The following is a 50,294-nucleotide window of genomic DNA, read 5'->3' as shown; positions in this document are numbered from 1 at the left end:
TAGTTATTTATTACGTAGTTATTTATTACGTAGTTATTTATTACGTATAAAAACATAAAAAACAATACTTTAATCTATTTGTGTTAGAATCTAATCTCAACTAACCTAAACAAATATGCATAAGAGGATGAGCTAAATGAGCGAAAAATCAAAAGATTGCGAAAAAGTGACGTGTAGTAACTGTGCTGACGCTAACGATCTCGAATTTGATTTTTCTATGGCTTTTCAACCGATTATAAACTGTAAAACTAATCTCATTTACGGCTATGAAGCGCTGGTTAGAGGTTTAAATGGCGAGTCTGCCTATTCAATTATTTCAAAAGTGAATGAAGACAACCGCTATGCATTTGATCAGCTTTGTCGTATTAAAGCCATTCAACTAGCTTCAAAGTTAGGCATAACATCAATGCTAAGTATTAATTTTTTACCTAATGCTATTTATAAACCAGAACGGTGTATACGCACCACACTAGAAGCTGCAAAAAAGTATAACTTTCCTATTCAAAATATTATGTTTGAATTTACTGAAGTAGAAAAAATAGAAGACACCGCACACATTAAACGCGTTGTTGATTACTACCAGTCTCTCGGATTTAAAACGGCTACCGATGACTTTGGTGCAGGTTATTCTGGTTTAAATCTACTGGCTGACTTTCAAACAGATATTATCAAGCTTGATATGGCGCTAATACGCGATATAAGCAACGATAAAAAACGCCAATTAATAGTAACTCATTGCTTAAATATGTTTCGCGACTTAAACATTACCGCACTGGCTGAAGGAATTGAAACAGTAGAAGAATATACGTGGCTAAAAAACGCAGGTGTTGAGCTTATGCAAGGGTATTTATTTGCCAAACCAAGCTTCGAAAACTTGCCTGAGGTAACCTACGTTTTTAATTAGGAAAACCTACAATATGCAAACACTTTATTACAATCATTTAATTGCCTTATAAAACTGCATTAATATAATACCCATTCTAGTAACAAGTTTACTCAATTATAAGAAGGGATACTTATGCGCTTTTTAATGCCACTCACTTTACTCACACTTAGCTGCACAGCGTCTGTAAACGCTGAGCAGTCAGAATCAAAACAATGGTTTAACTCTATAAACTACGCAAAAATTGATTCTGATTATTACAGCGATGATGTGTATGGGCTATCAACTCACTATTACTTTGAGAAGCAGCAAAACTCTGGTGTTTGGGATGATTATGGCTACTTGGATACAGATAGTAATATAGGCTTAAATTATTTTAATTCAGATGGTTACAGTGGAAAAGGTATTTTTGGAGAAGGTTTTTACGGCAATGCTTTTGCAACTTTTGAACTACCTAATATTGGTGATGCCGACAACTATTCACTAGGTTTAGGTTACTTATTTGCTGATTCACTAAAAGTATCTGTACGTATGTTAGATTATGAATATAGCGATACAGTTTATTTGTTTAAAGCTCAGTATAATCATGAAATTAACGACACCGACTACATTGGTTTTACTGTTGAAACAGATGATGAAACAGAGTCGTGGGACCTATCATCACGTTACTTTGCCCATCTTTATGATGACAGCTATTTTGCTGTAAATGTTGACTATCTAGATGTTGGCGACGACTCAGTTTTTAATGTACTCGCAAACTATTACTTCAATAAACATGTTGCAGTCGGTATTGGCTCAAACGATTCTGATTTAGTGATTGAAGGTAAGTACTTTATTAATGATAGCTACTACTTTACAGCTAATTACACTGATAATGATAACTACGATGTATACAACCTTAGCTTTGTAGCCCAATTTTAATAAGTACAAAAAAGCCGCCTTACTGGGGTCACTTCAGTCAAACAAGGCGGCTTTTACTAAACAACTATAACTACATATTACCAAGCTCTATCATCATTGCTGTGTACATACGTAAATTCAGTTCAAGTTGCTCAAGTGTCATAAATTCATGCTCTGAATGACCTGTGTAGCGCTTACCCGGCATTGAAGGGCCAAACGATACAGCATTATCAAACAGCTTTGCGTTAGTGCCACCACCTATTGATACAAAGTCAGCTTTTTCGTCGCCCGTAAAATGCTTGAAAATATCAAGCAGCTTTTGCGCATGTGGCGCGCCATCAAGTAGCATAGGTGTGCCAATAATTGTTTCTATGTTAGCAAGTGTTACATTGTTAGTAGCTTGCCAATTAGCGAGTGCATCATCAATTTGCTTTTGTAATACAGCTTCGTCTTTACCCATTGGGCGACGTGCATTTACAGCAAGTGTTAGCGCATTACCATCGCGCTCAATAACGGTTGGTGCCACTGTCATTGGGCCCATAAAGTCGTGCTTGTAAGCTATTTCGCCAAATTGTTTACCGTGAATGTCTAAACCAATTAACTGATTCACAAAGTCGATTAGCTCGCCGTCACTGTTATTTTCAAGCTTCACACCTTTAAATAACTCAGCTAAATAAGCAATAGCATTTATACCCGACTCCGGCTCAGATGAATGCGCCGACATACCTTTAACGCTTATTGCTAAACCATTACTTTTTTCACTAAAGTTAAATTCAACTTTATTTAATGTTTTAGCTTTTGCTTTTAATGTATTAATAAGTGCCGCGTCTGCATTGTGAAGCACTAAGCTGGCGTCTTCTGGAATTTGGCTTCTAAACGCACCGCCAGTTACATCCTTTACATATAAACCCGTTTGTGGTGATGTTGCATTAAAAGTAGGTGCAATTAAGCTCCAGCCTTTCTCGGCAACCACTACAGGGTATGATGCATCAATCGTTACTGCATATTTTGGTTGTTCATACGTTTTCATAAATTGAGTAAGCGGACCCCAATCAGACTCCTCAGCAAGGTAAATCATAAGCTCAATACGGTTATTAAGGGTTATGCCTTTATCTTTAATTGCTTTCATGGCGTAAAGCGCTGTTGCTATTGCACCTTTGTCGTCCTCAGTACCACGACCAACTAATTTACCCGGTTCAGATGTATCAATAATAAAAGGGCTTTGTTTCCATTTACTTGCATTAGCAGGTTGCACGTCGCCGTGGGTTACTACCGTTACTTTTTCGCTTTGCTCGCCCATACCAATTAATACGGTGTAGCCTAAATCTTGGTAGTCAAAACCAAGCTCTGCGGCTTTCATTTTTAAAAGTGCTTTAAAGCCAATAAAATCGGGATTTTGAGGAGTGCTAATGTCGCTTTTATTAACCGTCGGAAAAGCCACTAAGTTAGTTAGTGTGTGTATTTGAGCATTTTGGTAGGTATTTACTGCGTAATCGGCAACGCTATCAATATTTTTATTTAACTGCGCATGTGCGCCAAATGCAAATAAAGCAATACTGGCTAAAGCTAACTTTTTCAAAACAATTCCCATTTAATTAATAGCTAAGAGCGGTAATTATAACGCTATGAGTTACTTACTTATAGCTCTTTACGCCAAACGCGCAGATTACTTAAGGTAAATAACCTGAACTCTGGATAATAAATCTATCTCAAGCAGCTATTTCCAGCGCTAACTGCGTTGAACTTACTTGCAATAGGCCAGCTATTGACGCGTAAGTTCGCCTTGTTTTCACTGAAAATCTCTGGCTAGAGAAAATAAATTTAAATATCACTATAGTTCAATACGCTGGTAAACCTCTTACCCAGAGTTCATGTTAAATATTTATATAGCAGCTTTTATGAGGATGACTGTATAATGCGCGACTTAAAATTAAGAGAGTATTTAATTGTGAACCGTCGTAAAAAAATCGTCACTAAATTTCAAAAAAAAGATAAACGCACTAACGCTAAACTACACAAAAGCAACAAACCTGGTTATGTATCAAAAGCTGAGCGCGAAAAACTAGCTGAGCAAGAAAATAATGAGCCACAGGTAATCCAAGAGTAACTTTACGTTACCTGTTGCTTTGATAATTTAAAGTGGCAAAAGTACCGACCACTTACATAACCAACCACTGCCGTGGCAACTATAAGTTCAAACGTAGCTAAGTAATTAACTGTATCTACATATGGCATTGCGAGGTTTATACTTTGCATCCAGTCTTTCATTTTAAATAATGCAGTTGCCCCAATAACCATTGGAAATGTAAAAGCAGCGTAGCTCGGCGTAAAAGGTCTGCGTAATAACTTTATAAATAACACATAAACAATCAGTGTTTTTATTATCGCTAATATAAATAATGCCCCCACTATAACAAGTGACGGATTAGCTAAAACATGAAAATACCCCACTAATGTTAAACTGGCTGGTGCTGCTAAAATGGCAAGTGTTGGCTGCATTTCGTAGTCACTTTTTAAGGCTAATAAAAAACGATAAAACATAATTGGCAGCATTATGGCGTACGTTGATATACCAATAACTAACGCACTATAAGCTAACCACGCTAATGTCGGATTACCCAAAAAAGTAACATCTGCAATAATGATCCCCACTGGTGGCACAAACCAGCTAGGTGCCATATCTTCAAAATTAAACTTTTTTGCCCGCTGGTATAAAAAGCTCACCAAAAATGTGAGATGCAGCACAAAAGCTAAAACCCACATAATATCACCAGCTAATGGGTTAAATTGCCCAACTGAGTTTGAAATAACAAGATTAGCCATTGCAAATGTAGGGATCACACTTCCTGCAACTGGGTGTGCTAAATCGGCTTTTAATAAATGAGGGTGTAGTAAAAACTTAGCAGCCAAAAGTAAAACTAATACGCCAGCTAATACCGCTCCCAAAAATTGCCCTTGGGAGTTTAAATTAAAAACGTTTTCCCATGTCCATCCCATACTAGCAATACCCAAAGCTAAACCGGCCATAGCTGTTGGCGCACCCATCACTTTATTTTTAAATTGCTTAAACACTGTACTTCCTAATCATTGGGTGATGAACAAGTTACTGCTTTTTACTGCATTGCCTTAAAATAACGCTGTAAAATTAGTACAAGCGTGCTTAATAGAGCGCTTTTTGCGTACAAATATTTCATAAAAATAAGTTTACGGCTTACATATTAAAGCGTATGAAAAAAGCCATAACACAGTTATGGCTTTTACTTTATTTTAAAATTTAATTTAGTTAAAACGCGTAACTAATGCTTACATTAAATGAACGACCCTGCCCAGCAAGTTGTTCAAACCCGTTGCTGCTATCTTGTTTAAGTGCTGCAATACTTACGCCGCCTAGTGGGAGTTGGTAGTACTCATCAAACACGTTACTCACTTCTGCGCTTAGCGTTAATGAATCCCATGTGGCTTTAGAGCTTAAATTAACCAAGCTGTAGCTGTCTGTTTGGTTTTCAAAACGATTATTATCTACACGGCTTTTATTATCGACCCACTGCCAAGATAATGCGTTTTCAAACCGACCCATTTGCTGGCTAATACCTAGCTGGGTCTGCAGTGGTTTAATTTGATAAAGCGGCTGGTTAGTATCGTCGCGCTTGCCTCTCGTATTAGTAACATTAGCGTGTAACTGCCAGTTACCTAAATCCTTAGATTCATAAATGTTGGCTGTTAAATCTATTTTTGCACCATATAAAATGGCATCTACATTAGTAAACTGCAAAATATTACGCGCTGTGTTGTCCAAGTCATAACTATTGAAGCTTCTTACAATATCAGCATCAATATAATCATTCACATCTGTATACCAAACATTGGTGCTTAAACGCCAACGGTCATCTTTAGCCGATTTAATATAAGTAGCACTTAAAGTATGCGCTGTTTCAACGTCTAAATCAGGGTTACCAATATAGCCATTACCATCGCCATACCAGCCAATCATGGTGGTTGCCATATTACTTACGCCCCAGCTGTATCGCTCGTATAAATTAGGCGCGCGGTTTTTACGGGCAAGACCAAATTGCAGCTCATCATAATTTGTTATTTGGTAGTTAATTAAAAAGTTAGCATCAACTATAGTGTCGGTTTTATCTCTGTCGCCAGCATTAAAGTTCTGTGCAGCAATGCTATTATCTGTAGACGTATCGCTCATGGTCATACTTTCCATACCCCCCATGTCGCTCATATCGCCCATATCCATCATGCTCATACCGTCGTTGTAAGGCTGAACCTCACCTACTTGGGTATTAACACTTTCAATACGTACGCCTGCATTTAACCATAACTTGGTATTTATTTGGCTCTCAAATTCAGTAAATGCCGCTATGCGCTCTCGTTTACCGTTATTTATATTTACGTAATCGTCTGGTCCCATCATGGTTGAGCCTTCAATACTTGGCCACCAATCATCAATGCTGTAATTGTAATATTCTTGAGCGAGTAAAATACTGCTGTTTTTATTAAGCGCAATACGCCATTTAAGCTGCGTACTTATATCTTGTGCATCAGTTTTCATTGGCATCATGCCTGTTTTTTCTTCACTGAAAAAACCCATTTCGTGCTTTACGCTATGCCAGTTAACTTGCCCTTCAAGCTCGCTGTTTTCAAAGGAGCGTTTGTATTGAGCTATTGCACCGTAGCTGGTGTTATCGGTCATATCCATATACTGATTTGCAAATCCCTGATATGGGATTTTTTGATGCGTTAGCTTTATAACTAATTGCTGTTTATCATCGCGCATAGCTGCGGTTAAACTATGATTTTGTGCTCGATACAATGTATCTAATACTACATCGCCGTTACCGTCTTCATAACTATCTGCGTCACTAAACGAACCCTGATAATTAAGGCTAAGCGTGTCACTTGCTAAACGTGCACCAACGCCAAGTTTACGTCCGTTATCAACGCTACTGTACTTTGCTGACACATAACCTGAGTGCCAACCTAATTCATTGCTATCGCTATACTGTGGTGAAATAGAATTAACGCTTATTACGCCAGCAATATTATCGCCGCCCGCACTCACTGGCGACACGCCTGCAACCACATTATAAGACGTAATTTGATTAGCCGAGATATACGAAAGTGGCGGGTTCATATGATTAGCGCATGCAGCGGTTACATCTGCGCCATCAATTAACACTTTAACTCTGTCGCCCATTAAACCATTTAAAATAGGGAGGTTAGATACGCCGCCCGCAGCTGAAAAGTCGACACCTAAATCACTTAATAACGATTCTGACGAACCAAGTGCTAAGTGCTTATTTTGAGCATGTCCGTGTACTTCAATTACTTCTAAAGACGTATCGTCGGCAAATGCAAAAGTAGATAGCACACAGCTAATAAAAAGTGCGACAGGGGAAAGTAAGTAAGTTTTTTGAGTTTTGCTTTTATAAACCATTGTTAATTTATGCCACTGTAATAATTGGCGTAATTATAGTGTGAACTGCAAAAGCAAAAGCGCGACATATTGTCGCACTTTATCAATTTTGAATGTTGTTAGGCGTGTTTAATCTAAAAGGTCATATAATAAATTAAGTATTTAACTCAGCGACTGTTTGAGAAACAATATCAGCCCCTCGCTCAATCTCTTTAATAACCTCAGATACATTCGCAATAAGCTCTCGGCCTTGCTCTGAAGAGTCTGAAACCGACGTAATTTGCCTTGATATATCATTAGTGAGCTCTTGGTTATTTTTAACAACGGTCGCTATTTCATTAGTTGAACTACTCGTACTGGCTGCAAGTTGCCTTACTTCGTCAGCTACTACAGCAAAACCTCGACCGTATTCACCAGCACGTGCAGCTTCAATAGCAGCATTGAGTGCAAGTAAATTAGTTTGATCAGCAATGCTGCTGATTGTAGAAACAATGGAGCCTATTACAGCTGATTGTTCATTAAGATTTTTAATTAAATCAACTGACTTAAGAACTTGGCTTACAATGGCATCTGAGTTTGCAACAGAACTTTGTAGTATCTCAGAACCTTTTTTAGCGGTTTGCGCTGTAGCTACCGCCGATTCATACGCGATTGCAGCGGCTTCAGTCACTGCATTATTATTGTGTATACGATCAGTAATATTTGATGCAAACTTAATTATTTTAATTACATTACCTTTGCTATCTAATATTGGGTTATAAGTAGCTTCTAGCCAAATTTCTGAACCGTCGGCGGCAATACGTTTAAATTTTCCTGACTTAAACTGCCCCTGCGCTAATTCATTCCAAAAGTGTGGGTTTTTCTCATAAAACACTTCAGTACAAAACATTTTATGATGTTTACCTACAATATCTTTTAAGCTGTAGCCTACTGTTGCTAAAAAGTTTTGATTTGCGCTTAAAATATTACCTTGTGGGGTAAACTCTATTGTAGCCAATGCTTTATCGAGTGCACTAGCTATCGCTTCTTGTGCCTTTCGTTGTATATAACTAGTCGTAATATCAGAGGCTATTTTAATCACTTTAGTGACTACGCCATGCTCTTCTACAGGAAAGTAAGTTGCCTCAAGCCAAAGCTTATCGCCATTAGCTTTGTATCTTAAAAACGATCCTGATTTAGAATCTCCGGTTTTTAATGCTTGCCAAAATTGGCTATATTCGTCTGACTTTGCATATTCAGGTTCGCAAAACATGCGATGATGTTTGCCAATTATTTGCTCTTTGCTGTAGCCTACAGTAGCTAGAAATAACTGATTTGCGTCTAATATTATTCCTTCAGGTGTAAACTCTATATAAGCCACATGCTTGTTAATTGCCGACAAGATAGACTGTTTTTGAATTAATTGAAGCTCCATTTCTTCAATTTTTGCGTTTCTTTTAGAAATACCAAACATATAAAAACCTTAAGGAGTAAATTAGTAAAAACATTAGCAAATTAATGTGATATCAACATGTAACTGTACTGTAAATATAAGCTCTAAATAACCTTTCGGCGAATATTTAACACCTTATAGATGCATGCTTTATAAATAGTTTTTTTATTTTATGAATTTTAAGTAGTATTTTCTTCTAATTAACATTTTAAAAACCTAACAAAAACACTAATTTATGCATGACTCTGTACTTTTTTTAACTTAAAATAGCACTTTCACAGACTACCCTCTCACACCAAAATTTAAGCATACATATAATATTTTCTATTCAGAATTTATTGCGCTGTTTCACTTTTAAAATTAAATCTTAAGGGATCATCTATGACATCAGATGTAACGTCGGCATCTAGTCAACTTAACAGAACCGCTATTTTACTCGTATTAGCACTTGGCACATTTATTTTAGGATTATCTGAGTTTTCGATGATGCCTATGCTGCCACTAATTAGCGAAACATTTGGCTCAACGCCCTCACAAAGTGGTTACGCAATTAGTGCTTACGCCATTGGTGTTGTAGTGGGTGCGCCTATTTTAATGCTTACCACTGCTAATATGAGAAAGCGCAAAGCATTGCTCATTTTTATAAGCTTAATGTTTATCTCAAACGGGTTAAGCGCGATGGCAACGTCGCTTGAGCAGCTTGTAATATTTAGATTTTTAAGTGGCTTACCTCATGGTGCATATTTTGGTGCTGCTATTTTATTAGCATCAGATATTGCCCCAAAAGGTAAGCGTGCAAGCTTTATGTCTAAGGTGTTTATGGGTTTAACTGTGGCTACTATTGTTGGCGTGCCTATAGTTACACTTGTAGGTCAAAATTTAAGTTGGCGTTATTGTTTAGCTGGCGCTGCAGTACTGGCCTTTATTGCTTTTGTTTTTGTTTATAAAGTAGTCCCTAGTATCGATAACGCTAAGCCTTCTAACTTACTAAACGAGTTTGGCGTACTTAAAAATAAACTGGTTTGGTCCATTTTGGGTATTGTAATTATTGGCTTTGGCGGAGTGTTTTGTATTTATACTTACATTGCCGACACCATATTAGTGGTAACAAAAACAGCTCCGTATACTATTTCTATCGCAATGGTAATGTTTGGTATCGGTTGTACACTCGGTAACTATGTACTGGGTAAAGCTGCCGATAAATCAGCAATTAAAACGACTGGCCTTGCGCTTGTATGTACTATTGTATTTGCCTTTGCATATGTAACGGCAAGCCATAATATTTGGGCTCTTTACGCGGTGATCTTCTTTATTGGTTGCAGTGTGGGCTTGGCTACGCTGATTCAAACGCTTTTAATGGACGTTGCGCCCGAAGGCCACGCTATGATTGGTGCCTTAGTACAGTGCGCATTTAATACTGCCAATGCTATAGGTCCTTGGGTTGGCGGAATAGCAATAGCGCAAGGTGCTGCACCTAATCAAACAGGTTACGTAGCAGCTGCATTGTTTTTAGGTGGTTTGGGTATGTGGCTATTAAGTTACTTACAACTAAACAAACAGCAACCAACAGCGCAAGCTACTAATTAACTGAGTTCGAGTTAATTTAAAATACAAAAAGAGCCGCTAATTAGCGGCTCTTTTATTTTTAATTTACCTAGTAAATTAAGCGTTTAACGATGCCATATCAATAACAAAGCGGTATCGTACGTCAGATTTTTCCATACGCTCGTATGCCGTGTTAATTTCGTCAATGTTGATCATTTCGCACTCAGGTAGCACGTTATTTTCACCACAAAAGTCGAGCATTTGTTGCGTCTGTGCAATACCACCAATAAGTGAGCCTGCAATACGACGGCGACCCATTAATAATGGCACCGTGCTTAGCTCATCTACAGGACCAACTTGGCCAACAATAACTAATGTACCATCTACATCAAGTAGCGGTGTGTAAATAGATAAATCATGTTTTACAGGGACTGTATCTATAATGACGTCAAAGGCAGATTGCGAGTCTTTCATTTCGTCATCATTAGATGACACTAAATAGTGCTGAGCGCCTAATTTAACCGCATCATCTTTTTTAGACTCACTACGGCCAATTACCGTAACGCTTGCGCCCATTGCAACTGCATTTTTAACGGCCATGTGACCAAGCCCACCTAGACCAACAACACCAACACGGCTACCTTTTTGTACTCCCCACTTATGAAGTGGCGAATACGTAGTAATACCTGCACAAAGTAGCGGTGCAACGCGTGAAAGGTCTAAATTTTCTGGTACAGAAAGTACAAATTCTTCGCGTACAACAACATGCTTAGAATATCCACCTTGGGTCATTTCACCACTAACGCGGTCTTTGCCTGCGTACGTACCAACCATGCCTTCGCGGCAAAATTGCTCTTCGTCGTTATCACATTGATCGCAACTTTGGCACGAATCAACCATACAACCCACAGCAACTGTGTCGCCTTGCTTATATTTTTTAACGTCGCTACCTACCGACATAACTTTACCAACAATTTCGTGCCCAGGTACTAGCGGGTAGTCACTGCCACCCCAATCATTTCGTACGGCGTGTAAATCTGAATGGCACACACCACAGTATAAAATTTCAATTTCTACATCGTTATTTCGCAAATCGCGGCGCTCAAAAGAAAACTCTGTCAATTCAGAACCTTGGCTTTTTGCTGCATATCCTACTGTTTTCATAATAACTCCATAGTGGTTAAAAATTTAAATCATCAACAGCATAGTCCATAGCCCGTGAATAGAACCTGACAATATAAAATAGGCACAAAAAAGCCCAAACAGTGTTTGGGCTCAATCGTTAGTACTAGGGCGCTAAATTTAATTATTTTGCAAGTAAGCTGTTTAGTTCATTAATAATTGAATGAATGCGCTCTGCATTTTTTCCTAAATCACTACGCCCTACTCGCGATTTACTACGAATATCAACAAAACGCTGGCTGCCTTCATCTTTAATACGAATTACCACATCGTCTTTAAAACCAAACCATGTGGTTGTATCAGTAGCTTCTACAATACCTGTAGCCGTGTTTGCACTTACCACTGCAAAACCAAGATTTTTAACTGCTTGTTCGCTTGCTGCCATCAAATCGGCTTTAGATTGTGCAAAGCTTAACGTTGCCAGTTCAGGGTATGCTTTGCGTTGCTGTACTGCCGTTTCTTCACCTGCGTACTCTACTGGATTTGGTGCTTCAGCACGCAGTGGCGCAATTGCTACAAATTTTGGTGGGTTAACTAAATCTGTTGAAATATCATGAATTGCCGGTACGCTTTTAGCTTTGTTCATCATGTTAAGTGGCATAGCAATAGCCACAACCGAAAACACAAGCGCAATAACACCACTGCTTAGCGTTAACGTTTTACGCATAAATAACGCTTGTACTATAAGTAGCACCAATGCAGCGCCACCAGCGTAAACACCAAATTTAAAACCAGCAAACGCAGTTCCTAGCTCTACAATACCAAATTTATACAAAGGCCCCGGCAGTATGACGAGTAAAAAGGCGATTAGACTAACTAAGCTCACTAAAACTTTCATTTTATGATTCCTATATTGTGTGATTTTTTATTATTAAAACAATTAAGCACTATTAAACAGTAGCTTATACTACTAACAAGCGCTTTTAGATTACTATTAGCGACTAATTACACAAAAAAGTCCAATGTTGTGTGATCAAAGTTACTCAAGTTTGGAAAAATATCAACAAGCTCAGAGCTTGGCACACCAAACCACTGAGCCAATGTGGCAAAGTACTGCTCATTAGCAACACTTGGAATTAAACGCCCGCCACCGGTATCTTGTGCGCCATCCAAATGTTGAGTTAATAGCTCGCCATATATATTGCCGCCTTTTACTGCGCCGCCCATTACTATTTGGTTCCCTGCCCAACCATGGTCAGTGCCATCGCCATTTGAGGTCAACGTGCGACCAAAATCAGACATAGTAAACGTAGTCACTTTATCAGCCATATCAAGCTCTTTCATCGCACTATCAAATTCACTTAACCCTTGAGCTAACGTATTTAATAAAGCAGGGTGCGTTGTTAATTGGTTGTCGTGGGTATCATACCCCCCCATAGAAACAAAAAAAACTTGGCGTTGAGTACTCAACTTTGCCTGTACGCTAATTGTTTTAGCGACTGCGGCAAATTGCTCACTAAGGCTATTATCGCTAAATGGAGTAATAAGTGCAGGCGCGCTTTCTAACGCGCTGTTCATTGCTTGAGTGTTATTTATCGCACTTGTTAAGCCATTGGCATAAGCTGTACTTAACGGATGGCTCGTATTGCCTAGTAAGCGGTTCATAATAGCGGTTACGTGCTCGCTACGAGGTTGATACCCTCCAAACGCGTTTATACTACTAATGCCGCTTTTGTTAAGCGCAAATGCATTGCTAGCACTTCCCGTTTGCCATAAATTAGTACCGTCGAGTGATACATTAGCTGCAAACTCATCTTGTAACTCTAAACGCTCTAAAAGTCGTGCGCCCCACCCGCTATTAAGTGATTGTTTTTCTCGACCATACATCCACGCAGCTTGCTGATCGTTATGCGAAAACAAATGCTTAGGCAAACCTATTGTTTTATTTTTATAGTCATTCAATGTTGTGGGAGCGAGTAAAGTACCTACCCCGCCTATAAATGCTAAATTTTGAGATTCAAACACATTTTGTATCGGTTCAAGTGAAGGATGAATACCTACGCCACCTGCAAACTGGCTTTTAATGCTTAGCTCAAGTGGGCTCTCTACCGCTAGGTTTTGCCTGCTTTGCTTGTACAAACTCCGTTGCTCGCCTTCAAGCGGAACGAGCATATTTAACGAATCATTCCCCCCGTATAAATACACACACACTAATGCTTTATAATCACCTAGCTCAACAGCATTAGTCGCTCCAGTTAATGCTTGTAATTGCAGGCTCGTTAACGCGGCAGCCGATACGCTTCCTTTTACACATAACGACAAAAACTCTCTTCTATTAATGCTCATTATGCGTTCCTAATACTGCACGTTAAATTCAGGTGAAATAGCAATCATATATAATAAATACGAAACCCGTTCACGGTATTGCTCTTCATTAAAATAGGCATCTAAATCAAGTAATGCTTGGCGAGTGTCACTGCTCATTGCGCCTGCAAAATATAGCGTGTTGTACTGAGTTAATAGCGCGCTAACACCGTTTTTCTCTAAAACATTCATGTCGTCTTGAACATAAACATAAATACCATTTGAATTTAAATCACTGTGCGCTTCTGCGGTACTCCACACTAAACTTGCGTAAAGCGCGTTCATGGTGCCAATCAGTGTTGCATCGTTTGCTATTTGTAATTCTGGCGCAACAATACCTTCATTTCGTAAAGCTGCGGTTTGATAATCAGGCCTAAAAAAGTTAAATACCGAAGCCGACTGCATGGGCCCTTGCCCGTAGCTATTTATTAAATTCCATGTTTTATAATAACCCGCTGGCGATTTAGCATCGAGGTTTCGCCAAAACTGTACAGTCTTTAAAATAGGCTCTTTAATTTTACCTTGGTAATTAAGCACTGAGCCAAAATGCCGCGCTTCATCATCTAAATAAATAGCCTTTACTACCGCCGCTAAATCGCCGCGTACACCGGCGCCATTATCAATAAATACATTAGCTACTCGTTCAACGTATTGGGGGGTTGGATTTGACGTAATTAATCGCTGAATAAGTTGCTTAGTAATAAATGGCGCAACATTTTGATGGTTAAATAAATTATCGAGCGCTATTTGCAATGACTCTTCTGCTGTATAACCTTGTGGTATAACCTCGCCATTTAGTAAGGTTTTTTGTTTACTAGAATGGTACTCGTCAAATGCTTCCATTGGTTTAATATAGTCACGACTTTTACGCTTAAATGTTTCACTATCGGCAAACGTCCAACCAGTAAATACGCGTGCAAAACCCTCTATTTCGACCTGTCCGTAAGTAGCAATAGTGTTACCTTGTGCATCAAGCTTGGCGCTGCCATCTAGGTTTAGCTCTTCAAGGCCAATAGTAAATAACTGCATTACTTCACGTGCGTAATTTTCATCTGGGCGAATATTAAGTGCATCGTCTGCTTTTTCGTTACCCAAATGGCTTAAGTAAGTTCCCATAATAGGCGAAAGCGTGACATCTTCGAGTAAGTCACGATAATTACCAAAGGCATGCTTTAGTAGCAAATCGTAATAAGTGATCATGCCCTCAGGTTGCCCTCTTAAGGCACTGTTTTCATCCGACACTACCAATATTTCACTTAACGCAAATGCAACACGTTGACGAAGTTGATCGTCACTTTGCATTACTGCCTTCCACCATGCGTCTATGCGGCTTATGTATTTAAAGTCGTCATCGTCATTTAACTTTACTAAATAATCACGGTGATAATTAATAGGTAGCGCTATTTGTTTATCAAGCCATTGCTGCTCGCTTAAACCTTGTGCGTTTTGTATTTCACTAAGCTTAGGTCCCATTGTTGCTTGGTGTAGTAACCGTGCGGCGCTAATGTCATCCATATTATTACGTGCAGTAAAGCTTAGCGTTTTTACACTGCTTGCCCCTTCGTTATCGGTTGCTGTTACCGAAAAAGCATAATCAACAGGCTTATAACTTTGCGCATTTAGCAGTGTTACTGAAGTAGTTGTTGCCTCTAAAGGCCCACTAATTAGTTCAGGCCCTTGCGTTTGTTGCCACACAACAGATGTAATAGTGCCGTCTTTATCACTGGCTGTTGCTGTTAGCTCAATTGTTTGGCCTTTACTTAATTCACTAGGAATATCAGCGACTGACAAAATGGGGATTTTATTTCCGTTAACGGTTGGCGTATCATCGGAGCCTGAACCACCGCAAGCGCTTAGTATAAAAACCGAGCTTGCGATAAGAGCAAATTTATAATGCATGTAAAGTCGTCATCATTTGTTAATTAAAGTACGTTAGTGTGTACCGAGTTTAATGCATTTATTGAAACACAAAATTTACAATTTAACTCTTTATTTTTTGTAACCGAATCATGAACGCCCCATTAATAATGCGCTAGCAGCTGGGGTAAACAGCCAGAGCTTTATTATTTATGAAAATAGAAATTCGCTATTGTTTTGAATCTTCACAAGTTGCTAACCGATTTTTACACGAGCTCAAAGACTGGCCGGTTAACGATGTAAAAACACGACTTTTTAATGGCGGCGATAGTGTAAAAGTGATATACGAATACGACGAAAGTGGTTTTGATTACACCTCAGCAGAGCTCGACGACCTAGCAGAAAAGCATGGCGGTAAAGAAGTTTAAATTAAGTGATAACAATAACTAAAGGCAATCTAATGAAAAATAAAATGTTAAGTTTATTTACAATAATATGTTTAGCTTTTAGCTTATTAAGCCATGCAGAACTGATTAAAACAAAACCTTTTAGTATTGGTGAAACCTTTACCTTTAAATCAACCACGCTTGAGCAGCAACGCACTATAAACGTTTACTTACCTAATAGTTATGAGCAATCAAGCGATAAACATTACCCTGTTATTTACTTACTCGATGGCTCAAAAGATGAAGACTTTATTCATATTGCAGGACTTGTACAATTTGCCTCTTTTTCGTGGATAAATCATATACCCGAAGCCATTGTTGTGGGTATAGCAAATATCGATCGTAAACACGATTTTACATCACCGAGTAATAATGCCCTCGATTTAAAAGACTTGCCAACGCACGGTGGCTCAAAAAAGTTTATTAGTTTTATAAACGACGAACTACGGCCACTGATCAATAAAACATACCGTACCAACTCAACAAGTACTTTAATTGGTCAATCGTTAGGTGGTTTACTAGCCACCGAAATTTTATTTAATCATCCTGCAATGTTTAATCATTACGTAATAATTAGCCCCAGCTTATGGTGGGCCGATAATGAATTACTGAATGGCCCTTTTGAGCCAACTGCCTTTCCTCAATCGGTTTATATTGGAGTAGGTAAAGAAGGCGAATTAATGGAAGGTTTAGCAAAGCAATTACATAAAAAAGTCACGCCTATTCTGAGTAGTAAAAGCCAAGTGCAATTTGGCTATTTTGAAAACCTAGATCACACTGAAACACTACATTTAGCGATATACGATGCTTTTAAAAAAATGAACTATCGTTCCGAATAGTTAAATATAAATAGTTAAATATAAATAATTTCATATAAAAACGCCAATAATGCACTGCATCATTGGCGTAAAATTATATTGTAACTAACAAAATAAAATTACTCTTCTACAGAAAATTCAACTTTTGATGGAGACGTACTCGCAAGATCCAGTACTTCATAATAATTTAAGCCATCAATTTTTTTACCAATAATAAAGTAATTCACTTCATTCATCATGGTAGGGTCGCCTATTATATCTTCTGCGCTTTGCACGTCAGAAAACTGAATTGCGATTAAAGCGCCTAAAAAGCGCATTGAATCTTGAGTTTTTAATGCCTTTAAAACTTTATTAACTCCTGCCTGAGTTGATTCAGGCGTAGATCCATCAAACCTAAAATCACTTTTTGTACTAGCACATGCACTGAGCATTAATATTGATAGTGCGATAAGTAAACGTTTCATAAATATATCCTTATTTGTTTTATTAGTTATTCGTTTATTCGTTTATTCGTGATACTTGCGGATCATCGCCATTTTGCGGATGAATACCTTTTACATAGTTTTTATAACGAATAGCAAAGCCTGTATCGTTAAACACAAATGTATGAAGCAGTGTGCTTTCAAACAATGTGTGCGCACCTAAGTAAAAACTTATACCTTTGCGCATCTGCTTTTTACCATCTGGAGTACGTGAGTCATCCGGTTGATACGGAATATGTTGATTGCCAATATCATCGGTTAACAATGCAAGGTAAGCCTCAAGCTCTTTAGCACCTGCGTTAGGTACTTATGTGGCGGTCATGGCGTTGTAATAATTCAGTGCAAACAGCTTTAGGTCTAACGGCTCATCGGCACGGGCTGAAAAGCTAAGAAATATAATTTATAGAAAGCTTAGCTTGCACTTCATAACGACTCTTTTTAAAAAAGTATTTTTACTAAAACGACTAAATTTATTAATACATTAATTTTTTAGCGCAGCTTTTCTTGCAAGTTCTTTTATATCTTCATCGATATTGTCATCAAAAGACATTGAATAAATTCTCCAACCTTCTTTCACTTTAAAAAATTGAAATTCAAAACGAATAGGCTGCCTATCGTAGGTTACTAGGTAGGTTACATGAACAAAAAGCTCCCCAACTTTATAATCAGAAACCTTATTAATGAAATTAATTTCACCAACAAGATCATCAAGTGAGGATAGCTGTGTTTTTATCTGTTTTACCTGATCAGGTATCGACGACACATATTTATTACTTGCGTAAATGGAATCAACAGCATCGCTTGTTTTTTCATCAGCGTACAATTCAAAAAATTTATCAACTTCTTCTTGGTAATTGTTAGCACTGACACCCGATGAGAGTAGAAGTAAAGCAGCAAATATTATTTTCATTTTTAACATTCCTTATTGTTTCTAATATAAAAACACACTATTTAAAGTAAATAAAGTTATAAAATACGGCAAATTACATTTTGCTCTTAACTCTATTCGTTGCAACGCTGTTGGCTGGGTCGTCTGGCCAAAAATGTTTAGGGTAGCGGCCTTTCATTTCCTTTTGCACATCGCGGTAACTGCTAGCCCAAAAGTGGGCTAAATCTTGAGTAAGTTGCAGTGAGCGTTTACCCGGCGATAGCAACTCCATAAGTAGTGGCAGTTTACCGTTGGCGAGCATAGGAGTACTGGTCAAGCCGTAAACTTCTTGCATACGCACGTTTAGCTTTGCGGGGCCATCAAGTTGGTATTCTATTTTTATATTTGAGCCACTGGGCACCGTTAAGCGCAGTGGTAACAGTGTTTTTAAAGCGGTTTGCTGTTGCCAATCAAAGCAGTTTTGTAATGCTTCAAAGTAGTTAAACTTTTTAAGCTGCGTGAGCGTTTTAATATCTTCTAAAAATACGCCTAGCCACTGCGCTGCATTTTGAATAAGTTGTTGCTCGTTTATTTGCGGAAATTTATCGGGCATTAAATTACTTGCTAAGCTCATACGTATCAGCAATTGCTGCGCATCAGGTTGCTCGTTAAATAATGCAAAACCATGTTTAGCAAATAAGTTAAGCCACGCTTTAGCACGCTCGCCCTTATCTAGTTTTTGTTTACTAGGCTGGCTAGTGAGCGTTATAGCACCAAGCTTTACTTCATCTTGGTGAATAAAGCGTGCTGATTTTTCATCAAATTCACAACGAGTAAGGTCACTAAATAAATGCGGTAAAAATTCTTGTAACTCAAATGGGTTAAGCGCGGTGGCCGCAAATATACGCCCGCCTTTGTGCCCGCCCATTGTTGCTATGGCTAAGTAGTCGTCATTGTGCCAGTAATCGGTATTTAACTCAGCACCTGCACCATTGGCAAGTAGGTAACCATTACCGCGTTTTTTAGCAATACGATCGGGGTAAGCGAGTGCCACAAGCAAACTTATATAATGCGTATTTAATTCGCTGGTTTCGTCTTTTACTTTTAAGCGGCTTTGCCAATACTTTAACTGTTGTTTAAATACCGGATGCGGACGTTGCTGTTGGCTATGCAGCGCTAAACTCAACTCGTTTGCACTATTTACTCTACTCTCAAGTAATGCCACTAAATAAATAGCGAGCCTAAAAACACCAGGGAGTTGTTCATCAAGTATTTGTGCTTTTAATAGCATATGCGCCAAACGAATATCAGCGCCAAAACCTAACATTTTACTGCCAAGCGGTGTGAGCTTACCTTTGCTATCAATAGCTTCAAGCATGTTAAGTAAATTACTTGCTTGCTCGCCTTGTTGCTCAGTGGGCTTATCAAGTAGGGTTAACTCATCAATACAGGCTCCCCACTGCTTTGCCTCAAGCATAAGTTGGCTTATGTCTGATGTGAGTATTTCGGGATTGTCGTGGCTATTACGTCGCTCAAAGGTTTGCTTTGAGCCAAGCCTATATACAATACCCGGCTCTATTCGCCCTGCACGCCCAGCACGCTGCACAGCAGACGAGCGCGATATACTTTGTGTTATGAGTTCAGTAACCCCTGTTTTTAAATTAAAGGTAGCTGCACGGCGCTTGCCGCTGTCAATTACAATGCGTATGCCTTCAATAGTTAAACTGGTTTCTGCTACATTGGTGGTAAGCACTACTTTGCGCATTTCGTTTGGTGCAGAGGCAATAGCAGCTTGCTGATTAGCTTTATCTTGCTCGCCAAATAGCGTGGCAACTAGGCAGTTACTGGGTAAGTCGGTGAGTGCTTGTTGCACGCGTAGTATCTCAAATTGCCCAGGTAAAAATACCAATGCACTACCTGTTTGCTCATTAAGTGCTTGTTTTATTATGGTAGGAATTGCATCAAGCCAGCGGCTTTCATCTTTTATGGGTATGTATACTTCGTCTATTGGGTAGCTGCGACCATTTGATTGAATTACAGGGCAATCAAAAAATGCTGTGTAACGCTCAGTATCTAGCGTTGCCGACATAAGCATGATGGTTAAATCTTCGCGCAGCGCACTTTGGGTCTCTAAAGCAAAGGCAAGTGAAGTATCGGCTGCAATTGAGCGCTCATGGAATTCATCAAATATCAGTAAATCTATATCGCTTAATTCGGGGTCGTTTTGCAGCATGCGTGTGAGCATGCCTTCGGTGACTATTTCGAGGCGCGTATTAGCGCTTACTTTACTCTCGCCCCTAATCCGCAAGCCTACACTTTGCCCAACACTCTCGTTTTGGCACTTTGCTAAATAACTGGCAATATTACGTGCAGCTAAACGGCGAGGCTCTAGCATTACAATACGTTTAAAATACCCATCGCGCATAAGTTGTAACGGCAACCATGTTGATTTACCCGCACCAGGCGGCGCTTGTAATAACGTAATAGGATTACTTTGTAATGTAGTAACGAGTTGTTGATATATGTCTTGAACCGGCAGCACAGCTATTTACCCTAAATTACTTTGCAGGCATTGTAGCAAAAACCAAAAATAAACGCGCCGCTAAAGCTATGTGGTTATAAAGAGCATCATAATCAGAAATAATTACAGACCGCTCTGTATATTTTTTAAGGATGTGCTCACAGCATTAATCATTACTTGCTCAATAAAAACATAACAATATGATTATAAATGAAAAATAAAAATTTAACTTATTGGTACACGCCTTGCTCCTTTTATACTGAACGTTAATTAAATCTAAGTAAGGAGAAACTTATGAACAGCGATCGTATGAAAGGTAATTGGAACGAACTTAAAGGTAAGGCTCAACAAAAATGGGGCGATCTTACTAACGACGATTTAGACAAAATTGAAGGTAGCCGTACAGAGCTTGTGGGTAAAATCCAGCAGCAGTATGGTAAATCTAAAGAAGAAGCAGAGCGTGAAGTTGATGAGTTTGAAAAAACTCACTAATCGCTAACTTCTAAAAAAACCGCCATTTTGGCGGTTTTTTTGTTTAAGCTGTAGGTTATTTAGCTACGCTTTTAATTGGTTACCAATCGGTAACTGCCTAATACGCTTTCCGCACGCTGCAAAAATAGCATTACATAATGCTGGCGCATAAACTGGTGTAGATGGCTCGCCTACCCCTGCTGGTGGTGCATCACTTTGTACTATTTCAACTTCAACTTCAAGAGGTGAGTCACTCATACGCGGTACGCGATAATCATGAAAGTTACTTTGCTGCACGCGGCCTTTATCAAAGGTAATACCATCGCTGATTGCAGTTGTAATCCCGTAAATAGAGCCACCTTGGGTTTGGTTTATAACGGTGTCGGTGTTTACAACCGTACCCGCATCAATCGCAACCCACGATTTAATTACGTTTAAATCGCCAGCATCCGACACTTCTACTTCAACTACCGTAGCTACGTAAGTTAAAAAGCTTCTGTGTGCTGCTATGCCTAAACCTCGCCCTTTAGGAAGTTCTCGCCCCCATTTACTCATGTCAGCTACTTTTTCAATAACATGGCGCAGTCTGCCAATATCTAAAGGGTAAACCTCTTTATCGCCACCGTAATTATCGTATGTAGCATTTTGCTCTGTTACATCAACAATACGACTCGGACCTATGGTGTCTAGTAAATAGTCTTTTTGGTCGCGACCGGCTTTGTGCGCCGCTTCGCCAATAAATGACTGAATAGCAAAGGCATGAAAAATATTTGATACAGAACGCATCCAACCAATTCGTGCTTTGGCTTGCGCATCACCATTTTCTAACTTCATGTTAGGTGTGTTAATTGGGTTATCGGTAAACCCTAAGCGCAGTTCAAAGCTCCCTGGCGTAGTCGCCCCTTCTGAAAAGGTAGAGGTAATTGGTGAAAACGCGGTGCGGTGCAAATACGATTCTATAGCGCCATTTTTATCTAGCGATGCTTCAATGTGCTGAGCCGAAACTGCATGGTAAAAACCATGTTGTATGTCGTCTTCACGCGTCCATTGCACACGAATAGGCTTGCCTACTTTCATTGAAAGGTAAGCTGCTTCTGCTGAAAAGTCAGGTTTTGACTTGCGCCCAAAGCCGCCTCCTAACATGGTAACGTGAACATTAATTTTGCTCTCATCCATGCCAAGCATTGCCGCCACTGTTTTCATATCGGCTTGTGGATTTTGCGTAGCAGCCCATATATCAACACTGTCTTTGTTGTACATAGCCGTTGCACAAGGCGGCTCCATTGGTGCTTGAGCAAGATGCGGTGCGTAATAATCAGCTACGAGTTTATTGCTCGATTTAGCCAACACGCCCATGGCATCGCCTTTATCACGTATGTTTGCCTGTGGAGTTTGTACTGTGTTTAGTAATGACTTTTTAAATTCTTCTGAATTGTAATCGCCATTTTTGCCATCATCCCACACGACTTTTAATGCTTTACGCCCTTGCCATGCAGCCCATGTGTTTTTAGCTATAATCGCAATGCCACCTTTTGGCTGAAACTGCGGCGCGCCTTTTGGTGCAGGTATTTCAATAACATCTACAACGCCGTTTATCGCTTTTGTAGCACTGGCATTAAATGACTTAACAACACCGCCTACTACCGGCGGGCGTTCAATTATAGCCACTAGCGCTTGTGGTTCGCGTACATCGGCTGCAAATATTGCTTTACCTGTTACTAAATCGGCTAAATCTATGTGCGCCATGCCAGTATTAATGTAGCGCCATTCTTTGCGTGTTTTAAGTGTTAGTTTGTCAGCTTCTGGTGGCGTTATTGTAAGCGCTAAGTCGATTAAATCTTTATAAGTAAGCGATTTACCTGAGCTGTGTGTAACAACGTGTTGATTGGCTGTACAGGTCTGCGGGTCAACTTTCCAATACTTAGCGGCAGCGTGCTGCATCATGTAACGTACACTTGCGCCCATTTCACGCAGGCGTTGCATGTTGTAGCGAATACTGCGCGAGCCATCGGTATTTTGATCGCCATATTTAGGGTCGCCCTTACCCTGAATAACAATAACCTTATCCCACGCGGCTTCCATTTCATCGGCAACTATTTGTGCAATCGCGGTGCGAATTTGCTGACCCATTTCAGAGCGATGGCAGGTTATTTCAACCATGCCGTCTGGGCGCAGTGCAATAAATAAGTTTGCGCGCTTTGCTTGCTCAGATGGCTGCTCTAACACACCCGCGAATGCTCTTGGCGCACTGCCTACAAAATAAGTACCAAGTACCAATGCACCTATTGCACTGGTTTTTAAAAACTTACGGCGGTTTAAATCAAAATATTTGTTATCTTGGCTCATACTTCTTCCCCTTGTTCATTTGGGTCAAAATATTGAACACTCGCCATTGTTTTAGCGGCTGATTTAATTGCTTTATGAATGCGCGGGTATGTACCACAACGGCAAATATTTCCCGACATATTACTTACTATTTCATCGTCGGTTGGGGTTGGGTTTGTAGCTAATAAGCTTGCAGCTTGCATCATTTGACCGCACTGGCAAAAACCACACTGCGGTACTTTATGCTCTATCCATGCTTGTTGTACAGGATGGTCGCCCTGCTCGCTTAACCCTTCAATTGTCGTAATTGAACGCCCTGCTGCTGCCGCTACAGGTAATACACACGAGCGCTGAGCTACCCCATCAATATGCACGGTACACGCACCGCACTGTGCCATACCACAACCAAATTTAGGCCCAGTTAAATTCAATTCATCTCGGAGATACCATAATACTGGCGTTGACGGATCGCCAGAAAACTCATGTTTATTACCATTAATGGTAAGCGTGATCATACTAAACTCCTTGGCAAAGCGCTTTACAGGAGGGTTCCTTGTTGCGCGAGAACTATTTTTAATTACTTACTATTTTATACTTACTACTTTTAGCCTACCACTTAGATCTGTTTTATAAAAATACTAATTATTAGAACGTTTTACTGTTAAAAACAGAACTACATTATCAAGCATACTAAAACATACATTAATGAGTGCTTATAACATCTTCAAATAGTAATCGCTCATCGTCTTTATAAACTTCAAGCCAACCTGGTGGTGATGTATCGCAGCCAATAATGGTTACTTGTAGCACATAACTATAACGACCATTTTTAAACGTATAGTGATGATTCCCGCCGCTGCCCTCAAATGTAATATCGCCATTTAGTAAAACCATATCAGGCTTGTCACTTGGCTTTTTATTAATACCCCACACTGCATAACGGTAATTTCCATCGCCTAAATCATCAACACGAATATGGTAGTTAGCCGTTTTCCAATCGAGTACTGGTTTTTCAAAAGTATTGATACTTGCGTGCAAGGATTGCTTACCTTGTTCGATTAAGCTTTTAGCAAGTGTCTGCTCTTTAGTATTTTGTGTATTTACAGCAATAATTCCACCACTATGTCTGGAATAAAGATTTGAGCCCTTTTGTTATTAAATACGAAATGAAACAAAAGCGAGTAAATCTTTCAAAGCCTTCCCTAAGTAAAGTCCGTCTAAAACCTTATTAAGAGCCTGTTATAACTTCATATTCTGCTCTACTAACATTTGGTACTGCAAAATTAGGAACTATATCTCTAGTATCTGGTATAGCTCTAGTTTCTATCGGAAAGTGCCAAATGTTAAACATATTATTTGGTCTAGTATCATAGGCTAATTGATCCCAACCTAAAATTGAAGCCATTCGAAAAGTGGCTAGTTTTTTTGCCATTTGCATATCAGATTTGGGGTTGAAATATAAAAGATAACCAGTATTAACTGCCCCAGTTAATATATCAACAGCCTGTAAACCCCAATGAAGCTTAGAGTCTTGCATTGATACAAGCTCAATTTTTGAAGATGTTGGTAATTTAGCAAGCATATGATTAGTAATAATTTGAATTACTTCATCTTGTTTGGGGTATTTTGTACTTTTCTGGTCTATGTATACTTTAAAGTTAGCGTTTAAACCTTTACTACTTTGATTTAGAAGTTGATTATACGTTGTGTAAAAAGCCGCTTCTTCATCTCTATGCCATTTATGATAAGGGGCTTTTGATACCGCAATAGCATGGAAAGTACACGGGCTACTTAGTACAAACTTTAAGATATTTAAGCATAAATTAATTTGTCCTGAGCTTTTTCTTATTTTTTCCCACTTTATTTCACCTTGAATCCCACTCGATTTATAAATTTGTTCAATTTTAAAATTGAATTCATCTAAATATTCACTTGGAACATTTAAAATACCGATAGTATAACAAGGTGACCCTTTTGAAATTCCACTTTCATCAGCAAATGATACTACATCGTTCACTTCACTCTCCTTATGCATAAGCATTAAATAGCCTATTGGGTTCAATTTTTGAGGGTCATAACATCCCAAAACTACTTATATTCGCTTGATTAATAATTTCACTAAATAAACTCTTTGTAAACATATGATTATCTAGACAAAAAAAGGACTTTATTATTTTTCACAAAAAACGTTTATTAATGCTATGCGACAAAACCATAATACATCTCTATCTAACTAAACTAATTTAAAAACAAAAAAACGAGCCTAATTAGGCTCGTTTTTGTTCTTTGTGTTTACTGATAGCTCACAACTAAAAACTGACCGCTTCGCTATAACTCCGGATCATACCCCAAGTTAGGCGATAGCCACCTTTCAGCTTCTTCAAGCGTCATATTGGTTCGTTTAGCGTAGTCTTCTACCTGATCCTTTTGCACAGCTGCTACGGCGTAGTATTTAGCCTCAGGGTGTGAAAAGTACCAACCCGAAACAGCAGCACCTGGCCACATGGCGTACGAGCTGGTTAGCTGCATGCCAATGCGTTTTTCGGTGTCGAGCAACTGCCAAATTTTCTTTTTCTCGGTGTGCTCTGGGCACGCAGGGTAACCTGGCGCTGGACGAATACCTTGGTAGTTTTCGCGTATTAGCTCATCGTTTGCTAGGTTTTCGTCTGGTGCAAAACCCCAATACTCTTTACGTACTTTTTCGTGTAGGTATTCTGCAAACGCTTCGGCGAGCCTGTCGGCAACCGCTTTAACCATTATTTTGTTGTAATCGTCTTGCTGTGCGTCAAACGCATTTGCTAAGTCGTCCTCTTCTAGGCCGCCCGTTACTGCAAACGCGCCAAAGTAATCAGGCGTGCCTTTTGGTGCTATGTAGTCGGCTAGGCAATAATTAGCAAAGTCGGTTTTTGCGGTTTGCTGGCGTAAATGGCATGAAGTAGTTAATACTTCTTTGCGTGTTTCGTCGGTGTATATTTCTATGTCATCACCCACGCGGTTAGCCGGGAATAAACCAATTACACCAAGTGGTTGCAAACTGCCTGCTTTTTCAAGGTCGTCTAACATATCGTTAGCGTCTTTAAATAAGCTTTGCGCTTGCTCGCCTACTACTTCATCGTCCATTATGCGCGGGTATTTACCGGCAATTGACCACGTCATAAAGTATGGCGTCCAATCTATGTATTTACGCAAAGTAGCAATTGGTACATTTTTAAACTCGGTCACGCCCAGCTTTTTAGGCACTGGTGGTGTGTAGTTATCCCAATCAAGCTTTGCTGCGTTATCGCGTGCGCGCTGGATTGTAACAGGCTTAGAGCGTGGTTTTTTACGCGCTTGTTGCTCGCGTACTTTTACATATTCAGCTTTAGTTTTAGCTAAAAAGTCAGGTTTAATGTCTTTTGATAGTAAGTTTGAAACCACACCAACTGCACGGCTTGCGTTATTTACATACACAACGCCTTTGTCATATTGCGGCTCAATTTTTACTGCGGTGTGCGCTTTAGAGGTAGTTGCACCACCAATGAGTAGCGGCAGTTCAAAACCACGGCGTTTCATTTCTTTTGCTACGTGTACCATTTCGTCAAGCGATGGGGTAATTAAGCCCGATAAACCAATAATATCGGCTTTTTCGTCGATGGCGGTTTGCAGTATTTTATCGGCAGGTACCATTACGCCTAAATCAATAACTTCATAGTTATTACACTGTAGTACCACGCCTACAATATTTTTACCTATGTCGTGTACGTCGCCTTTTACGGTCGCCATCACTATTTTACCATTGGTTGAGCCTTCTTCTTTTTCGGCTTCAATAAATGGGTCTAGGTAGGCTACGGCTCGTTTCATTACGCGCGCCGATTTAACCACTTGTGGTAAAAACATTTTACCTGCGCCAAATAAATCACCTACCACGTTCATGCCATCCATTAACGGCCCTTCAATTACGTGAATAGGTTTATCGGCAGCAGCGCGGCACTCTTCGGTATCTTCATCTATAAAGGTAGTAATGCCTTTTACAAGCGCGTGCTCAAGGCGTTTTTCAACAGGCCATGTGCGCCATTCTAAATCTTCTACTCGCTCGGCTTGTGCCATACCAGAGTATTTTGGTGCAAGCTCTACTAAACGCTCGCCTGCACCTGGGTCTGTGTTAAGTATTACGTCTTCAACGGCTTTACGAAGCTCCTCTGGGATGTCGTCGTAAACGGCGAGTTGCCCTGCATTTACGATCCCCATATCCATACCCGCTTTTATGGCGTGGTATAAAAATACCGAGTGAATAGCTTCACGTACTGGGTTATTACCTCTAAATGAAAACGATACATTTGACACCCCGCCCGACACTTTACAGTGCGGTAAGTTTTGTTTAATGCGGCGTGTGCCTTCAATAAATTCTACAGCGTAGTTGTCGTGCTCTTCTATACCGGTGGCTACGGCAAATATATTAGGGTCGAATATAATATCTTCTGGTGGAAAACCAATATCTTCTACTAATATTTTGTAGCTGCGGGCACATATTTCATATTTGCGGTCTGCTGTATCAGCTTGTCCGTCAGTATCAAACGCCATTACAACGGCAGCTGCACCAAAGCGTTTTATTATTTTAGCTTGGCGAATAAACGGCTCTTCGCCCTCTTTTAGCGATATAGAGTTAACAATGGCCTTACCTTGAATACACTTTAAGCCTGCTTCTATTACTTCCCATTTAGAGGAGTCGACCATAATGGGTACGCGTGAAATATCAGGCTCTGAGGCTATTAAGTTTAAAAACTTAACCATAGCGGCTTTTGAGTCCAACATGGCTTCGTCCATGTTTATATCAATAACCTGTGCGCCATTTTCTACTTGTTCGCGGGCCACTGTTAGCGCAGCTTCAAAGTCTTCTTCCATGATTAAACGTTTAAACATGGCAGAACCGGTTACATTGGTACGTTCGCCGACATTAGTAAATACTGCTATTTGTTGGGTCATGTTGGCTCCTTAATTTAAGTTACAGGCTTCAAGGCCTGATAAACGCATGCGTACTTCAAGCTCTGGCAGTTGGCGTGGTTTAACGCCTGCTAAACCTTTTGCAAAAGCACGAATATGCGCAGGCGTGGTGCCACAACATCCACCTACTATATTAATAAAGCCCGATTTACCCCAATCGATAATTTCGGCTGCCATTTCAGGCGCTTCTAAGTCGTATTCACCAAACTCATTAGGCAAGCCCGCATTAGGGTGTACCGATGTAAAGGTTTCGCACACGCGCGAAAGCTCTTCTACATATTGGCGCAGTAAATCAGGGCCAAGCGCGCAGTTTAAACCAATCGAAATAGGCTTAATATGGCGAATAGAGTTATAAAATGCTTCGGTTGTTTGCCCAGAAAGCGTACGGCCAGAAGCGTCGGTAATAGTGCCCGAGATCATAACTGGTAATGTGCGCCCTGCTTGCTCAAAGGCTTCTTCTACACCAAACGAGGCGGCTTTTGCATTAAGCGTGTCGAATATAGTTTCGATTAGTATTAAATCGGCGCCGCCTTCCATTAATGCAAGGGTAGACTCTACATACGCAGTAACTAGCTTATCAAAAGTAACGTTTCGGTAACCCGGATCGTTTACGTCTGGCGAAATTGAACACGTTTTAGATGTCGGCCCTAAAACACCGGCTACATAGCGCGGTTTTTCTGGCGTTTTAGCCGTAAATTCATCGCAAATTGCGCGTGCTAATTTAGCCGACTCTAGGTTTATTTCACGGCTTAGGTTTGCCATGTCGTAATCTTCCATCGAAATAGTGGTCGAGTTAAACGTGTTGGTTTCGATAATATCGGCGCCCGCTGATAAAAAACCACGATGAATATCAGTGATTAAGTCGGGCTTGGTTAGGCTTAATAAATCGTTATTACCTTTAATTAATACATGCCAGTCTTTAAAACGCTCTCCGCGATAGTCTTCTTCTTCTAGCTTATGATCTTGGATCATGGTGCCCATTGCGCCATCTAAAATTAAAATGCGTTCTTTTAATGCGGCACTTATTTCGGCTTGCTTATTATTTGTAGGCGCGTTATTCGGCATAGTTGTTAGTCCTCACGTCTTGGCTAACTAAATTAATATCATACGGTGTGGTTTGGTACACGTAGTAATTTAACCAGTTCGAAAAAAGTAAAAAAGCATGGCTTTGCCACGTTTTTGAAGGTTGTTTGGTTGCATCGTCATCCGGAAAGTAATTTTCGGGCTTTGGTGCATTAGGGCTTTTTTTACAATCGCGCTCGTATTCTGCTTTTAGCGAGTCGGCGTCGTACTCTGGGTGGCCGGTTATAAACACTTGGCTACCCGATTTATTTTTAAGTAAGTAAGCCCCTACTCGCTCAGAACCTGCCAGTACAACGAGTTCTTCACAGGCGTTTATTTTATTTATATCAATATGGCCGTAGCGTGAGTGAGGTACCAAAAAGGTATCGTCGAATCCGCGAGTCAGTGCACCGTGATCAAAATAACACTGGTGAGTAAATACGCCACACAGTTTATCGTCTTTTAAATCGCGTTTTAAATTGTAACGGTGATATAACGCTGCATGCGCTGCCCAACAAGAAAATAACGTAGAGGTAACGTGTTGCTCAGCCCAATCAATAATGACCTTTAGCTCATCCCAATACGCTACATCGTCGTATTCTAAATGGGCAAGTGGCGCACCGGTTACTATTAATGCATCGTAATTGTTGTCTTTAACCTCAGAAAAATAACGGTAGAAGGTATCAAGGTGCTCTTCTGAGTTGCTGCTACTGCGGTGAGTGTCGAGGCGCAGTAGTTCTACGTTTACTTGCAAAGGTGAGTTGGCAAGTAAGCGAATAAACTGAACTTCGGTTTCTACTTTATTAGGCATTAAGTTTAAAATAGCCAAACGCATTGGGCGTATTTCTTGCGTTTTTGCACGACTTTTTGGCATTACAAATACGTTTTCTTGACGTAAACGTGCAATTGCCGGCAACTCGTCTTTTACTGTAATTGGCATACTTTACTCCTGCTCATAAAAACCGAGGCTTAATTATGAACTGAAAGTAAAAAATATCAACCTCTAGATGTATAGATGTCCAAATGAAATTTATTCATGATTTTTTTAAGATTTACTAAAAGTTATAGATGAGAGGGAATGCATTTATATTGAAGTACTTTGTTTTAGTGAATTGAAATAGCGCTACTAAAATCAGTAGCGCTATTATAATTAAAAACGATAATTTACAGATAAATTAAGAGCGTAAATATCGCCTTCATTTGTATCAAAATATTGGTATTCAGCACTTACTTGCCAGCGTTGAGTTAGCCTAAAGTCAATGCCGGTTCCGTACGTTACGCCGCCTTCATCGTAGTTTTGCTCAGTTATTAGCGTAGAATTTGTATCTGTACCAGTTATTGATTCTGCAAGGTTTTTTAAGTCGCCTTCATTGTAACTTAATTTATTTCTACCATAGCCACCAAATAAAAACACATCAGCTCGAGATGAAATTGGATAATTAGCTTTTACAAATATACTTGTTTGCAAATCAAGGCTTGAATCGATTTCGCTCTTAATGAATTCTGAACTCAGCGAACCGTCCTGTGGGTTCTGAGTGTAAACAATTCCGTTTAGAGGCGTTGACTCATCATTTAACCCAAAACCTATACGCCCTTCTAATGCAAAGTAACGCGAAAACTGATATCCAAACCGGCCGTAAAGCGTTGTAAACTGTATGCTATCACTCTCGTATACATCAATTTGCGTAGACCCTATCCCTATTCCTTGGTAATAACCATTTACGTGGAGTATGTCTGCTTGGCTCGAAAATGAGTATAAACCTAAAAGTAATGCCCCTAACCTTGTAACTATTTTCATGTTCATTCCTTTAAACCTTTGTAATATTTAATAATGTGATGTTTAACAACAAACTAAGTGTGGCCTGCCTATATAACTTGCTTATACTTTACAGCTTGTAAATATACTGTACCACTTTTGTTAAAAATGAAATGTATTTGAACAATATAAAACAATAGATTACAGAATTTTACACAATAGAAATCCTGTAATAGTAGTGTTTTTAACGAGCAATCAAAACAAAGTACCGCTTAGGTAAGTGTATTGTTCTATACAGCATTCGTTGACTGTTTCACCTGTGAGCCACTACAATACAACATTGAAATTTTTATTATTATTTGAAGGCTTTCCTCCATGGTTTTACCTGATAAATTTATATTCTCGATGAGTCGAGTATCTAAGGTTGTGCCACCTAAGCGCACTATCTTAAAAGATATTTCGTTGCACTTTTTTCCTGGCGCTAAAATTGGTGTGCTTGGTTTAAACGGTTCTGGTAAATCTACGTTACTGCGTATTATGGCCGGTGTTGACCAAGATTTTGAAGGTGATGCACATCCTCAGTCTGGTACTAAAATTGGTTATTTACCGCAAGAACCTGTTTTAGACGAAAGTAAAACAGTACGTGAAACTGTTGAAGAAGCTGTTGGCGAAGTTAAACATGCACTTAAACGTCTTGACGAAGTGTATAACGAATACGCCATGGAAGACGCTGACTTTGACGCACTTGCAAAAGAGCAAGGCGAGCTTGAAGCTGTTATTCAGGCGCACGATGGTCATAACATCGACAACGTTTTAGAACGCGCAGCTGATGCACTTCGCCTGCCAGAGTGGGATGCTAAAATTGAGCACCTTTCAGGTGGTGAGCGTCGCCGTGTTGCTATATGTCGATTATTACTTGAAAAACCAGACATGCTTATCCTTGATGAACCTACTAACCACTTGGATGCTGAGTCGGTTGCATGGTTAGAGCGCTTCTTACACGATTACGAAGGCACTGTTGTGGCTGTAACGCATGACCGTTACTTCCTTGATAATGTAGCTGGCTGGATATTAGAGCTTGACCGTGGTGAAGGTATTCCATGGGAAGGTAACTACTCTTCTTGGCTTGAACAAAAAGATGCGCGCTTACAGCAAGAACAAAAATCTGAAAAAGCACGTCAAAAATCAATTGCGCAAGAACTTGAATGGGTTCGTTCAAACCCTAAAGGTCGTCAAGCTAAGTCAAAAGCACGTATGGCTCAGTTTACTGAAATGCAGCAGTCTGATTACCAAAAACGTAACGAAACTAACGAGATGTTTATCCCACCTGGTCCGCGTTTAGGTGACCAAGTACTTGAAGTAACTAATCTTCGTAAGAGTTTTGGCGATCGAGTTTTAATTGATGACTTAAGCTTTAGCATGCCAAAAGGTGCCATTGTGGGCATTATTGGCGCGAATGGCGCGGGTAAATCAACGCTGTTTAAAATGATAAGCGGTGAGCAAACGCAAGACAGCGGTAACATCAGCGTTGGCGAAACAGTACACCTAGCTACTGTTGATCAGTTCCGCGACGGTATGGACGAAAGCAAAACTGTTTTCCAAGAAATATCAGACGGACAAGACGTACTGAAAATTGGTAACTTTGAGTTCCCAAGCCGAGCATATGTAAGTCGCTTTAACTTTAAAGGTAACGATCAGCAAAAGTTTGTTAAAGACCTATCAGGTGGTGAGCGTAACCGTTTACACCTTGCTAAGTTATTAAAAGCTGGCGGCAATGTGTTACTACTCGATGAGCCAACCAATGACTTGGACGTTGAAACACTACGTGCACTGGAGAACGCTATTTTAGAGTTCCCAGGTTGTGTAATGTGTATCTCGCATGACCGTTGGTTCCTTGACCGTATCGCTACTCATATTTTAGATTACCGTGATGAAGGTCAAATTAACTTCTTTGATGGTAACTACACTGAATATGAAGAGTGGCTTAAAAAGACCCTAGGCGCTGAGGCAACTCAACCTAAACGTATTAAGTACAAAAAAATTGGCTAAAAATATTGGTTAATTTTATGTTTGTATAACTTAAGCCCTGCACTTTGCAGGGCTTTTTTATGTCACCAGCATTACAGGAGCACATCTTGCTAGCATGTAGAGAATTACCCGCTATGCTTAATTTATTATAAAAACAGTAAGGCTAAATTAGGTTATGCAAAATCGTCGACAGTTTTCTCGTGTGCTATTTTCAACTAACGCTCTGTTATGTTTTGATAGCCAACAGTATCCGTGTAAATTACTCGATCTATCGTTACATGGCGCGTTGGTTACTAATTGTGATGCATTTATTGGCAGCCACAATACGCAAGCAATACTGCGTTTTACATTACCTCAAAGCGATATAGAAATAAAAATGGAAGTAGTGATTTGCCATATTGAAGCCGATCATATTGGTTTAAAATGCCATCACATTGATATAGACAGTATTACTTATTTAAAGCGTTTAATAGAGCTAAACTTAGCCGATGATGAGCTACTGCATCGCGAATTAGCGTCACTTATTAATGACTCACAATAGACTCATTCTCTTAAGTTGATTACCATAGCGCAAACTTTATAAAGCTTGTAAATATGCGCTTAAATCCTCATTTGCCTTTGATATACCATCCTAACTACTCGTTTAGCTTTGATCCTAAGCATCGCTTTGTAATGAGTAAATTTGCACATTTATATCAACATGTTGCAGAGCTTGGTTTAATCGGCAGTAACCTAGTTGAGCCAATATTAGGCACGCCAGAGCCGCTTGAGCTTGTGCATTGCGATAATTATATCCAAGATTTATGGCACAACCGCTTAGATGAAAAAGCCATGCGTCGCATTGGTCTACCTTGGTCAAAAGAGCTTATGGCACGTACATTTACAGCCCCTCAAGGAACGCTACAGACAGCCCGCTTAGCACTTAAACACGGTATAGCATGTCATCTTGCTGGTGGTACACATCACGCACATAATGACTTTGGTTCAGGTTTTTGTATGGTTAACGATTTGGCCTTTACCACGCAAACTTTAATTAAATCGGGTGAGGTAACTAACGTACTTATTTTTGATTTAGACGTGCACCAAGGTGATGGCACAGCTGCAATGTTACAGCATCAACCCTATGCGTATACTTGCTCTATCCATTGTGAAAAAAACTTCCCCTTTAGAAAGTCCGCTAGCGATTTAGACATTGGCCTGGCAAATAATATGAAGGACGACGAATACCTTGCCATAGTTAACGAAACACTAAGTTATTTACTTAAAGAGCTAAACCCAAGCTTAGTACTTTACGATGCTGGCGTTGATATTTGGCAAGGTGATGGCTTGGGTAAGTTAGATATTAGCTGGGATGGCATAGCTAAACGTGACCATTTAGTGCTAAAACGCTGCCTTGAACACAATACACCTGTAGCTACTGTGATAGGTGGAGGTTACGATAGAGATCACCTACGCCTCGCTAAACGCCACGCTATTGTTGTTGAACAAGCTGCTGGCTTTTAGTTTGAAATGAAAATGTTAAATTATCGTTCTTGTTTAATATGTAAAATAAAAAAGAGCATATTATGAAACAGCTATTTATTACCATCACGCTAATTTTATTAAGCTTTACAGCTTACGCACAAGATACAAGCTCAGAAGCAACATATCCTAAATTGCCAACATTAAATTTACAAATGGCTGATGGGTCGCCACTCAATACTCAAGATTTATTAGGTCAACCTTACGTTTTACACTTTTGGGCAACATGGTGTCCGTACTGTAAAAAGCTGCAGCCAGCACTTCAAAAAATTGATGATATGGGATTAAAAGTTATTGCCGTGAGCTTTGAAGAAGATGACGATGCTACTCCCGCTAAAGCACTTAGCGAAAGAGGTTATACTTTTAAAACAGCTGTAAAAGCCGATGCAATAGCACAGCAATTAGGTATACGAGGCACACCTACTACATTATTTGTAAATAAAGAAGGCAATGTAATTTGGCTGACTAATACGTCAAACCCAGAAGATCCAAATCTTCATTTAAATGCACGAACATTGTTGCACTCCATAGACATGGCAACTGAGTAACTTATTGCGCTTTTAACTGATTAGGTGTTAAGCCTGTCCAGCGTTTAAAGGCGCGCCGAAAGTTAGGTATATCGTAAAAAGCTAAATGTTCAGCGACTTGTTCGTTATGTTTGGCGCACAGAGTAAGTAGGTAAATAGCTTTGTGCTTATTTTGCTCATCTATTAACGCTGAAAAGCGTACCCCATTGAGTTTGAGTCTGCGCTTAAATGTAGCTGAGCTCATAGCAAAGTGCTTTGCGGTGCACTCTAAATTAGCACTTGGGTGAGAGTATAAGTATCTGCAGACGGCTTCAATAAAAGTCATGCTAACTACGCTTTTATTATGTAGCTGCGACTGCGCTTGCATAAATCGTAATTGACTCGCATGCGGGTTTTTAGCCCTTAACATGGTTTTATTTAATACCCAGCGAGTACATGGCTTATCAAAACTTACCTTTAGCCCTAAATTTTGCTCGTATTCTTGAATATGCCGAGGGCGTTTAAAAGCAAAGTCGAACTGACAATGCGGGTAACTTTCGCTCACTCGTTTAAGTAAACTATAAAATGCAGTGCTGTATATCTCTAGCACATAGTGGTAAAGGCTTTCATCAAACCCATGTGCTGGCTGAATATAAATATAAACATTATCGTTTTTAATATACGTTTGGCTAAACAGCAAAGGCGCTAATTGCATTCTTAAAAGTGATAATTGCTTTAATACTTGAGCTAAATTATCGCTATATTTTAATGCCTGAGCTTCGGCTCGAGTGTCGTTAATAAGTTGGCTACCGAGTAAAAAACCACTGTCAGTACTTTTCATCAACAACTTAAATTGAGCTAATAAACGCACCTGCTGAGACACACTAAATGTATGCTGAAAATTAAGTAAGTCTTGTTCAAAAATACCGGTACCGCGTAGCAGCTTATGTAAATTTATGTTTCGGCTTTGAGCAAGCTCTACAGCTGACGTAATAAGCCCTTGAGCGCTTAAATATTTGTCGTCTTGGCTAACAAACATGTGCACGGTGCGCTACTTTTAGTTGATGCTTTTTTTGTTGTAATTGACTATGCAGTTGGCTTGTTAGTTTACCTGTACTGCTATGCGTATTACCTTGTATTAAGGCGGTAGTGACATATTGAAACTTTGCTTTTTTAGATGCTTCAACTTTAAATGCACAATGCTTTAGAGCTCCTTTAATTTGTGCCATCAACTCTTTAGCTTGCTGCTCTGTGGTGGCTGGCATCAATACCATAAAGCAATCTCCTGCGTAGCGGCACACTACATCACTTAGTCGGCAATTCATTAACAATAGCTCGCTAATTTCACGCAGTAACCGGTCGCCCTCACTAAAGCCAAACTCACTATTAAAATGCGAAAAATCACGAATATCAATAGCCCCAAGCCAGAGTGGTTGTTTGCTCGTAAGTTGCTCTTTAATTGCAGAATCTAGGTACTGCGCCTTATAAAGACCTGTAACTGAACACACCTTATCGTGCTCACGTAAATGCGCTTCACGGCGGCGTAGCTGACGATTTAATACGTACTGCTCTTGATGCCAATAATACAAACCCACACTCGTTAACAACATGCCTAAAGGTGCTGGCAGAGATTCAATCCAACTGAGCCATTGATGGGCGGGATGCATTAGCCATTCATCAAGTAAATCGAGGGTTGCCGAGAACATAAATAACCCAACACCTATCACTAAGTAAGTGGTTACTTTACCCGGTGGTCTTGAAATTAATAACGCGGCAATCCATACGAGAGTCATTAATACAATACCGCCCTCCCCCATAATATCGAGCCACTGAATACTGGCGTAAGTTTTTAATACACCTAAATAACTACTTAAAAACACAGCGCTAAAAAACATCGCAATAATAGCGTTTATTAATAATCGGTGGCTGATAAAGGGGTTAAATCGCATGTGCGGTATCTCGTTTATAAATGAGTTTTAAAGTTAGTTCATACAAGTTTTTGTTAGCAGGGTCATATTAGCTCAGCTATATGACAACTAAATGATACCTACTTTAAAAACAGCCCTGCACGGTACATAACACCTGACTTTACGAGGAGTGATAAAAGCTCAATACGCTCTAGATATTGCTCAAACACCTCTAAATACATGTATTTAAACTAAACACTGTCACATTTACGTAATCAAATATCTTTAGCTTGCTCGCCATATCAAGAAACAACCCAGCAATAACCAAGAGCAAATACAATGAAAGACTTTAAAATAAAAGCACTGGTAGCCGCATTAGCCTTATGTAATTTAACGGCTTATGCAGAAGATGATGCAAAAGAAACCACAAAAAAAGATATCGAAGTTTCTGACAAAATTGTTGTATACGGTGAAATTGGCTACAGAAACCGCTCAGACGAACTCGCACCAACCTTAGAATATTCACAAGAGTACTTTCAACGTTTTGAACCATTGACCGCAGGCGATGCATTAAAACGAGTACCCAGTGTTACATTTTTATCGGATGTGCTTGAATCGGATGGTGCACGTATGCGGGGGTTAAGCCCTGCTTATACAAAGGTGCTTATAAACGGTGAAGAAGTACCTGGCGCTGGTGCCGACCGTTCATTTTTTGTTGACCGAATTCCGGCTGAGTTAATTGAACGCGTTGAAATTATTCGCTCATCAAGTGCTAACCGCTCAGCCGATGCTATTGCGGGCACATTAAATATTGTATTGCGCGATGGTTACAGTTTAGATGGCGGTTACTTGCGTGCTGGTGGCTTGCTTTATGACGATGGTGAATTTAAAGAAAGCTTGGCTGCTGTGTACGGTACTGAATTTGCTGGTGGGCGCTTATTACTTGGTGCAAATTTACAAGGCAGATATAACCCAAAACAAAAAACTAGTTTGCGCTACGGCGATAGCCCTGAAAACAATATAAGTTTTCAAACAGAAGAGTTTGATAACCGCGAAGACCAATCAGACACTCGCGATGGCGACGACACGTCACTTAACTCCAGCTACGAAATTGTTTTTGACGACGATAGTCAGTTTAATATTAGCGCTATGTGGGTTGATACAGAGCGTACTGAGGATGAACGTTCATTTGAATACAACGACCCAACTGCAACCAATAACGATATTGTAAATGGCGGTAACTTAGAAACAGATAATGCCAATGTTAAATATATTGACCAAACTAATTACAACATCAATACCGCTTATGAATTTCCACTACTAAGCGGCACAAGTAAGTTTAAATTTGGCTTTGCTCGGTTTGAAGAGTCTGTTTATGAGCAAGAAGTAGAACTAGATACCTCTGAGCTGCCAATGATATTTGAAGAAGAACAAGCTCGCAGCAACATAGACGATAAAGAATGGACTCTACAGTGGCAACACAGCCAACCTTGGGGTGACAGCAAAGAAATTCAGCTTGGTGCATTTTTACAAAATAAAAAACGCGACAGTGAAATTTTAGAATCGCAAAACGAATTAGAACTTGCACTTACCAGTTGGGATCAATACGCAGCATCACCTTTAACGCTTGCTGCATTTAATAGCGAGTACGAAGCGGTTACTGGTGGTGTAAATACTTTAGAAGAAGATCGCTTTGACTTATTTGCCCTTGTTAAGCACAAAGATGATTTATTTGCTTGGGAGCTGGGCGTTCGCTGGGAGTCTACCGATTCTAAAATTAATGATAAAACAATTGGCGTGACCGAAAATAATAGTTACGACTTTATCCTCCCCTCGGCACACTTTCGTTATAACGTTAGCGAAAATGGGCGTATAAGTGCATCGATTGCGCGTAGTTTACGCCGCCCTGAGTTTGATTTTTTAACGCCGGCACTTATCGAAAAAGAGCTTGGCGATAACGACCAACTAGGGAACCCTGAATTAAAACCAGAATCAGCTTGGGGTATGGACTTAGGCTACGAGTATCGCTTAGGAAAAAGTGGCGTTGTAGGTATTAATTTATTTTATCGCAAAGTAAATGACCTAATAGAAATAGCAAATACAGGACAAGAAGGCTCTGAGGGCGAAGGTACATTTGTACTGCAACCACGCAACACCGGCGATGGTAATGTTAAAGGAGTTGAGCTTGATTTATCTACTCCACTTGGCGCATTTAGCATGCCTAATACGGGTGTATTTTTAAACTACTCATGGCTTGATAGTGAAGTAACCGATTTTTTTGGAACTCGCAAATTTAACGACCAATCAGACTACGTTTATAACATTGGGTTTATTCAAGACTTACCCGAACTCAAAGCTGCATTTGGCGTAACTTACCGTAAGCAAGGTGATGCCTATGGACGTATTGTAGGTGAAGAAATAACTACATCTTACAGTGCCGACTTTGAAGTGTTTTTAGAAAAACGTTGGGAAGATGTAACGCTACGCTTGGTGGGTTCAAACCTACTTGATGCAAGTAAAGACGAAACCTTTAATAAATTTGATACCGTTGAAGATCAGTTTAGTAGAAGCTTTGATGAGTACGAAATTGAATCTGAAGAAGCGGGACCGGTTTATCAACTTATGCTGCGTTACGCATTTTAAATAAGTTTATGAGGTAGTGCTAATCACTTTATTTAGCGCTACCAAACATGAGAGAACTATAATGATAAAAAAAACATTACTGCTAATAACACTTGGCTTATGCAGTATACAAAGCGTATTGGCAAACGTAACGTACACCGATGTATTATACGAGCAACAAAAAATTGCCAACTTGACGGTGCTGCCTAAGAGCTTAAATTTTACGGTTATTGGTGATTGGGGACATAACGGGCACTTTTATCAAAAAGACGTAGCACACCAGTTAGAAATAGCGATGTTTCAAACGGATGGTGATTTTACTATTTCAACTGGCGATAACTTTTATCCCAATGGCGTGGCAAGTGTTAACGACCCGCTTTGGCAAAGTGCCTATGAAGATATTTACCATGGTCCACATACATTCGAGCCTTGGTATGTAGTACTGGGTAATCATGATTATTTAGGTAATGCGCAAGCACAACTTGATTACAGTAAAAAAAGTCAGCGCTGGAATTTACCTGCACGCTATTACAGCAAAACCTTTACTTTAAAAGGTGGCGAGCAGATATTAATGGTGTTTTTAGACACTAATACTTTAAATCCTGAATACAAAACACGCGAAAAATACAAAGCAACTCAAGGGCAAAACAGCCAAGCGCAATTAACATGGTTAGATAGCCAACTATCAAATAGCCAGGCACGATGGAAAATAGTGGTTGGTCATCACCCACTTTATAGCAGTGGAAAACGTTACGGACTTACTGAAGGTTTACGTAATTTACTCGAGCCCATATTTGAGCAAAATGGTGTGCAAGCATACATAGCAGGACACGAACATGACCTGCAACATAACCAAATAGATGGCAGTAAACTCGACCACTTTGTATCTGGTGGTGGTAGCGAAGCGCGTTACGTAAAACAACGTGAATTTACGCGTTTTGCAGAAGCTACTCCAGGATTTTTGAGCTTTTCGATTAACAATGAAGCACTAAAAGCAACGGCTATTAACTATAAAGGCGAAGTGCGTTACAGCACTCAAAAGCGCTTTGACCAATAAAGGGTTACAACATGAACTTTAAATTAAAAATATCTATTAGCTTAATTGTAAGTAGCTTAGTGCTTAGTACATTAAGTGCGTGTAGCAATAGTAATATGGCTACAAATACGGCAGTAAAAAACACATCCGATAAAATAGTCATTAATAGTACTGAATTTGGTCCAACAGATAACATGCAAGGCTCACAAGCGGCATGGTTAAATAATAACAATTGGTTGCTAGCAAGCGAAAGCAAAGGCTTAGTGTTAGTTGAAAGTGAAACGCAACAAAGCCGCATTATAAAAAAAGGTAACTTTGAAGCGCTTGCTGTCACTAAGCTAACAGCACACTCATTTTTGGTTGCAACTATTGATAACAATCAAGATAACGTTGTTATATTTAAGCTTGAGCACACTCAAAGTGGCTGGGATACAATTGAACTAACCCGCATTAACCCACCACAAGCACAACCCGATACGGTGTGTTTATTTGCTAATAAAGCGAGTGAATCAATATCGGCATTTGTACCTGATGTACGCGGGCTAATTACCGAAACTATTATTTTTGATACAGCGAATAATAAAGCGGTTAACGTAAATGTACGTGAATTTTCTGGCGTTAGTGAGGCGTCGGGTTGTGCTGTAAGTACAACAACAAATACCTTATATGTAAGTGAAAGCGAAGTAGGCATTTGGGCAATAAACGCGAACGCGGAATCGCAAGCAGATAAAAAACCGATTGCTTTAGTCGCCCCCTTTGGAAAGTTAGACAGTGAACTAGGAGCTATTTCAGCTTCGCAAGATGGTATTATCTGGTTTACTAGTACCAAAAACAATACTGTGTATGCTTATGATCCAATTAGTAAAATGCTTAATAACTGGATGTTAAATGGTGACTTGAGCTTGGAATCGGTAGCGGTAAATTACACAAGTAACAACGCGGCAACGGCAGTGCTGTATAACGACGAAGCAGGCGCTTATATTAAAAGTACATTACCTGTAACACCTATCATAAAATCATTAAAAACCAACACTCAATCAATCACTCAAATAAAGGCAAGTGCACAAACGGCCCCCGTTCAAGCATTTGGTGATGCAGCAGACGATCCGGCAATTTGGGTTAACCCTAAAGATGCAGCAAACAGCTTAATTTTAGGCACCGATAAACGCCGTGGACTAATGGTATACAGCCTAAATGGCAAGCTTGAACAGTCACTTGAAGTTGGTCGTTTAAATAACGTAGACCTGCGACAAAATAGCACGATTAAAAACAGTACCAATACATTAATAACTGCTAGTAACCGAACGCTTAACGGTATTAGTGTATTTTCAGTACAAGCTAATAATAGTGTGAAGTACATTGCTGATATTCCTACCAATCTTGATGAAATTTATGGCTTATGTATGTACTCGTCAAATACGGGGAACTATGTATTTGTAAATGATAAATCGGGGCTATATCAGCAATATAAAATCAGTGAGAATAACGAAAAAATAACAGGTAAACTTGTTCGCGAGTTTAACCTACCAAGCCAACCAGAAGGCTGTAGTGCAGATGATGAACTAGGACAATTATTTGTAGGCGAAGAAGATGCCGGTATTTGGTTTATAGGTGCAGAGCCAACGGCAGGCAGTACACCGGTTATGCTGCAAGGTATAAATGAGCAACTTGTTGATGATGTTGAAGGTATGGAAATTTACCACAGCGACAAAACACGTTATTTAGTTGTTTCCAGCCAAGGTGATAACAGCTACGTACTGTATAAAATAAAGAATGGTACTGCGGGCATTAAAACACCTAGCTTAGAGTTTGCAGGTAAGTTTAGTGTAATAAGTGATTTGGTTAATGGTATTGATGGCTCATCAGAAACCGACGGGTTAACAGTAACATCTAAGTCTCTTCCGGGTTATCCTGAAGGTATTTTAGTTGTACAAGATGGTTATAATCGTATGCCACAGCAGCCTCAAAACTTTAAAATAATAGATTGGCGAGAAGTAAAAAAAGCAATTAAGTAGTGCTTATTTAGTCGCCATTATTTTAATGTCGCTTTGAGATTACCTTGAAATTGTATAAAAGGCTCATTTGAGCCTTTTATATAATGCTTGGCGTTTAAGTATTAAGTGCAATTAACTCAATGTAATGTATATTTTATACTAAAATTTAAGCTCATAAATTAATTGAGATTATAATGCGCCTACTACTTACTTTATTACTAGTTACTTTAAGTGGCTTTGCTGTAGCAGAAGAAGAAAAAACAGAACTACCACCGGTAGACCCCGCTTACAATGCTGAGCATCCTATGGCTTTGGTTAATCAAGGCTCATCTATAATTGCGATTAACTTACCTAGTTATAATTCTCCAGATGACGTGCAAGTTGTTTATAAAATAGGAAACCCCGATGTCGCACTCTTAAACTTTGTTAGAAATGCTGAGCTAATCACGGTTAAGCCACAAGCGTTTAATATTCAACATTTAATGCGTGGTGAAGAAATTACGATTATTGCCGATATTTACGAGGGTGATTATCAACAAGGTGGTAGTTTAATTTACTCAAAAAAAGAGCTTGAACTGAGTAAGCAACTGTATGCCAGAGAGCTAAAAGATTTAAGTGAATCATCGCAATGGCAAGATTACGACATGATTAATCTAGGCGGTACTGAGCATATTTATATTCATAAAATTCAACAAGCGCCGAGCTATAACCATCTTATTTTTGTTGATTTAGTTAATGCATGTATGCAAAAGCTTCGTACCTCAAAACGTGTCCCAGCTGAAAATGAGCTTACCTATAAATTTATTAACTGCGGCACCCTTAAACCACTTTATTACAATGCTGATGATTTTAGAAAGTAAAAGGGTGAGAATACTGATGTTCAATTATTTTAATATTTAGGCATAAAAAAAGGCCCTTTCGAGCCTTTGGATTAACTTTGGAATAGTTAAAAATTTTTAAATTAGGTAAGCGTTAATAGCTGTGGAGCAACACTATGATAATCAACAGCCATAGCAATACTTAACGCTGTAATATTAATAATTGAAAATGCGAACACTTTACGTGCCCAGCTACTCATATCAATATTACGACGATAACCGCGCAGCGCCATTAGCAACCACCAAAAGCTGGTAATACAAGCAACAGCCATAAAGGCAGCACCTGTGTAGCCAGTAATTGGTAGCAACATCACCACCAATGCATATACAGCAATGTAAAGTACGATATGGCGCTTTGCTTTATCAATTCCTTGCGCTACAGGTAATACAGGAATACCTGCAGCTTGGTAATCTTTAAAGCGAAAAATAGCAATGGCATATGAATGCGGCATTTGCCACAAGCTAAACATGACTAGCAGTATTAATGCGCCCATATCGAACTGCCCTGTTACGGCGCAGTAACCAACTACTGGCGGTACAGCGCCAGAAAGGCTGCCTACAAAAGTGCCATATACTGAGTTGCGTTTCATGTAGAGGCTATAAACCCCTACATAAATTACGTAGCCAAAGGCTGCAAAAAATACCGCGGCTTGAGTGGTGTAGGCGATAAGTAAACCAAAGCCCACAACACCCAATAAAATACCGTGACTAAGTGCAGCAAAGGCCGACATTTCGCCCGTTACTGTAACCCGCGTACGAGTACGCGCCATGGCCACATCTATGTCTCTATCTATAACATTATTGATAGCGCAACCTGATGCAACCACTAGCGACAAACCAATTAATGTGGCAATCATTAACCATGGGTCTATATCACCGCGCGAGGCAAGTAAAAACCCGCCCGCTACGCTGATCAAATTGCCCATAATAATACCCGGCTTTGTCACTGATAAATAACGACGAAACATCTTCAACTCCTAGTACATCATCATTGCGTTAGATTCATAAATGATCCAAACAGATAACCCAACAACCATTACGATGATCAGAGCACTGAATAGGAATGAAAAAGTACTTGCACGGCCATCTTCGGTGGTAAAATTAAGGTGTAAAAAGTATTTTAAATGCACCCAAATTTGTACGATTGCTAAAGTAACAATGCTCCAAAGCGTTGTTGCTTTTGAGAAGTCACCTTCCATTACCATGTAAAACGGTATAGCAGTTAAAATTACCGATAGCACAAAGCCAATTAAGTAAGTTTTAACACTGCCATGAGATTCATCATGATGATCACTTTGCGTTTGCTTTAACGCATGCGTTTCGCTGTGGCTCATTACATTGCTCCCATTAAATAAACAACGGTAAATACACAAATCCAGACAATGTCTAAGAAGTGCCAAAATAGGCTTAAGCAGCTTAAACGCGTTACGGTTGCTTTACCTAAGCCGCGTTTAGCAACTTCAATCATCATTATGGTCATCCAAATTAGACCCGCTGTTACATGTAAACCATGTAAGCCAACTAATGAGAAAAACGATGTTAAAAAGGCACTTTGTTGTGGACCATTGCCATGCACAATTAGGTGATGAAATTCGTATACTTCCATACCAATAAACACAGCACCTAAACAAAACGTAACAAATAACCAAGTCAGTGTTAGTGCCTTTTTTTGCCCTTGAGCGGCAATCATGGCAAAACCAAAAGTAATACTACTAATCAGTAGTGCTGCAGTTTCTACTGCTACAAAGTCGAGTTCAAAAATATCTTTACCCGATACGCCACCGGCTGTGTTCATAAATAACACAGCGTAAGTGGCAAAAAACGAGGCAAACAGTAGGCAATCGGTCATTAGGTATAACCAAAAACCAAATACGGTATCACCCGAAGTATCGTGGTGATCATGCGCGTGGGCATGATCATCGTGTGATACAGAGTCTAAATTTGCAGAAAGTGTACTCACGCTTTTAACTCCTTAACGCCACTTGAATTATATGCAGCTTCAATGCGTGCAATTTCATCAGGTTGTATATAGTAATCTACATCGCTGGTGTAACAACGCTTGATAAATATGGCGATTCCGCCTACTAGTCCAACAACAGCTAACCACCAAATATGCCAAATCATTGCAAAACAAAATACTGTTAAACTTGCTGCCATTAACACGCCAGCTGATGTGTTTTTAGGCATATGAATAGGGCTGTAGTTTGCTTTATCTTGATATGCTTGACCTTTTTCTTTCATATCGGTCCATGCATCAATATCATCAATATGTGGAATTGTTGCAAAGTTATAAATTTGCGGAGGTGAACTTGTAGCCCACTCAAGTGTGTGGCCGTTCCACGGATCGCCTGTTGTATCGTCAAGCGCTTCACGGTCTCTAAAGCTCACATATAATTGAATTACTTGGCTGATAATACCAAACATAATAATTACAGCACCGCCTGCGGCAATGTATAACCACATGTTCCAATCTGGGTTGTTAGTGTGGTTTAAGCGACGTGTCATACCTAAGAAACCAAGTACGTACAGCGGCATAAATGCTACGAAGAAACCAATAATCCAACACCAAAATGATGCTTTGCCCCATTTTTCATTAAGTTTAAAGCCCATTGCTTTAGGGAACCAAAATACAAAACCGGCCAGGTAACCAAACACAGCACCACCAATAATTGTGTTATGGAAATGTGCAATTAAGAATAAGCTGTTATGCAGTACATAATCGGCGCCAGGAATGGCAAGTAATACACCGGTCATACCGCCTACGGTAAAGGTAACCATAAAGCCAAGAGTCCAAAGTACCGGTACACTTATACGTAATCGACCTCGGTAAATAGTAAATAACCAGTTAAACAACTTAACCCCAGTTGGTACGGCAATAACCATAGTCATTACCCCAAAGAACGCGTTAACGTTAGCACTTGAGCCCATAGTAAAGAAGTGATGTAACCAAACAATAAAGCCTAAAATTGAGATTGCACCGCTGGCATAAACCATCGATTTGTAACCAAACAAACGTTTACCGGCAAAGGTCGAAATAATTTCAGAAAAAATACCAAACGCTGGTAATACTAATATGTATACCTCAGGGTGACCCCATGCCCAAAACAGGTTGATGTACATCATGGCGTTACCGCCCAATTCATTGGTAAAGAAGTGGAAGTCTAGATAACGGTCAAGCGTTAGCATTGCAAGTACAGCAGTTAAAATTGGGAATGATGCTGCAATTAAGATGTTTGCCCATGTACATGCCCATGTAAAAATTGGCATTTTCATTAGGGTCATACCTGGTGCACGCATTTTAAACACGGTTGCTAAAAAGTTTACGGCTGTTAGAAGTGTACCGAGCCCGGATATTTGCAAGGCCCAAATATAATAATCGACCCCCACCCCAGGGCTAAAGGTCAGCTCCGAAAGCGGCGGATATGCCACCCAACCTGTTTTTGCAAATTCACCAAATACAAGTGATAAGTTAATTAAAATTGCACCACTGGCTGTAAACCAAAAACTTAAATTATTTAAAAATGGAAAAGCAACATCGCGAGCACCAATTTGAAGTGGTAATACAATGTTCATTAGACCAATCATAAATGGCATTGCCATAAATATGATCATGATTACGCCGTGGGCAGTAAATATTTGGTCGTAGTGTTCTGGTGGTAAATAACCTGGCGCACCACTGGTAGCAAGTGCCAACTGCGCACGCATCATTATTGCATCAGAAAAACCACGAAACAGCATTATTAGTGCTAAAAGAATATACATTACGCCTAAGCGTTTGTGATCAACAGACGTGATCCAGTCGCGCCAAAGCACGCCCCATTTTTTATACTTTGTAATAAGCCCGGCAATAATAAGCCCAGCTATCGCAATAACCGACATCGTGAACACAAGAATTGGCTCATGAAACGGAATTGCGTCGAGTGAAAGATTACCTAATAACGACATTATTATTCCTCGCCTTGGCTGTGAGATGAAGGCATTGAGTGCTCACTCATTTCATGATGCTTTTTACTCATTTGCCCATGTTCGCCCAATGCATGGTGTTTTTTGTTCATATCGCCATGCGCCTGCATATACTTCATAACAATGGTATGAAATAAGCCGTCATCAACTTTTCCGTAATATGCTACTGGGTTATTTTCACTTGCTTTTGCAAGCTCAACATAATTTGCATGAGTCAGGTTATTAGCGCTTGAATTCGCTTTCACATCACTCACCCACTTATCAAAGTCTGCTTGAGTAGGTGTAGCAATGGCATTAAATTTCATGCCAGTGAAACCTGCGCCGCTGTAATTTGCTGAAAAGCCTTTAAACGTACCTGGCTCATTTGCAATTAAGTGAAGCTTGGTTTCCATCCCAGCCATTGAGTATATTTGACTACCCAATTGCGGAATAAAAAATGAATTCATTGTGCTCTCTGAGGTGATTTTATATTCAACAGGTACATTTGCTGGGAACACTAATTCATTAACCGTAGCAATACCTTGCTCAGGATATATAAATAGCCATTTCCAGTTTAATGAAACCACTTCAACAGTAAGGTGTTCACCTTTACCTTCAATGGGTTTATAGGGGTCTAAGTTTTGGGTAGACTGCCAGGTAATAACACCTAAAATGATTACAATAACAATAGGAACAGCCCAAACAACGGCTTCAATTTTATTTGAATGAGCCCATTTTGGAGCATAAATTTCTTGGTTTTGAGTGTCTCTATATTTCCAAGCGAAATACAAAGTCATCACAATAACGGGAACGACTACAAGCAACATAAGCACGGTTGCGATGATGATTAAATTTTTCTCATCAATGCCTATCTGCCCTTTTGGATCGAGTATCCCGCCTTTACAGCCTGACAACGCCAGCACTGTACTAGCTAAAGCAATATTACAAAGGTTACGAATTAACAAGGGAGTATCCTACAAACCTAGAGTTTCAATTTGCTGCTTAAAATAAAAACCAAAGCAACGATTTTTCAATAAAAACCCAAGTTAACTAGAATTAAATTATAAAAATAAGGGGGCTATTCAAAAAAAACCTAAAGCTCATGCCATTAATGACCTAGCAACAAACCCAGCTTTCTAAACGCATTTATATAACGTAATAAAAGTTAACTTGGGTGAGTGGTGGTTGGCTGAAATGTGTTTAAAGAAACACGGAGCTACTTTGTTTTAGCTAACCTTAATTATTTACAGCAAGAACAAATAATTAAAACCAGCAACAAGATGCAGCGTTACAGGCAACCTGTAAAGCTAGGTGGAGCACGACAACCATGTGAAGAGATCACAGGCTGAAGAACTTTAGCCTCGCTAAAAGCAAAGGCTGCTTTACGGAGGATTATGCCAGCACGACGCGCTGGACAAATATGGAACAATAACCAACAAAGGCCAATAAGTAACTGACTTGATATGATCGGATGAGCTAAAAATTGCGCAAGATTAAGTAACAGTGGCTCTACAATAAACCCATCACTTAATAGCGCTTCAAGCTTGAAGGCATCCTCTAATGCACCGCTTAGCAACATTACAGTATTAAACACTAATAAAGTTATAGCTACACACACGCCCTTGCCTGCTTTATTCAAGCGTTCACACGTCTGCGGCTCGCCAGAGGCAAGTTCCGTAGCTGTATGATGCAAAGAAAGTGTGTTCAAAGACATTAACCTACTAAAATGACTATAACAAAATTAGAGTAATACAGTTTGCAATGGAAAAATTTAAAAAACATTGCTGTTGTAAACCCTAAAACCAGGTGCTAAATACAATCAAATCCAGCTAGCACATATTTACCTAGCGAGAATTGATCCGTATCAACCAAACTTTCAAAACTTACTGAAAGTTCGAACGTGAGTATAACAAAGAGAATTTTCTGTTCAACTAAAAATCAATTAATTTGAGTTAAGCTTTCGAAGCTATTTTGTTAATAAAAAAATAACACAATAAAAAACATGCGGTTAGCTCAAATAAAAAACGATTTAAAGAGAAATATTTAATAGGATTATAGGTTTTCAGGAGGGAGTAATAATTGTGTGGCACAAATAAAAACAGCCCAAATTCAGTCACCACCGAACTTGAGCCGCCTTTCACACTGACAACATCTTCACACACAATATAAAGATTCTTGGTTTACACTACGTGGCAATTGTAGGGAATAAAAACAACTCAAGCTAAGTCACCACCGAACTTGAGCCGCCTTTCACACTGACAACATCTTCACACACAATATAAAGATTTTTGGTTTACATTACGTGGCAATTGTAGGGAATAAAAACAACTCAAACTCAGTCACCACTGAACTTGAGTTGCCTTTCACACTGACAACATCTTCACACACAATATAAAGATTCTTGGTTTACATTACGTGGCAATTGTAGGGAATAAAAACAACTCAAACTCGTTCTTTATGGAAGTGAATCCACCGAACTTGAGTTGCCTTTCACACTGACAACATCTTCACACACAATATAAAGATTCTTGGCTTACACTGCGTGGCAATTGTAGGGAATAAAAACAACTCAAACTCAGTCACCACCAAACTTGAGTTGC

The 50,294-nt window shown here is 39.5% G+C and carries 42 protein-coding genes and 1 pseudogene; 15 read left to right on the top strand and 28 right to left on the bottom strand.

The annotated features are described in order from the left end of the window. Nucleotides 1–136: 136 nt before the first annotated feature. Both H5159_RS15575 and H5159_RS15570 read left to right on the top strand, forming a co-directional pair. Nucleotides 137–904 (top strand): EAL domain-containing protein, encoded by a 768-nt coding sequence (locus H5159_RS15575; protein ID WP_096793524.1) that lies wholly within the window; start codon nt 137–139, stop codon nt 902–904. Nucleotides 905–1,018: 114 nt separating this feature from the next. Continuing rightward, complete coding sequence (locus tag H5159_RS15570; protein ID WP_182780592.1) at nt 1,019–1,804, top strand: putative porin; 786 nt, start codon at nt 1,019–1,021, stop codon at nt 1,802–1,804. A gap of 70 nt (nt 1,805–1,874) precedes the next feature. Here H5159_RS15570 and H5159_RS15565 read toward each other — a convergent pair whose 3' ends face one another. Beyond that, nucleotides 1,875–3,362 carry a dipeptidase gene (locus H5159_RS15565; RefSeq protein ID WP_182196875.1) on the bottom strand — a complete coding sequence of 496 codons (1,488 nt, stop codon included), beginning with the start codon at nt 3,360–3,362 and terminating at the stop codon, nt 1,875–1,877. A gap of 336 nt (nt 3,363–3,698) precedes the next feature. On the opposite strand from H5159_RS15565, the gene H5159_RS15560 reads away from it, so the two are divergent. Next, on the top strand, nt 3,699–3,890 hold the full coding sequence (locus H5159_RS15560) for a DUF2986 domain-containing protein (protein WP_182695033.1): 192 nt from the start codon (nt 3,699–3,701) through the stop codon (nt 3,888–3,890). 2 nt (nt 3,891–3,892) lie between these two features. Here the strand turns inward: H5159_RS15560 and H5159_RS15555 are convergent, their stop codons facing one another. The 3 genes from H5159_RS15555 to H5159_RS15545 all read right to left on the bottom strand — a co-directional run bounded on the left by H5159_RS15555 (nt 3,893) and on the right by H5159_RS15545 (nt 8,664). Next, a complete protein-coding gene (locus H5159_RS15555; RefSeq protein WP_182780591.1) occupies nt 3,893–4,855 on the bottom strand; it encodes a TDT family transporter in 963 nt (320 codons plus the stop codon). A gap of 211 nt (nt 4,856–5,066) precedes the next feature. Continuing rightward, nucleotides 5,067–7,232 (bottom strand): TonB-dependent receptor, encoded by a 2,166-nt coding sequence (locus tag H5159_RS15550; RefSeq protein ID WP_182780590.1) that lies wholly within the window; start codon nt 7,230–7,232, stop codon nt 5,067–5,069. Nucleotides 7,233–7,365: 133 nt separating this feature from the next. Beyond that, a complete protein-coding gene (locus H5159_RS15545) occupies nt 7,366–8,664 on the bottom strand; it encodes a PAS domain-containing methyl-accepting chemotaxis protein (protein WP_182196878.1) in 1,299 nt (432 codons plus the stop codon). A gap of 360 nt (nt 8,665–9,024) precedes the next feature. Here H5159_RS15545 and H5159_RS15540 point away from each other — a divergent pair, with 360 nt between their 5' ends. Next, nucleotides 9,025–10,230, top strand: a complete 1,206-nt coding sequence (locus tag H5159_RS15540) for an MFS transporter (protein WP_024598262.1) — start codon at nt 9,025–9,027, stop codon at nt 10,228–10,230. A gap of 75 nt (nt 10,231–10,305) precedes the next feature. Here H5159_RS15540 and H5159_RS15535 read toward each other — a convergent pair whose 3' ends face one another. The 4 genes from H5159_RS15535 to H5159_RS15520 all read right to left on the bottom strand — a co-directional run bounded on the left by H5159_RS15535 (nt 10,306) and on the right by H5159_RS15520 (nt 15,573). Beyond that, entirely contained in the window at nt 10,306–11,352 is a 1,047-nt protein-coding gene (locus H5159_RS15535; protein ID WP_182693538.1) for an NAD(P)-dependent alcohol dehydrogenase, read from the bottom strand. Between the two features lie 142 nt (nt 11,353–11,494). Beyond that, nucleotides 11,495–12,208, bottom strand: coding sequence for a DUF1499 domain-containing protein (locus H5159_RS15530; RefSeq protein WP_024596009.1), 714 nt, complete (start codon nt 12,206–12,208; stop codon nt 11,495–11,497). Nucleotides 12,209–12,315: 107 nt separating this feature from the next. Beyond that, nucleotides 12,316–13,656 carry a DUF1501 domain-containing protein gene (locus H5159_RS15525; RefSeq protein ID WP_076925127.1) on the bottom strand — a complete coding sequence of 447 codons (1,341 nt, stop codon included), beginning with the start codon at nt 13,654–13,656 and terminating at the stop codon, nt 12,316–12,318. A gap of 9 nt (nt 13,657–13,665) precedes the next feature. Then, nucleotides 13,666–15,573 (bottom strand): DUF1800 family protein, encoded by a 1,908-nt coding sequence (locus H5159_RS15520; RefSeq protein ID WP_182780589.1) that lies wholly within the window; start codon nt 15,571–15,573, stop codon nt 13,666–13,668. 170 nt (nt 15,574–15,743) lie between these two features. Between H5159_RS15520 and H5159_RS15515 the strand changes: the two genes are divergently transcribed. Together H5159_RS15515 and H5159_RS15510 are read left to right on the top strand one after the other, a co-directional pair. Next, on the top strand, nt 15,744–15,959 hold the full coding sequence (locus H5159_RS15515; RefSeq protein ID WP_182780588.1) for a hypothetical protein: 216 nt from the start codon (nt 15,744–15,746) through the stop codon (nt 15,957–15,959). 32 nt (nt 15,960–15,991) lie between these two features. After that, entirely contained in the window at nt 15,992–16,816 is an 825-nt protein-coding gene (locus tag H5159_RS15510) for an alpha/beta hydrolase (protein ID WP_182780587.1), read from the top strand. A 98-nt stretch (nt 16,817–16,914) separates the two neighbouring features. Here H5159_RS15510 and H5159_RS15505 read toward each other — a convergent pair whose 3' ends face one another. The 4 genes from H5159_RS15505 to hrpB all read right to left on the bottom strand — a co-directional run bounded on the left by H5159_RS15505 (nt 16,915) and on the right by hrpB (nt 20,687). Continuing rightward, complete coding sequence (locus H5159_RS15505; RefSeq protein WP_182780586.1) at nt 16,915–17,259, bottom strand: hypothetical protein; 345 nt, start codon at nt 17,257–17,259, stop codon at nt 16,915–16,917. A 34-nt stretch (nt 17,260–17,293) separates the two neighbouring features. Continuing rightward, a complete protein-coding gene (locus H5159_RS21090) occupies nt 17,294–17,542 on the bottom strand; it encodes a hypothetical protein (RefSeq protein WP_259399119.1) in 249 nt (82 codons plus the stop codon). A gap of 216 nt (nt 17,543–17,758) precedes the next feature. After that, nucleotides 17,759–18,187 (bottom strand): hypothetical protein, encoded by a 429-nt coding sequence (locus H5159_RS15495; protein WP_170072028.1) that lies wholly within the window; start codon nt 18,185–18,187, stop codon nt 17,759–17,761. Nucleotides 18,188–18,260: 73 nt separating this feature from the next. Continuing rightward, nucleotides 18,261–20,687 (bottom strand): ATP-dependent helicase HrpB, encoded by a 2,427-nt coding sequence (gene hrpB / locus H5159_RS15490; protein ID WP_182780585.1) that lies wholly within the window; start codon nt 20,685–20,687, stop codon nt 18,261–18,263. Nucleotides 20,688–20,960: 273 nt separating this feature from the next. Between hrpB and H5159_RS15485 the strand changes: the two genes are divergently transcribed. Next, nucleotides 20,961–21,158: a CsbD family protein gene (locus H5159_RS15485; RefSeq protein WP_008132353.1), complete on the top strand. Its 198-nt coding sequence runs from the start codon at nt 20,961–20,963 to the stop codon at nt 21,156–21,158. 63 nt (nt 21,159–21,221) lie between these two features. Here H5159_RS15485 and H5159_RS15480 read toward each other — a convergent pair whose 3' ends face one another. The 8 genes and pseudogenes from H5159_RS15480 to H5159_RS15445 all read right to left on the bottom strand — a co-directional run bounded on the left by H5159_RS15480 (nt 21,222) and on the right by H5159_RS15445 (nt 31,302). Further along, the gene (locus H5159_RS15480; RefSeq protein WP_182780584.1) at nt 21,222–23,483 is read right to left on the bottom strand and encodes a xanthine dehydrogenase family protein molybdopterin-binding subunit; all 2,262 of its coding nucleotides are present in this window, start codon (nt 23,481–23,483) and stop codon (nt 21,222–21,224) included. Then, a complete protein-coding gene (locus H5159_RS15475; RefSeq protein WP_182734485.1) occupies nt 23,480–23,977 on the bottom strand; it encodes a (2Fe-2S)-binding protein in 498 nt (165 codons plus the stop codon). The genes H5159_RS15480 and H5159_RS15475 overlap by 4 nt, the downstream gene beginning before the upstream one ends. Nucleotides 23,978–24,164: 187 nt before the next feature. Beyond that, nucleotides 24,165–24,581, bottom strand: a pseudogene (locus tag H5159_RS15470) (hypothetical protein); the annotation flags it as partial. Nucleotides 24,582–24,690: 109 nt separating this feature from the next. Continuing rightward, nucleotides 24,691–25,479: a DUF3800 domain-containing protein gene (locus H5159_RS15465; RefSeq protein WP_182734483.1), complete on the bottom strand. Its 789-nt coding sequence runs from the start codon at nt 25,477–25,479 to the stop codon at nt 24,691–24,693. A gap of 311 nt (nt 25,480–25,790) precedes the next feature. Next, on the bottom strand, nt 25,791–28,424 hold the full coding sequence (gene metH / locus H5159_RS15460; RefSeq protein WP_182780583.1) for a methionine synthase: 2,634 nt from the start codon (nt 28,422–28,424) through the stop codon (nt 25,791–25,793). Nucleotides 28,425–28,433: 9 nt separating this feature from the next. Continuing rightward, nucleotides 28,434–29,507: a homocysteine S-methyltransferase family protein gene (locus H5159_RS15455; RefSeq protein WP_024605362.1), complete on the bottom strand. Its 1,074-nt coding sequence runs from the start codon at nt 29,505–29,507 to the stop codon at nt 28,434–28,436. Next, nucleotides 29,497–30,444, bottom strand: coding sequence for a homoserine O-succinyltransferase (metA, locus tag H5159_RS15450; RefSeq protein ID WP_002958117.1), 948 nt, complete (start codon nt 30,442–30,444; stop codon nt 29,497–29,499). The genes H5159_RS15455 and metA overlap by 11 nt, the downstream gene beginning before the upstream one ends. A gap of 210 nt (nt 30,445–30,654) precedes the next feature. Next, on the bottom strand, nt 30,655–31,302 hold the full coding sequence (locus tag H5159_RS15445; RefSeq protein ID WP_024596549.1) for a porin family protein: 648 nt from the start codon (nt 31,300–31,302) through the stop codon (nt 30,655–30,657). 333 nt (nt 31,303–31,635) lie between these two features. On the opposite strand from H5159_RS15445, the gene ettA reads away from it, so the two are divergent. From ettA to H5159_RS15425, 4 genes are all read left to right on the top strand, one after another. Next, a complete protein-coding gene (gene ettA, locus H5159_RS15440; RefSeq protein ID WP_182780582.1) occupies nt 31,636–33,309 on the top strand; it encodes an energy-dependent translational throttle protein EttA in 1,674 nt (557 codons plus the stop codon). A 154-nt stretch (nt 33,310–33,463) separates the two neighbouring features. Beyond that, nucleotides 33,464–33,829, top strand: coding sequence for a PilZ domain-containing protein (locus tag H5159_RS15435; protein WP_002958114.1), 366 nt, complete (start codon nt 33,464–33,466; stop codon nt 33,827–33,829). 53 nt (nt 33,830–33,882) lie between these two features. Continuing rightward, nucleotides 33,883–34,791 carry a histone deacetylase gene (locus H5159_RS15430; RefSeq protein WP_182738304.1) on the top strand — a complete coding sequence of 303 codons (909 nt, stop codon included), beginning with the start codon at nt 33,883–33,885 and terminating at the stop codon, nt 34,789–34,791. A gap of 62 nt (nt 34,792–34,853) precedes the next feature. After that, complete coding sequence (locus tag H5159_RS15425) at nt 34,854–35,357, top strand: TlpA disulfide reductase family protein (protein ID WP_024596552.1); 504 nt, start codon at nt 34,854–34,856, stop codon at nt 35,355–35,357. 1 nt (nt 35,358) lies between these two features. On the opposite strand, the gene H5159_RS15420 is transcribed toward H5159_RS15425, so the two are convergent. Together H5159_RS15420 and H5159_RS15415 are read right to left on the bottom strand one after the other, a co-directional pair. Continuing rightward, nucleotides 35,359–36,360, bottom strand: a complete 1,002-nt coding sequence (locus H5159_RS15420) for an AraC family transcriptional regulator (RefSeq protein WP_024596553.1) — start codon at nt 36,358–36,360, stop codon at nt 35,359–35,361. After that, on the bottom strand, nt 36,344–37,264 hold the full coding sequence (locus tag H5159_RS15415) for a GGDEF domain-containing protein (protein ID WP_024596554.1): 921 nt from the start codon (nt 37,262–37,264) through the stop codon (nt 36,344–36,346). The genes H5159_RS15420 and H5159_RS15415 overlap by 17 nt, the downstream gene beginning before the upstream one ends. Nucleotides 37,265–37,561: 297 nt before the next feature. Here H5159_RS15415 and H5159_RS15410 point away from each other — a divergent pair, with 297 nt between their 5' ends. From H5159_RS15410 to H5159_RS15395, 4 genes are all read left to right on the top strand, one after another. Further along, nucleotides 37,562–39,865 carry a TonB-dependent siderophore receptor gene (locus H5159_RS15410; protein WP_182738306.1) on the top strand — a complete coding sequence of 768 codons (2,304 nt, stop codon included), beginning with the start codon at nt 37,562–37,564 and terminating at the stop codon, nt 39,863–39,865. 61 nt (nt 39,866–39,926) lie between these two features. Next, a complete protein-coding gene (locus H5159_RS15405; RefSeq protein ID WP_165723817.1) occupies nt 39,927–40,901 on the top strand; it encodes a metallophosphoesterase in 975 nt (324 codons plus the stop codon). A gap of 11 nt (nt 40,902–40,912) precedes the next feature. Further along, nucleotides 40,913–42,895: a phytase gene (locus H5159_RS15400; RefSeq protein ID WP_182780581.1), complete on the top strand. Its 1,983-nt coding sequence runs from the start codon at nt 40,913–40,915 to the stop codon at nt 42,893–42,895. Between the two features lie 173 nt (nt 42,896–43,068). Next, entirely contained in the window at nt 43,069–43,734 is a 666-nt protein-coding gene (locus tag H5159_RS15395) for a hypothetical protein (RefSeq protein WP_182693183.1), read from the top strand. A gap of 101 nt (nt 43,735–43,835) precedes the next feature. Here H5159_RS15395 and cyoE read toward each other — a convergent pair whose 3' ends face one another. From cyoE to H5159_RS15365, 6 genes are all read right to left on the bottom strand, one after another. Next, entirely contained in the window at nt 43,836–44,720 is an 885-nt protein-coding gene (cyoE, locus tag H5159_RS15390; protein WP_002958102.1) for a heme o synthase, read from the bottom strand. Between the two features lie 9 nt (nt 44,721–44,729). Next, nucleotides 44,730–45,086: a cytochrome o ubiquinol oxidase subunit IV gene (gene cyoD, locus H5159_RS15385; RefSeq protein WP_002958101.1), complete on the bottom strand. Its 357-nt coding sequence runs from the start codon at nt 45,084–45,086 to the stop codon at nt 44,730–44,732. Next, the gene (gene cyoC / locus H5159_RS15380) at nt 45,086–45,712 is read right to left on the bottom strand and encodes a cytochrome o ubiquinol oxidase subunit III (RefSeq protein WP_002958100.1); all 627 of its coding nucleotides are present in this window, start codon (nt 45,710–45,712) and stop codon (nt 45,086–45,088) included. The genes cyoD and cyoC overlap by 1 nt, the downstream gene beginning before the upstream one ends. After that, nucleotides 45,709–47,697 carry a cytochrome o ubiquinol oxidase subunit I gene (gene cyoB / locus H5159_RS15375; protein ID WP_024596558.1) on the bottom strand — a complete coding sequence of 663 codons (1,989 nt, stop codon included), beginning with the start codon at nt 47,695–47,697 and terminating at the stop codon, nt 45,709–45,711. Before cyoB ends, cyoC begins: the two co-directional genes overlap by 4 nt. Before the next feature lie 2 nt (nt 47,698–47,699). Further along, nucleotides 47,700–48,659 carry a ubiquinol oxidase subunit II gene (gene cyoA / locus H5159_RS15370; RefSeq protein ID WP_182780580.1) on the bottom strand — a complete coding sequence of 320 codons (960 nt, stop codon included), beginning with the start codon at nt 48,657–48,659 and terminating at the stop codon, nt 47,700–47,702. A 323-nt stretch (nt 48,660–48,982) separates the two neighbouring features. Then, entirely contained in the window at nt 48,983–49,402 is a 420-nt protein-coding gene (locus tag H5159_RS15365) for a hypothetical protein (RefSeq protein WP_002958097.1), read from the bottom strand. Nucleotides 49,403–50,294 lie beyond the last annotated feature (892 nt).

This window comes from Pseudoalteromonas sp. SG43-1, assembly GCF_014164415.1.
In the GTDB taxonomy this organism is placed as follows: Bacteria; Pseudomonadota; Gammaproteobacteria; order Enterobacterales; family Alteromonadaceae; genus Pseudoalteromonas; species Pseudoalteromonas distincta.
The sequence above is the reverse complement of the archived record's forward strand: the minus strand, read 5'-3'. Positions and strand labels throughout refer to the sequence as shown.

Coding starts and splice junctions, on each gene's coding strand:
- H5159_RS15445 (WP_024596549.1), bottom strand. CDS start 31,302: ATGAAAATAGTTACAAGGTTAGGGGCATTACTTTTAGGTTTATACTCA.
- H5159_RS15540 (WP_024598262.1), top strand. CDS start 9,025: ATGACATCAGATGTAACGTCGGCATCTAGTCAACTTAACAGAACCGCT.
- metA (WP_002958117.1), bottom strand. CDS start 30,444: ATGCCAATTACAGTAAAAGACGAGTTGCCGGCAATTGCACGTTTACGT.
- H5159_RS15545 (WP_182196878.1), bottom strand. CDS start 8,664: ATGTTTGGTATTTCTAAAAGAAACGCAAAAATTGAAGAAATGGAGCTT.
- H5159_RS15425 (WP_024596552.1), top strand. CDS start 34,854: ATGAAACAGCTATTTATTACCATCACGCTAATTTTATTAAGCTTTACA.
- H5159_RS15560 (WP_182695033.1), top strand. CDS start 3,699: ATGCGCGACTTAAAATTAAGAGAGTATTTAATTGTGAACCGTCGTAAA.
- H5159_RS15510 (WP_182780587.1), top strand. CDS start 15,992: ATGAAAAATAAAATGTTAAGTTTATTTACAATAATATGTTTAGCTTTT.
- H5159_RS15485 (WP_008132353.1), top strand. CDS start 20,961: ATGAACAGCGATCGTATGAAAGGTAATTGGAACGAACTTAAAGGTAAG.
- H5159_RS15480 (WP_182780584.1), bottom strand. CDS start 23,483: ATGAGCCAAGATAACAAATATTTTGATTTAAACCGCCGTAAGTTTTTA.
- H5159_RS15415 (WP_024596554.1), bottom strand. CDS start 37,264: ATGCGATTTAACCCCTTTATCAGCCACCGATTATTAATAAACGCTATT.
- H5159_RS15405 (WP_165723817.1), top strand. CDS start 39,927: ATGATAAAAAAAACATTACTGCTAATAACACTTGGCTTATGCAGTATA.
- cyoE (WP_002958102.1), bottom strand. CDS start 44,720: ATGTTTCGTCGTTATTTATCAGTGACAAAGCCGGGTATTATTATGGGC.
- cyoD (WP_002958101.1), bottom strand. CDS start 45,086: ATGAGCCACAGCGAAACGCATGCGTTAAAGCAAACGCAAAGTGATCAT.
- H5159_RS15395 (WP_182693183.1), top strand. CDS start 43,069: ATGCGCCTACTACTTACTTTATTACTAGTTACTTTAAGTGGCTTTGCT.
- H5159_RS15505 (WP_182780586.1), bottom strand. CDS start 17,259: ATGAAACGTTTACTTATCGCACTATCAATATTAATGCTCAGTGCATGT.
- cyoB (WP_024596558.1), bottom strand. CDS start 47,697: ATGTCGTTATTAGGTAATCTTTCACTCGACGCAATTCCGTTTCATGAG.
- H5159_RS15530 (WP_024596009.1), bottom strand. CDS start 12,208: ATGAAAGTTTTAGTGAGCTTAGTTAGTCTAATCGCCTTTTTACTCGTC.
- H5159_RS15435 (WP_002958114.1), top strand. CDS start 33,464: ATGCAAAATCGTCGACAGTTTTCTCGTGTGCTATTTTCAACTAACGCT.
- H5159_RS15575 (WP_096793524.1), top strand. CDS start 137: ATGAGCGAAAAATCAAAAGATTGCGAAAAAGTGACGTGTAGTAACTGT.
- H5159_RS15535 (WP_182693538.1), bottom strand. CDS start 11,352: ATGAAAACAGTAGGATATGCAGCAAAAAGCCAAGGTTCTGAATTGACA.
- H5159_RS15495 (WP_170072028.1), bottom strand. CDS start 18,187: ATGAAAATAATATTTGCTGCTTTACTTCTACTCTCATCGGGTGTCAGT.
- H5159_RS15525 (WP_076925127.1), bottom strand. CDS start 13,656: ATGAGCATTAATAGAAGAGAGTTTTTGTCGTTATGTGTAAAAGGAAGC.
- H5159_RS15515 (WP_182780588.1), top strand. CDS start 15,744: ATGAAAATAGAAATTCGCTATTGTTTTGAATCTTCACAAGTTGCTAAC.
- H5159_RS15430 (WP_182738304.1), top strand. CDS start 33,883: ATGCGCTTAAATCCTCATTTGCCTTTGATATACCATCCTAACTACTCG.
- H5159_RS15410 (WP_182738306.1), top strand. CDS start 37,562: ATGAAAGACTTTAAAATAAAAGCACTGGTAGCCGCATTAGCCTTATGT.
- ettA (WP_182780582.1), top strand. CDS start 31,636: ATGGTTTTACCTGATAAATTTATATTCTCGATGAGTCGAGTATCTAAG.
- metH (WP_182780583.1), bottom strand. CDS start 28,424: ATGACCCAACAAATAGCAGTATTTACTAATGTCGGCGAACGTACCAAT.
- H5159_RS15400 (WP_182780581.1), top strand. CDS start 40,913: ATGAACTTTAAATTAAAAATATCTATTAGCTTAATTGTAAGTAGCTTA.
- H5159_RS15475 (WP_182734485.1), bottom strand. CDS start 23,977: ATGATCACGCTTACCATTAATGGTAATAAACATGAGTTTTCTGGCGAT.
- H5159_RS15550 (WP_182780590.1), bottom strand. CDS start 7,232: ATGGTTTATAAAAGCAAAACTCAAAAAACTTACTTACTTTCCCCTGTC.
- H5159_RS15520 (WP_182780589.1), bottom strand. CDS start 15,573: ATGCATTATAAATTTGCTCTTATCGCAAGCTCGGTTTTTATACTAAGC.
- H5159_RS15570 (WP_182780592.1), top strand. CDS start 1,019: ATGCGCTTTTTAATGCCACTCACTTTACTCACACTTAGCTGCACAGCG.
- H5159_RS15455 (WP_024605362.1), bottom strand. CDS start 29,507: ATGCCGAATAACGCGCCTACAAATAATAAGCAAGCCGAAATAAGTGCC.